The sequence below is a fragment of the Nocardia shimofusensis NBRC 100134 genome, from assembly GCF_001613125.1.
Taxonomy (GTDB): domain Bacteria; phylum Actinomycetota; class Actinomycetes; order Mycobacteriales; family Mycobacteriaceae; genus Nocardia; species Nocardia shimofusensis.
Genome location: NZ_BDBT01000026.1, coordinates 1 through 57,671 on the forward strand (window position 1 = coordinate 1; position 57,671 = coordinate 57,671).

Below are 57,671 nucleotides of genomic sequence, written 5' to 3' on the forward strand. Positions count from 1 at the left end.
CCCCGCCCCCGCCCCTGCGGCCGCGCCGCCGGTCGAGGCCGTCGCCGCTCAGGCTCCGCCGGTCTACGCGAACAACCTGGACGGCTGGATCCGTCAAGCGCTGGACATCATGGCCGCCAAGGGCATCCCCGGCAGCTACGACGGCATCTACCGCAACATCATGCGCGAGTCCACCGGCAACCCCCAGGCGATCAACCTGTGGGACTCCAACGCCGCCGCGGGCATCCCGTCCAAGGGCCTGCTCCAGGTGATCGACCCCACCTTCGCCGCGTACCACGTCGAGGGCACGCCGTTCGACATCTGGAACCCGGTCTCCAATATCGTCGCCGCCTGCAACTACGCCGCGCACCGCTACGGCAGCATGGACAACGTCAACAGCGCCTACTGATCCCCGCGCTGATCATCCCGCCCGGATCATCCGCGCTCCGCGCACGCACGCCCCGCCCCAGGCTCGCCCGGCCGACGGCGGGGCGTCGGCCGTAAAATGCCCGGGTGGCCGATCACGCGCATACCCCCGATCACGCGCATACCGCCGATTTCGCCCACAACACCGTCTCGGCCGGCCGCCGCGCGGAAAAAGCCCGGCGTTTGGCCGTCTACCTGTGGGACCGCGACATCAGCGCGACCGAACTGCGCGCGATGCCTCCGGCGGCGCTGCGCAAACTGGCCAGGGCCGCGCAGACCAATCCCCCCAGCACCGACGAGACCTGGCAGGCGGTCGCCGCACTGCTCGACGAGAAGGCCGCGTGGGCAGGCCGTCACCCCGGCCACCCGGCCGCCCGCCGCGCTCATCCGGGCGAGAAACTGCTGTGGGTGAAGCCCCCGATCACCCCCTGGTCGTGACTCCGGCCGTCCACCGCGCGTTCGCCGTAGTCACCGGGCCGGGCATCACGATCGGCTAGGCGTCACAGGGGTCGGCGTCACAGGGGTCGGCGTCACAGGAGTCGGTCTCGTCACACACGTCGTCGGAGTTCTCGGCCGACGGCACGACTCGGTCGGCGAGTTCCCGCAAGGCGCGCGCCTGATCCTCGGTCATCGGATCGATGAACAAGGTGCGGACCAGTTCGACGTGATGGGGCGCGGCCCGCTCGAGTGCGGCCCGTCCGGCGGCGGTCAGTTCGACGAGGACGCCGCGCGCGTCCTCGGGCGAGGGCGTGCGCTCGACCAGACCGCGCGCGTCCATCCTGGCCAGATGCTTGGAGAGCCTGCTCTTCTCCCAGCGCACCTCGGCCGCGAGATCTTTGGCGCGCATCCGGCCCGCCGGCGCGGCCGAGAGCGGTACCAGCAGGTCGTAGTCGGCCAGGGACAATCCATCGCGTGCCAGACCCGCGGCGATCGCGGCATCCATCCGGAGCCTGATGCGGATATAGGCTTGCCAGGTCCGCTGCTCTTCCTCACTCAGCCATCGCGTCACCGCCCCAGTCTACCGATTGGTTGACATGGACACCACACGCGAGACGATGCGGTCGCTCGCTTCGCATCGTTGCCTGTTCAGCCTTCGCGCGGTTGACAACTCAGCGACCCATCGCAACAGTGGGTGCGGCGTCGGGACCCTCGACGCCGCTCACCGCAGCACATCACCGCAGCAGACACAGAGGAATAAATGAACGTTCGCCGGCTCCTTGTCAGCACCGCCGCCGCGGGCCTGACGCTCGTCGCGGCCCCCGCCATGGCCTCCGCCAACACCGGTTCCGCGGGAACCGGCTCCTCCGCCATCGACACCGGTCTGATCATGACCGGTTCGGCTGGTCTGTCCCAGACCGGTTCCGCGGGTGGAGCCTTCGCCAACTGCGACGACGCCCGCGCCGCGGGCCGTGCCCCGATTTTCCGCGGCGAACCGGGCTACGGCCCGCACCTGGACCCCGACGGCGACGGATTCGCCTGCCCGACGGTCTGATTCAACCGGATCGTGGCCGAAGACAAGAACACCCGGTGTGGCGAGGCCACACCGGGTGTTCTTCGTTCGCGACGGTCAGCGGAAGAGCTTGACCAGCACCAGGCCCACCACCAGCGCACCCGCTCCGATCAGCGAGTACTTCACCTTCGGCTGATTGAGCTTCGCCATGACCACCGCCTTGGTGTCGTCGGCGATCCGCTGCGGATCGGCGCGCACCGCGATCTCGTCGAGCGTGCTCGCCAGCCGCGTGCGAGCCTCTTCGATCTCCCGCTCGATCCGCTCGGTATCCCTACCCACGTCATTCCTCCTCGTCGATTGGCGTGCCGCCGGGCGCGAACCGGGCCCGGACTCCACCGAGATGTCCCGGCCGGGAAACCCGGCGGTTCGCGAATCACCAGGGCTCGCGCACGAGTGTATCGGCCCGTCGCGCGGCGGTTCGGTTACCGTGCAGGACGTGACGAACCAACGACTCGCCCCCGGTGACATCGCTCCCGCCTTCACCCTGCCCGACGCCGACGGCAACGAGGTCTCGCTCGCCGATTACCGCGGCCGCAAGGTCGTCGTCTACTTCTACCCGGCCGCGAGCACGCCCGGCTGCACCAAGCAGGCCTGCGACTTCCGTGACAGCCTCGCCGAACTGAACGAGGCGGGCATCGACGTGGTCGGCATCTCCCCCGACAAGCCCGCCAAACTGGCCAAGTTCCGCGACGCCGAGGCGCTGACCTTCCCGCTGCTGTCGGACCCCGAGCGCGCGGTGCTGACCGAGTGGGGCGCCTTCGGCGAGAAGAAGATGTACGGCAAGACCGTCACCGGCGTCATCCGCTCCACGTTCCTCGTCGACGAACAGGGCAGGATCGAGGTGGCCCAGTACAACGTGCGCGCCACCGGTCACGTGGCCAAGCTGCGTCGCGACCTGGCGGTCTGAGTTCGCCCCACAGCGCGCCGTCACCGGCGGCGCGCTCAGCCCTTCGCCGCGCTCCCGTTCACCGGGTCTTCGCCCGCGCCGAATCCGTGTGCCGCGAGGTAGCGTTCGTAGCCGTCGAGCATCCGGTCCAGGCCGAATTCGAAATCGGCTCGCGTCCAGTCGATGTCACCGTCGAAGGCGCGGTGGGTGAGCGCCGAGACCAACGCGGGGAACCGCGCGGGGTCGAGCACCGAGAGCAACGTGCCCTCGAGGTCGTAGTCCTCGCCCTGGTCGGCGACGATGTCCTTGGCCGCCCAGGACCGGCCGAGAACGTAGAGCGAGAGATTCAGCACCAGCTGTAGCCGGACGGATTCCGGCAGGTTCGTCCGCCCCAGCGCCGCCAGCCCCGCTTCCAGCCACGCCATGTTGTTGGGACCCATGGGCGGACCGGCCATCGGGATGTCCAGATACCACGAATGCCGGGCGAGGATGTCGAATTCCGCGAGCGCCCAGGCTCGCAGCCCGGCCCGCCAGCCCCCGGCGGCCGCGATCTCCGGCGGCCGGCCGATGACGCGGTCCAGGACCAACGTCACCAGCGTCTGCTTGCTGTCGACATAGCGGTACAGCGACATAGCGGTGAAACCGAGTTCCTTGGCGATCCGGCTCATCGACAGCGCCGGGACCCCCTCCGCGTCGGCCAACGCGATGGCCGTGTCGAGGATCTGGTCCAGGGTGAGCCCCCGTTTGGGGCCGCGTTCCCCCTCCTGCGCCAGGCCCCACAGCAACGCGATCGGCTTGGGCAGCTCGATCGGCGGGGTTCCGGCGGCATCCTCCGACCTGGTCATCCCTGTCCTCCTTCCGCGTCGACTCTAGCCGGGCTCCGGGGTTGCGCCGTTCAACTGCTTAGCCTATAAACTGTATTCATCATAAACAGTTCTTGGGAGAGGTTCACATGACCACCCGGCCCACCTCCGCACTCACCGTGCGCCAGTTGCGCAAGTCCTACGGCGAGCATCGCGTGCTCGACGGAATCGACCTGGAAGTCCCTACGGGAACAATTTTTTCGTTGCTCGGTCCGAACGGCGCGGGCAAGACCACCCTGGTCCGCATCCTGGCCACGCTCACCGCCCCCGACGCCGGCGAGGTCCGGATCTTCGGCCACGACCCGGTGCGCGAGGCTGCCGCCGTGCGCGGCTCGATCGGTGTCACCGGTCAGTTCGCCGCCGTCGACAAAGTCCTGACCGGCGCGGAGAATCTGCAACTGACCGGCAGGCTTCTGCACCTGCCCCGCGAACAGATCCGCGCACGCCGAGACGAACTGCTCGCGCGCTTCGATCTCGTCGCCGCCGCGGGCAAATCCGCCGAGACCTACTCCGGCGGCATGCGCCGACGCCTGGATCTGGCGATGAGCCTGATGGGCCGTCCCCGCCTGGTGTTCCTGGACGAGCCGACCACCGGCCTCGACCCGCGCAGCCGTCGCGAGCTGTGGGCGGTGATCCGGGAACTGGCCGCCGAGGGCGTGACCATCCTGCTCACCACCCAGTACCTCGAGGAGGCCGACCAGCTCGCCGACCGCATCGCGGTGCTCGACGGTGGCCGGATCGTCGCCGAGGGCACGGCCGCGGAACTCAAACAACGCGTGCCCGGTGGCCACATCGCGGTGTTCTTCGCCGACGCGGCCACCTTGACGGCCGCCACCCGCGCGCTCGGCGGCGCCGGCCACCACACCGACCCCGCACAGCTGTCCGTGCGCATTCCCTCCGACGGCAGCGCCGCCGACATCAAGCGCACGCTCGACCGCCTGGCAGATCACGACGTCTCCATCGAGCGCCTGGCCGTGCACACCCCCGATCTCGACGACGTCTTCTTCGCCCTCACCGGGCACCCCACCACCGCAGCCCCCGCGGCCTGACCCGTCCGCGCCCGAACGAGAAGAGATCCACCATGACCGTTACGGCCCCGGCCGCGCGTCCACCTCTGCACCAGCGGGCGCTGCGCACCGCCCAGGACAGTCTGACCATGCTCGACCGCAATCTCCGGCACACCAGGCGCAGCCCGGACACGATGATCATGACCCTGGCGCTGCCGATCGTCATCCTGCTGATGTTCGTCTACGTCTTCGGCGGCGCGATGAATGCCGGTGAGAGCGCCTACATCGACTACGTGGTGCCGGGAATCATCCTGCTGTGCGCGGGATTCGGCGCATCGACCACCGGCGTCACCATCGCCGTCGACCTCGCCGAAGGCATCGTCGACCGGTTCCGCGCGATGGACATCGCACGCTCGGCAGTGCTCACCGGTCATGTCGCCGAGAGCGTGCTGCGCAATCTGGTCACCACCGGCATCGTGATCGCGGTCGCGGTGGCGATCGGATTCCGCCCGACCGCCGATCCGCTGCGCTGGCTCGGCGCCATCGCGGTGATCGCGATGTTCGTGCTGGCACTGTCCTGGGTCGCCGCGGCGCTCGGGCTGCTGGCCCGGAATCCGGAGGCGGCCAACGGCTTCAGCTTCGTCTTCATGTTCCTGCCCTATGTGAGCAGCGCGTTCGTCCCGACCGAAACGATGCCGAGCGCGCTGCACTCCTTCGCCGAGAACCAGCCGGTGACCCCGGTGATCGAAACGGTGCGCGGCCTGCTCATGGGCACCGAGATCGGCGACAGCGCCCTGCTCGCGATCGCCTGGTGCGGCGGCATCGCCCTGGCCGGCTATCTGGCGGCCCGACTGCTGTTCCAGCGCCGCACCACAGCCGCGTGATCGGACGTTTCGCCGGAGCAGAGCAGGTCAGGCTCCGGCGAAACGCTGTGCTGCCCACTGCGCGATCAGCCGCACATGGTTGTCCCACCACCGGTAGGACTCGGGGGTGAAGGCGGGCGGTGGCGGCGCCTCGCCGGGAAACAGCAGCAAGGCGTCCGGATCACCCAGCGTGGGTTCGGTGGGCAGACCCGCGCCGGGCAGCTCGCCGGGAGCCTCGACGACATCGGCCTGCGCGGTCTGGACCGGCTCCAGGCTCAGCGGGATGCCGGGTGCCTCCCAGCGGGTCTGCGACTGCGGCGAACGCAGCGCATACGAGGCATGCTGGACCTCTGCCACCTCCGCCGCACGGAGGCACTCCGGGTCGACGCACTGGGGATCGGCTTCCTCCGGCCGCACCGGAGAGCGAGAGCCGGCGTCCGCCCGGTCGAAGGAGACGGTGTCACCGAAAATCTCGGTGTTGGCTGTCACCCGCGCGTCGTCGGAGGCGAGGGGACCACCGTCGCGCTGCTCGTTGTACAGTCCACCGCCCGCGTAGAGGCCCGCCGTGAGCAGCCCGCACGCGAGCGCGCCCACGGCCGTCGGCAACGCGGGCGCGAGCCGGTGGCGGGCGGGCGCGGCAACCTCGTCGCCTCCGTCGGCCAGATCGTCGAGCACCCACCTCGCCGCCCCGACAGCCGCCGCCGCGGGCGCGAGCGGACACGACAGCACCGGCACCCCCAGTCCTTCGACAGCCGCGCGCGCCTCGAACGAATCGGCGGCCGACCCGATCAACACCACCGCGTCCAACCGCACCCCGGCCGCCTCGCTCTGGTCGCTCGCCGCACGCACCACGTCACCGAGCGCCGCGACGGTTCCGGCCCGGCCGGTCGCCGCCAGCACCCGGCTGCGCGCGGCGTCGACCACCGTGCATGCCTGATATCCGGGCACCACGTCGCAGACCAGCAGGTCGCCGAATTCCGTCAGCGAGGGCAGATCGGCGGCGACGCTCAGATGCGCCGACGTCGACGGCACCAGCGCCGCGCCGTGCCAGCGACCTTCGGCCAGCCGGGTGACCACCGCCCTGCGCTGGGCGGTCTCCCGATAGACCACCGCCGCCCCCGCGATCGCCGAGTCGAGATCGCCGATCGGCTCGTCGCCGTCCTCGCCGGCCTCCGGACCCGCGGCCGATTCCCTCGCGTCCATGCGCCGCAGTTCGGCGGCCACCGCGTCGAGGGCGACCTCCACCGCCACGGCGATGTCCGCCGGATCGGTTCCGGTCCTGACCACCCGGCGCACGAGCACCCGTTCGGCCCACCTGCCCCCGACCTCGGACAACGCCACCGCGCGGACCGCGCCGCGTTCGATCGAAGCTCCCAGAGTCACCATGAGTCGAGCCACCACACCCGCCTTCCCCGTCACCGTCTGCGCGGGCCTCGCTCGCCTTCGAACCTGCCCGCTCGAAACATCCGCTCGAAAGAACACGAGCCGAACCCGCCTGGTCGAATCAGCACGGCCGGATCGGTACCCTGGATCGGCCCCCGAGGGCGCGACGATGCGCCTACCGATTCACGCGTGCTCAGTTGGGGTTCGACACCACAACCGGTGTGGATGGGTGGGAGAAGTGACCGAAAACCGACCCGCCGATGATGCGGGCATATCGGCCTTCTATCGGTACCGCTAGCCTGGACGCGTGGAAGTGCAAGCGAAGGCCGAGGCGAAGCCCAGGAAGCGACACCTTGACCCCGCTTTGGAGATGCAGGACGACCCGCGGGAATTGATGCCGCGCAAGCGCCCCACTCAGGAGCGGAGCAAACGCAAATTCGACGCGCTGTTGCAGGCGTCGCGCGAATTGCTCGTCGAGGTCGGGTTCGAGTCGTTCACCTGTGAAGAGGTCGCGGCTCGCGCCGAGGTGCCGATCGGCACCCTGTATCAATTCTTCGCCAACAAATACGTGATCGTCTGCGAACTCAACCGTCAGGATCTGGTGGCGGTCTCCCGGGAACTCGCCGATTTCCACGGCGAGATCCCCTCGCTGGACTGGTTGCGGCACATGAACCAATTCGTCGACCATCTGGCCAGTCTGTGGGTGACCGACCCGTCCCGGCGGGAGGTGTGGCTGGCCATGCAGTCCACCCCGTCCACGCGGACCACCGGCGCGATCCACGAAAAGGAATTCGCCGAGGTCGTCTCGCAGATGCTGCGCCCGCTCACCCCGCGCACGCCGCGGGCCAGGCGCACCATGATGGCCGAGGTGCTCGTGCACGTCGTCTATTCGATGCTGAATTTCTCCGTCCAGGACGAGCAGTCGCACGCCGACGCCGTCGCCGAACTCAAACGGCTGATGGTCGCCTATCTTCTTGTCGCGGAAAAGGAATCGCGGTCCTGAGATTCCAGGACCGCGATGATCAGGAGCCGATGATCAGGAGCCGATGATCAGGAGCCGATGATCAGGGCTGTGTGTTCATGCCGGTGACTCCCGGCCTTCGATGAGATCGGCCAGCTCGCCCGGATCCTCGAGCACCACCATCGCGGCGGCGGTGTCGCCGTCGTGGGTGAGCGACAGATGCACCCGCACCCGCGGCAGGAATTCCGCCGCCAGGCCGTGCAGTTTGATGCTGGGCCGCCCCCAGGCGTCGTTGACCACCTCGATCAGCGGATACGGATTGTCGCCGATCTGCGGGCTGCGCGCGAAGCGCGAGGACGCCCACGCCTTGAGCACCGCCTCCTTGGCGGCCCAGCGCGCGGCGAAACTGCGAGCCGGGTCGGTGCCCTTGCTCTGGCAGTAGCGGCGCTCCCCCGCGGTGAAGCTCTCCCGCAGCATGGTGCTGCCCACGCGCTCGAGCTGCTCGGAGAACTCCGAGATGGTCACCAGATCCAGGCCGATTCCGAGAATGGTCATGCGTCGTCGCAGCTCCCTCATATGCATTCGGGAGTGCGGCCGCCGGTCCGGCGGCCGCACTCCCGTTCGGCAAACGCTCAGTTGTTCACGGTTCGCGTCGTTCGCGACCGATCCGGAGATCGACGAACGACTCGCAGTGCAGCGTACTGGTTTCGGCGCACTACCGGACCGAGTGAAGCAAACGCGCGGCCGGATCGTGTCCGCGAAGCAGACACGATCCGGCCACCCTCGTCGTTACTCGGCGGCCGGCTGTCGCAGAACCTCCGCGCCGGTGCCGCAGCCCCGGCCGTCGACCCGGTAGGCGCCGTCGGAGCCCAGGCGCGCCTGCGGCGAGAGCAGCATCTCGGCCTCGAGCTGACGCACCCGGCTCGCCGGCGTGCCGTCGGCCCCGAGCCGCCGGTCGGCGGGCCGCTCGTAGAGCGCCGCGCCGCCGCACATGGCCTCGGCGATGCGCTGACGTCCGGCCAGCTGCCGCTCCTGCGCCCTGCGCTGGTACTCCTCGCGCCGTCCGGCCTCCACCGCCTGGATGAACGCCTGCGGATGCACCACGGCCAGCAGCCCGGAGACGTGGCCGAAGCCGAGCGAGGTGACCAGACCGGCCTTGAGCGGGAACCGCTCGCCGAAGCGCAGCGCCTCACGCACCCACACCAGGTGCGGGTAGGCCCGCATCTTCTCGTCGACGCAGTCCAGGCTCCGGTTCGGCGGCACCACACCGGATTCCAGCACCTGGCACAAGCCGATCAGCTGGAAGGCGGCCGCGCCGCCCTTGGCGTGACCGGTCAGCGCCTTCTGCGAGACGACGAACAGCGGGGCGCCCTCGGAGCGGCCGACCGCGTCGGCGAGACGCTCGTGCAGTTCCGACTCGTTCGGGTCGTTGGCCGCGGTCGAGGTGTCGTGCTTGGAGACGACCGCGATCTCGTCCGGCGAGACACCCAGCTTGCGCAGTTCCGCCGCGAAGCGGGACTCGCGACCACCGCGACCGGCGCCCAGGGCGCCGAGGCCGGGAGCCGGGATGGAGGTGTGCACGCCGTCGGCGAAGGACTGCGCGAAGGCGACCACGCCGAGGACCGGCAGGCCCATCTCCAGCGCCACCGAGCCGCGGGCCAGCAGAATCGTGCCGCCGCCCTGCGATTCGACGAACCCGCCGCGACGGCGGTCGTTGGCACGGGAGAAGTACCGGTCGCTGATGCCCTTGGCGCTCATGGCCGCCGAGTCCGCGGTGGCCGACATGTCACCGAAGCCGACGATGCCCTCGATGCCGAGATCGTCGTAACCGCCGGCGACCACCACGTCGGCCTTGCCGAGGCGGATCTTGTCCACGCCCTCCTCGACCGAGACCGCCGCCGTCGCACACGCCGCGACCGGGTGCACCATCGCGCCGTAGCTGCCCACGTAGGACTGCACGACGTGCGCCAGCGCCACGTTCGGCAGCGCCTCCTGCAGGATGTCGTTCGGGCGCGACTCGCCGAGCAGATTGTCGACGTAGAGCGAGCGCATCGAGGACATACCGCCCATACCGGTGCCCTGGGTGTTGGCCACCAGGCTCGGGTGCACCCAGCGCATCAGTTCCGACGGGTCGAAGCCGGAGCCGACGAACGCGTCCACGGTGCAGGCGATGTTCCACAGCGCCACCCGATCCACCGAGCTCGCCATGTCCGCCGAGATGCCCCACACGGTCGGATCCCAGCCGGTCGGGATCTGGCCGCCGACCGTGCGGGACAGCTTCGCCTTGCGCGGCACCCGGATCTCGGTGCCCGCCTGGCGAGTCACCTGCCAGTCGCCGGAGCCCTCGACCGGCGAGATGACGGTGTGCTCGGGATCGGCGTCGGCGAACGCGCGGGCCTCGGCCTCGCCGCCCACCGTGAAGGTGAGGTCGCGGTCGAGGAACACCGAGGTCATCAGCGGCGCGGTGTTGTCCACCATGGCCGCGTCGTCCTCGTAGCGTCGCACGCCACAGCGGGCGACGACGGTGTCGTGGTAGCGCTCGGCGATCTCGTGCTCGGGCACGTACTCGCCCGATTCGGTGTCGTACCAGCCCGGCTTGGGATCGTTCTCCCAGGCCACCAGGCCGGTGGTCCAGGCCAGCTCCAGCACGCCCGCGGCGGACAGCTCGTCGGAGACCTCGATCTCGAAGCGGGTGCGCGAGGAGCCGTACGGGCCGAGTTCGGCGGCGCCGACGATGACGACCATGTCGTCGAGGTCGGCGGTCACCTCACCCCACTCCGGCACCGGCAGCGCGGAGGTGACCGTCGGCGGCGCGGGCAGCGCCGGGATGGTCGCTTCGGCGCTCGCCTCGTCGGCCGCCGCGGCCTCCGCGTCTTCCTGCGCCTGCTTGGCCAGCGCGGGCAGGTCCAGCTTGGCCCTGGCCAGTCCGCCGGTGAGGTCGATCTGCTGCGGGCCCGACGCGGTGACCTGACGTGCCCGCGAGGTGCACCACTTGAGCAGTTCGTCGGCCATCTCGGTGGTCGACCAGGTCTGCACGCCCGCCTTCTCGACCGCCGCGACCATCGGGTCGTTCTGGCCCATCAGCCCGGTGCCGCGCACCCAGCCGATCAGCGCGTGCACCAGGGTGACCCGCTGCGACCAGGACTTCTCGGCCCGCCACTTGGCGACCACCGCGTCCAGCGCCGCCTTGGACTCGCCGTAGGCGCCGTCGCCGCCGAACAGGCCGCGGTTGGGCGAACCCGGAAGTACCACATGCAGTTTCGCGTCGACGTCGTGATCGGCGCCGATCACCGAGAGCCCGCCGATCAGACGCTCGACCGACCACAGCAGCACGCGCATCTCCATCTCGGCGCGCGCACCCGCGTCGGCGAGATCACCGGCGACCCGCGGCGCCGCGAACGGCAGCAGCATGGTCGGGGTCATGGCGTCCTTGATCTTGATCTTGGCGCCGCCCGCGGTGTCGACCTGCTCGCTGCCGACCCACTCGACGAGTGCGTCGACATCTTGGTAAGAGGCCATGTTCGCGGGGACCACCCACAGCGCGGCCCCGGCCCTGGCGTTCTCGCGGTAGAGCTTCTTGTAGAAGCCGATCCGCTCGTCGTTCAGGCCGGAGGTCGTCGCGACGACGGTCGCGCCGCCGGCGAGCAGCCGTCCGGTCACCGCCGCGGCGATGGAACCCTTGCTGGCGCCGGTGATCACCGCGATGTCGCCGGACCACTGTCCCGGCGCCTCGTCGGTCAGCAGCGCGACCTCGGCGATGCGCTCGTAGAGCCCGGCCAGCACCGAACGCGCTTCGCCCTTGGCCCGCTCACGCCACCAGTTCGCCTGCGCCGCAACCGCTTCGCCCGCGCCGGTGAATCCGTCCACCGGCCGGTCGGCGGCCTGGGAGTCGTCGATCAGCCACAGCCGGGCCAGATCCTCGCGGGCGCTGGCCCAGCGATCGTCGATCAGCACGGCCTTGCGGGCGTCGAAGGCCGGCGCGACCAGACGCGGCCAGTCCGAACCCAGTTCGGCCGAGACCAGGTCGACCAGCGACTCGTCGGACGCTTCCGGAGCCGAGACCCGGTCCCCCAGGCCGAGGTGTTCCAGGATCACCCGGGCCGCCGAGGCGAGCACGCCGTCGGGACCGGTGATCTGCTCGGTGAACTCGCCGAGCGCGGCCGCGTCCACGGTCGCGCCGCCGCCACCGCCGCTGGACGGCAGCGAGACGCTGATCCCGCGACGGGCCGCGACAGCCTGCACCGCGGCGTCGACGGCGGCGTCGACCGACGCGCCGTCGGTGAGTCCGCCGGAGACCAGGCCGCCCAGGTCGCCGCCGCGCACGCTGACACCTTCGCGGGTGCCGAGCGAGACCTCGGCGGTGACGTGGCTGGCCCAGCCGTCACCGAGCTCCCAGACCTTCTTGACGCGCTCGGCGACGGCCGCCGGCCGCTTGCCGGACGGGCCGAAGACCTTGCGCAGGTGGTCGTTGATGGAATCCGAGAGCACCGAGCCGAACGGCTTGTAGGTGCGGGCCAGCCGGTCCACGGTCGCGGCGAGCGCGCCCATGTCGGCGTCGGCCGCGCCGTCGATGGCCCCGAGCGAGAGTTCCGCGCCGAGGTCGACGAGCAGCTGGTTGCGGCGCGAGGAGACGCCGTCGCACAGGCCCTCGATGGTGTCCACCGGGCCGATCTGGTCCAGGCGCAGCTTGGTCCACAGCGCGATGAGCACGCGGGTGGCGTCGGCGGCGCTGAACGCGATGTCATCCGGGCGCGGACCGCCCGAGCTCGCCACGGGGGCAGGCGCGGCGGCAGCGACCGGAGCGGCCGTGGGCGCGGCGGTTTCGGCCGTGGTCTCCTCCGGCTCGTCGATCGGCGCCGGATCGGTGTCGGTCGAGTAGACGATGCCCGCTTCGCGCTCGATGTTGAGCACCTCGACGGTGGCCGAGGCGAAGCTCGGCAGCTTCAGCGTCTGGCTCGCCAGGTTCGCCACGGTCGGGGTCGCGCCCAGGCCGATCTCCACGAAGCGCTCCACGCCGAGACCGCCGTGCGCGGCATCGGTGAACAGCAGATCCTGGGTCTCGATCCAGCGCACCGGGCTGGCGAACTGCCAGGCCAGCAGCTCGATCAGCACCACCCGGCACAGCTCCACCGGACGCGCGGCCCACGAGTCGAAGTCGGCCAGCACCGCGGCCAGCGGCTCCGAGGGCACCAGATCGGCGATCTCGGCGACGAATTCGCGCTCCAACGAGAACGGCTTGGGCACCAGGTTCGGGATGTAGCGCCCGAGCAGCACCTCGGGATGCAGATCCGCCGGCAGCAACTGCTCGAGCTTGCTGCGGAATTCCGGCACGCCCTTGCGCAGCACCGTCGAGTGGAACGGCACGTCGATGCCGGGGATCAGCACGAAGGCCCGCTTGCCGCCGAATTCCGCACGGCGACGGTCGATCTCGGTCTCCAGCGCCTCCAGGCCCATGACCGTGCCCGCGATCGCGTACTGCGAGCCGCGCAGGTTCAGGTTCACGACCTCGAGGAACTCACCGGTCTGCTCGGAGATGCCGGAGACGAAGCCGACGACCTCGTCGTCGGGCAGCCCGATCTGCGAGGGCCGGATGGCGGCCATGCGGTAGTCGCTGCGGCCCTGGGCATCGCGCGGCACCAGCGCGTGCATCGCCGAGCCGCGCTGGAACACCACCTCGAGCAGGGCCTCCAGCGGCAGCACGCCCGCGACGGCGGCCAGCGCGTTGTACTCACCGACCGAGTGACCGGCCAGCATCGCGCCCTCGACGTACGCGCCGGCTTCCCGCAGTTCCGCGACCTGCGCGACACCGAGGGTCGCCATCGCGACCTGGGTGAACTGGGTCAAATGCAGCACGCCGTCCGGGTGCCGGTGCTCGACGCCGCGCGCCCGCAGGTAGGTCGGGTTGTCGCGCACCACGGCCAGGATCGAGAAGCCGAGCGCCGAGCGGGTGTGCTTGTCGGCGCGGTCCCAGATCGCCTTGGCGGCCTTCGAGCGGGTCCGCGCGTCCAGGCCCATGCCCTTGCGCTGGATGCCCTGGCCGGGGAAGGCGTAGACGGTCTTGGGCGCCCGGATGCGGCCGGTGGCCGTCATGACCAGGTCACCGCCGGTGCGGCAGGACACCTCGACGATCTCGCTGCCGTTGTCCACCGCGACGCGCTCGACGCGCACGTCGATCTCCGCGCCCGGGCGGACCATGCCGAGGAACCGGGTGGTCCACGCGGACACCGTGCGGGCGGGCACCGACGCGGTCGGGTCGACAGCCGACACCGCGTGCTGCGCGGCGGCCGACAGCCACATGCCGTGCACGATCGGGCTGCCCAGCCCCGCCAGTTTGGCGGCGTTGTCGCTGGTGTGGATGGGGTTGTGGTCACCGGACACCGCGGCGAAGGCGTGCATGGCGCGCGGCGCGACGATGGTGACGTCACGACGGCGGCGACGCGGGGTGTCGGCGGCGTCGGCGGCAGTACCGGCGGCGCGCGGCGGATCGGACAGCTCGCCGGCGCCGTTGCGGCCGCGGATGGCGAAGCGCTCGGTCAGTTCGGCCAGCGGCACCACGTCCAGGCCCTGATCACGCATCTCGCCGACGGCCACACGGACCTCGACGACCCGGCCCATGTCGGTGTCGACCACCGAGGACGACTCGGCGCGGACCACGAGAATGCTGGTCTGGTCGGGCAATTCGCGCAGCAGCTCGATCTGGTGATCGAGGTGCACGAGGTCGAGCATGCCCTCGATGACCGAGCGTGCATCGCCGGTCCGGGTCGCGCCGAGCACCGCGAACACGGCGGGCCAGCAGGCGCCGACCAGCACATCGGGCACGGTGCGGCCGAGGGTGCTGAGCTCGGCGGGCAGACCCGAGCCGGTGACGCCGGCGTGATCGGCGATCAGATCCGGGGTCCAGGCCAGATTGACGTGCGCGATGCCGCCCTTGACCTCGGGCAGCGACTGCCCGGCGGCCACGGCCAGCAGCGCGGCCATCGCGGCGTCGGCGTCGTCCTCGGTGATGACCGGCGCGCCGCCGTTGTAGATCGAGACCGGCGCGGTGATGCGGATGCGCACCGCGTCGCGGCCCAGCAGCGGCACGGTCAGCTCGACGTAGGAGTTCTCGGTGTCCGGGCCCGTGGTCTCGACCAGAGTGGCGCCGGTGCGCGGGTGCACCGCGCCCTTGCCGTCCACGGTCCAGTCGGCGAGATCGCCGAGGCGGTGCACCGGGTTCACGGTGGTCCGTCCGGCCCACTGCACGTCGGGCGCGGCGATCACGGCGTCGATCACGCCGCCGGTCACCCCGGCGACCCGGCGGGCGTCGACCGGGGCGGGCACCACGCCGTCACGCACCAGGCTGTAGGCGGTGTCCTGCTCGAAGCGGTCGAGCAGTTCGCCGACCGGCTCGTCGACACGGGTGATGCCCGCGACCGCGACGGTGCCCGGGATCACGCACACCTGATCGGCCGAGTAGCGCGCATCATGCGCCTGCCACAGCGAATCCGAACGCCACCAGCGGCGCACGTCGCCGTCCACGACCGGCACGAAGTTGACCGGCTTGCCCGGCGTCTTGCACAGCGAGATGAAGAACGGCACGTCGGCCGGATGCAGCAGCGTCTGCTCGGCGGCCGGGTAGCGCTCCTGCAACGTGCACAGCGCCTGCACCGGGTTCTCGAACGCCTCGTCGTCGGCGAACAGGGTCGGGATCTCGCCCCGGTCGGCCGGGTGCAGACGGGATTCGGTGCGCCGCACCATCTCCGCGAACCGGTCGCGCCAGGTGATGTCCAGCCACACCGAGGCGGTGGCCTCGGCGATGGCGTCGCCGATGTCGCTGCCGCAGTCGAAGTCCTTGCGCCGGTCCAGGCCGACGGCCAGCTCCACGTAGCGCTGCAGCCACTCCTGGTAGGTCATGGTCGCCACATCGCCGAAATACGGCTTGGCCGTGGCGTTCAGCGCCTCGATGATCTCCGCGCGACGCTCGGCGACCGCGTCGGCGTCACCGGCGACCTCGTCGAGCAGGCGGCCCGTGCGCGAGGCGGCGTTGTCGATCTCGTGGATGTCGGCGCCCAGCTGGCTGCGACCCGAGGCCATACCGCCGGACGCGGTGCCCGCACCGACCCAGTCCGGCGTGCCGGGGGTGTCGACCAGCAGCTGCTTGACCTCGGGCGCGGTGGTGGCCTCCAGCGTCGCCATGGCGGCGGTGCCGACCAGCACGCCGTCCAGCGGCATCACCGGGTAGCCGTGCTGCGCCGACCACTGGCCGGTCAGGTACTCACGCGCCCGCTCCGGGGTGCCGATGCCGCCGCCGACGCAGATCACCACATTGTCGCGGCCGCGCAGTTCGGCGTAGGTCTCGAGCAGCAGGTCGTCGAGGTCTTCCCAGGAGTGGTGACCGCCGGCCTTGCCGCCTTCGATGTGCATGATGACCGGGTAGTCCGGCACCTCGTCGGCGATGCGCAGCACCGCGCGGATCTGGGCGACCGTGCCCGGCTTGAACGCCACGTGGTGGATACCGGCCTCGGTCAGCTCGTGGATGAGCGCGACGGCCTCTTCCAGCTCCGGGATACCGGCGGTCACGATGACACCGTCGAACGGCGCGCCCGCCGCACGGGCCTTCTGCACCAGCCGCTTACCGCCCAGCTGCAGCTTCCACAGGTAGGGATCCAGGAACAGCGAGTTGAACTGCACCGAACGGCCCGGATGCAGCAGCGTCTTCAGCTCGGCCACCCGGTCGGCGAAGATCTGCTCGGTCACCTGACCGCCACCGGCCAGCTCCGCCCAGTGACCCGCGTTCGCGGCCGCGGCCACGATCTTGGCGTCCACGGTGGTCGGGGTCATGCCCGCCAGCAGGATCGGCGAACGACCGGTCAACTTGGTGAACGCGGTCTCCACCACGATGCGACCGTTGGGCAACCGCACCGGCTTCGGCGCGTAGGCGCTCCACGGCTGGGCCAGCTCCGGCGCCGCTCCGGGGGTCAGCAGGCTGCGCTGCCCCGCCCGGGTCGCCGCCGCGACGATCCCCACGCCGCTGCCCTTGAGCGAGCCCGCGGTCAGCCGGGTCAGCAGGTCACCGGGACCGAGATCCAGAATCCACTGCGCACCGGCCGCCACCGCGCTGTCCACCTCGGCGACCCAGTCGATCGGATCGACCAGAATCTCCTGCGCCAACCGGCCCGCCAGCTCCGCATCCACCCCGCACTGCGTGGCCCAGCCGCTCACCAGATCCACCGTGTCGCTCAGCGCCGGATGATGGAACGCCACGTCGACCAGCAGGTCCTCGAAGACCGGCGAGAACACCGCGCCGCCGCGCGCCTTCTGCTCCCGCTCCTTGGTCTGTTGCTCGGAGATCTGCGCACAGCGCTGTCGCACCCGCTCGATCTGCGCCGGGGTGCCCGACAGCACCGCCCGCCGGCGACCGTTGCGAATCGAAACCACCGCCGCCACAGCCGGATCCACGCCCTCGGCGACCTCGGCCACCACCGCGCGCAGCTGCTCGGGATCGACATTGGAGACCGCCACCATCGGCGAGTTCGCCCCCACCGGCATCAGCCCGCGCCGCCGCGCCACTAGCCCGGCGGCCGCGCCGATCAACTGCCCGATCGCCAGCAGCTCCGCATCCCGCGCGCCCGCACCTTGGAGCGCCGAAGCTGCCAGCAGACCCTGCGAATGTCCGACCACGGCCACCGGCGCGTGCTCGGCCGGGTCCAGCCCCTGCAACCGCAGCGCCCGCAACGCCGCCAGCTGAGTCAGCAACACACCCGGCATCGACACCACCGCCGAGCGCAGCACGTCCTCGGACGGCGCGGCCGAAGGCTCCTCGGAATCCGGATCGGCCAGCTCGTCCTCGAGCATCCACGCCACCGGGTCGAACCCGCCGGGACGTACGACAAGCAATTGGCGCGCAACGGGTTCCAGCAGCGCGGCCGCCTCGTTGACCAGTGCGGTCAGCTCCGGCTCCAGCGCGCTGTCCCGCGCGATCTCCTCGAGTTCGCTGAGCCACCGCGCGCCCTGCCCACCGAAGGCCAGCGCGTAAGGAGTTCCGTTCAGCAAACGATCCAGCAACGGCGACCGCGTCCCCGCCGCACTCTGTCCGGCCTTACCCGCCTTCGCGCTCGCTCCGGCTCCGGTCTCGGTGCTCTCGTTGATCGTCAAGACGCTTCGTCTTCCTTCTCTTCGGCGACGTGCCGTGGCTCGTCGCTCAACTCGGGTACGCGGGCATTCCTCGACCGCAGGGCCTGATTACGGCGAGGATTCCACAAAATCATGAGGAAATCCTCACGTTTCGTTACCGCCAACGCCCCTACCTCTGAGTATTTCCGTACACCCGTACCAGAATGCCCCGAAACATGACTGTCCCTCATGTTTCAAACGCCCTGTTCCGACCCGTTACCGCCCCACACAGAAACATGAGCGCCCCTCATCTTGCCCGTGACCGAATCGTTATAATCCCAGGTCGGGTTACCGGCCAGTACGACACTCGCCACAGTCACTTCTGGAACCGCGCCTCGGCCGGTAAAGTTTGGACGGTCGTACCACCAAGCGCGAGTGGCGAAATTGGCAGACGCGCCAGATTTAGGTTCTGGTGTCTTAGGACGTAGGGGTTCAAGTCCCCTCTCGCGCACAGATCTCCGTCATTCGTGACAGATTTTCGCGCAGTGTGCGAAAGGCGGCATGAACGCCGGCCAACGTCGCACCGCCCACGACACCATCACCACCCGCCTGAACGATGGAGCACCGCTACTGATCGTGGGCACCGGCTCCTACATCGGCGAGGGATTCGACTGCCCGGCCCTGGACACCTTGTTCCTGGCCGCACCCGTGAAATTCAAAGGCCGCCTCGTTCAGTACGTCGGCCGCATCACCCGCACCGAAAACCCCGCGAGCTGTGGATTACGTGCCATCGTCACCGAGCGTCATCGACTTCGGATCTCCCCCAGAACATTCAGTGGTCTCCTTGCTCGACGGAACTGCGGTTGCAGGCGTGGCGGTCGAGCGCCGACTGTGCAGGCGCGATCGAACGTCGTCCCATTGTGTTTGGATCAGCGCCAGCCTGGCCGCGCGGAACCTGCCGTCTTCGAGTTCGGTATGCAGGCGCAGTTCACGCGAGAGCACGATGGCCTTATTCAGCAGGAACGGCGCCTCGATTCCGGTCGCGGCGACGATCGCCTCGATGCTCGACTGCGCGTCGGGTGTGCCTGCCAGCAGGGTGTGCAGCATCGCGAGATCGAACCCTGCCGCGAACAGCCCGGTGAATTCGAAATCGACCGGCACACAGTCGCCGCCGTCGGCGAGCAGCAGGTTGGACGGAAGCGGGTCACCGTGGGCGACGACGTCGAGGGGGCCGGCGGCGGCGATGAGTCGGTGCAGTGCCGTCCGGTCGTCGTGGTCGAAGATCCCGATGCGGTGGTAGCGCTCTACCCTGCCCGGGTAGTCGAACACCGGCGATAGCGCTTCCGCCGGTGGGTTCCATGCGCCGAAACCGAGCAGGGTGTACAGGATTGTGTCGAGCACGGCTGGGGCGATCTGGCCACTCGGGTATCGCTCGGTGTGCACGACGCGGCCGGGGATGTGTTCGATGACGATGCCCCGACCGTGCGCGGCGTGGATCAACTCGGGCACCCTTACCGGAGGCGGGCAGGACGCGAATGCCCGGTAGATGCCGATCTCGTGCTCGAGTTTGTCCTGCCAAAATGTCTCGTCGGTCGAACACACCTTGATCACGGCTGCGCGGCCTCGGTAGGCGCCGACCGCCAGCAAGGATTTGTCGGTGGCTTGCAGGATTCGGTCGACTGTGATGGTTGCACCGAGTACGTCGGTGATCTTCGCGGTGACGGCATCGAGGTCGGGTGATGCTCCGGCCATCGGGATCCTCCCCTGGTCGCTGTGACGATATGGGGCGATCGCTCGACCAGGACGGGCTGGGCGGCGGCCTCACGCGAGCCGTGAGCAAGCGCGTGGATCGAACACGACTAGAGGAAGACGCGCCGACCTGAGACCCGACCTCCCCACCGGATCGGGTTCCAGGTCGGCCCCGGCAGGATTCAGGACGCTTCGTCCCGCCCCCGAACCCGTGTGGTCATCGAACATCGTCAGCCCTGCGACCCCCTACGCCGCAGGCCTAACCGAAGCGATACGCAAATCATACAAAAATTTTGACCGAGGTCAAGCGTGCATCACGAGATCAGTCGCTGGTTGCGCAAGTCATGAAGGCGTTCTCAGTAGCCGTAGCTGCAGTGCGTTGTCGGTGGCACGGCAACCAGCTTGGCGTTCTTACACCGCACAGAAGTCGTACCTACGATTATGCTTGCGTGCATGTACGCAAATTTTGGTACCCGCCTATGAATAAGGACACTGCGCGACAGTTGGGCCAGGCCGTCGTAGAGCGGCGTGATCAGCTGAACCGCAGCAGGCGTCAGGTCGCCCTGATGGGCGGCCCCACCGAGCCGACTCTGCTGAGAATCGAGCGCGGCGAGGCGGGCCGGATCAGTGCCAACACCCTGCACAAACTCGACGTGGGTCTGGCCTGGGAGCCTGGATCGGCTCAGCAGCTGATAACAGGTGGGGAGCCGATCCCGCTGCGGCGCGGCAGCACCATCGAAGTCGCACCGTCCTACATCGTCGTGCCCGCCGAAACCATCAGCGGGCTGCTCGCCGTCGCCCGGGAGATCTCCGAGTTGGCCGAAGCGGACTCCGCACTGCGCGAGGCGTCCCAGCGGCTCGACGACTGCATACAGCCGCTGTACTCCCGGTATATCACCCAACTGCTGGAAACCAACCGCCTCCACGGCGGTGCGCTCGGCCCTTTGGTCGCCCTCCTGGGCCCCTTTCTGGACCGTCCGACCGACCCTGCCGACGCCGATTGGGAAGAGGCACGATATCGGCGGTGGCTCGCGGGCATTCGCATCGATATGGATGAGGCGACCCGCAAACGCTTCGAAGCCAGACTGGAGGCTGCCAGGTGAGCGGATCGCTGTCCCTATCCGAGCGCATCGACATGCTCTTTCGCGCGTTGCACAGCGCGGCCGGCGAAGAACCTGCCGTCGAGGCTGTCGCCGAGGCCATGCACGAGTACGGCATCGATGTCGACCACGCCGTGCTGGCGGCCCTGCGCGCCGGAGACCTCGAACACGCAGCACCGGACCTGCTCACCGCTCTTGCGGGCCACTTCAATCAGCCGGCCTGGTATCTGACCGGCCCCGCCGATGACGAACAAGTCATCGGCGTGCACGTCCAGCTCGGCCTGCTGCGGGCGCTGCGGGACTCGGGCGTCAGCCGGGTGCGTCTGCGCGGACGGCCCACTCACTCCGACCGCGAGGCACTGATCGAAAGCCTGATGGCACACCGCGCGCAGGACTCGCCCGCACCGGTCAATCGCGGCGAGGAGACAGCCTGAGTCGCAAGCCATTCGGCTTGAGTGTGATCGTCTCCTTGACCTTCAACTCGTAGTTCGGATCGGCGTGTAGATCGAACTTGCGTAGCACAGTCGCCAACACGAGCGCGATCTCGTGGTAAGCGAACTGCCGACCGATACAGGCCCGCATCCCGACGCCGAACGGCCGATACAGCTCCGGATGGCGCGCACGCACCCGCTCCGGAAGGAAGCGGTCCGGATCGAAGCTCTCCGGATCGCCACCCCACAGCTCATGGCGATGCAACTGCAACAATACGACGAATACCCATTCGTTCTTCTCGAACGGGTACCGTCCACCCAGCAGCGTGTTCGCGCGCGCCTTGCGGAAATAGCCTGGGGCCGTCGGCCACAGCCGCAGTGTCTCATCGACGATGCGCCGCACATACCGCAGCTTGGCGACCTGCTCGAACTCGATCTCCTCGCCGGTCCATATTTCGGTGATTTCGCGCCGAGCCCGCTCGGCGATCTCGGGATGCACGGAAAGATAGTGAAGCGCGAAGGCCATCACGCCGGCCGAGGTCTCGTGCCCTGCCGCGAGAAAGGTCAGAATCTGGTTGCGGATGTTCTTCTCATCCAGCAGTGTCCCGGTGTCCGGATCCGCCACGGTCAACATCCGGTCCAGTAGGTCGCCGTGCTCACCAGCGCCCTCGCGGCGGCGGTGGGCGATCACTTCGTCGATCTTCGCGTTCACCATCGCGACATCGGCTCGGTGCTGGGCACGTTGCTGACGAAAGACAGTGCACTCGATGAGCGGATGCGAGTATGCCGACCGGTTGATGTATGTCAGCGCACGTAGCATCGCCGATACCACCGGATGGGGATCGGTCCGAGTGAACGACTCGAATTCGTAGCCGAATCCGGTCCGGCCGATCACCTCGAGGGCGACCTTGTTCGTATCGGCCGGCACATCGACCCACTCACCGGCGCGTCCGGCCCAGTGCTCGATCAACTCATCCGCGCACCGGCGCATGGTGGCGTGGTAGCCCCGCATCGCTGCCGCGGTGAACGACGGCGCCAGGACAGCGTGCGCTTTGGCCCAATTCGGTTCGGAGTTGTGCGCGGTGAACAGTCCGTCACCGGCCACGCTGCGCAGATCCCGGATCGGGACGCCGAGGAATTTCGACCACAGTTCATCGTCGTTGATCTCCCGCAACAGATCCGGGTCCGAGACGTAGGTGACCCGCGCCCCGAAGATGTTGCGCTCGTAGATTCCGCCGTACTTCTGCGCGCCACGCATACCCCATTGACTGGAATCGGTGACATGCAGATCCCACACGTCACCCAGGACCGGCAGACGGTACGGCGGATGCGGTAGCTTCCGCTCCCGGGCACGGATCGGCCTCGGAGTGGTCGTGGTCATTGTGCTCCATCCCGTAGTTCAGCGCCGCCACATGGGCGGCCGCCTCATCCCAGTGCGCGGCGATGCTGCGCAGCGTACGACGTTCGTCGACGATGTCACGTCCAGGCGCGGAAGCGTGCAGGCGAACATAGCGCCCCGGCGCCGCACCAGATCGCTTGCGGTGCAACGCCCGCATGATCTGCACCGTCTCCGCCATGGCCTCGGGCAAATAGTCGGGGGCGGGCTCGGAGTAGCGGCCCAGCACCAGCAGACAGTCACGGATCTCGACTGTCATCCGATGCAACCTCCGCGCCGATCCCACCGACGAAACCTGCTCTGCGGGAGAGGGGATCTCTCGCGCGCACACCGCCACCAGTTCGGTCCACAACGGTGTCAACCGCCGCACCGCACGCGAGGCCGGATCCACCCGAAGCCGGCGAGCGACCTCCGCCATCACCTGCGCCGACGCCGGAACAGCGCCCAGCAGAAGGAGATAGATGAAATTGCGCTCATTGGCATCGAAGCGGAAGTCGACGAATTCCTGTCCGGTCCCGGTCGCCGCGCACACCGCGCTGACAAGGATCGACATGGCCTCCTCGGTGGCCCAGACTCCGACAACGAGGATCACCACATATGTCAGGCGATTGGGCGTGGACGAGGTAGCGGCGGCAATCGCCGACCCGGTGCGGCGACAGATCCTGGAACTGCTGCTCGATCAGCCGCGCACGGCCGGTGAGATCGCCGGGCGATTCGCGATCAGCAGGCCCGCGATCAGCAGACATCTGCGGGTTCTGCGCGAGAGCGGCCTCGTCCGCGACGAAGCGACCGGACGGCAGCGCCTCTACTCTCTCGATCCGGGACCGCTGGCCGAACTGGCCGCCTGGATCGCCGATCTGCGTCGCACCGACACCTGGTCGCGCCGGTTCGACGCTCTGGACACCGAGGTCCATCGCGCCAGGCGCGACCGTCACGCCGGCACCCACTCCGCCGCGCATCCCGACACGAAGGAGAACACCGCATGACCACACCGGCGGGCCGACTGTTCGGCACCGACACCGGGGTCGACCTGGTCCTGACCCGCGCGTTCCGCGCCGGCATGGAGGACGTCTGGGCGAGCCTCACCCAATCCGAGCGCACCGCGCGCTGGTTCGGTCCATGGAAGGGCGAGCCCGGGCCCGGGCGCAGGATCGAGGTCCAGATGGCCTACGAAGAGGAACAACCCTGGATGCCGATGACCATCGAAGCGTGCGAACCGCCGCGACGGCTGGCGGTGTCCGCGGTCGACGACCACGGGTCCTGGTTCCTCGAAGCGGTGCTCGTCGAGACCGACAACGGCACCGAACTGCGCTTCACCCAGCATTTCGCCGAGGCCGACCGCGAGTCGGTCTCGCACACCGGCCCGGGCTGGGAGTACTACCTGGACATGCTCGTCGCCGCCCACGAGGGCACCCCCGCACCGGACTTCGGCGACTACTGGCCCGCTATGCAGGAGTACTACACGGAACTGAAGGCCGACTGACGACGAAAGGGCCGGTTCGGGCACACGTGGACGGCCCCGAAGCACCGACGTACTCGATTGCACCCGCTCACATACTGGCGGTCGAGACGCCGGGAGCGGGCCCAGGGACGCAGCAGCGATCGCCGCTACCGCCATATGCGCCGACCGGCGACTTCACTCGGAACTCCGCGTCCAGGGCGCCGCCGCACGGCGGTCCCGCCTCCCAGTCCGAAGCTGCCTCGGTCATCAACGCCGGCTCGATCCCTACACCCTCGACGACATGGCTGCGTCGCGATGAGTGACGTCAAGGAGTCGGGAAGAGGGTGCGCGCCGGATCGACAGCGGCACCGTCGAACACAAGGCCCCCGAACATGAGCTGTCCCATCTCGCCGAGGACCACCGACAAGGTGACCACAGGGCAACACTGACGGGAGCTGAAACCGTCTTCGTGGGGGACGTTCGGTCCATGGTGCGTTCGGCGATTTGGCGCAGCAAGCGGATACGGCGGCTCCACCGGGCGGGGCGGGAAACGGAGCCGGCGAGACTGTCCACCAGCGCGCCGACCGCGCTCACCGGTGCGAGCAAGTGACGTGGGTGATTGTTGACAACAGCCATTTTCGGCTCCTGGTTTCGGGTCGGCACGACGTATCAGCCCGCCGACGTGCGGCGCTGGGTCGCGGGATATCGGCCGCGAGCCGACGCCGCACTACACGACGCGCTGAGTGCCCTGATCGAGAGTGGCGACGATACCGCTCCCGACGCGGCCGACCGGGCACTCCTTGCGGTGGTCGACCTGCCCTACGCCATGATCAAGCGATACCTGAGTGTCGGCCGGCAGATCCCCGACCACGCGCCCGAGTTCGCCGAGCAGGCAGCGGCAGCACTGTTCGCTATGAGGTATAGCTAGGCACGCGAGGCGCTGGTTTGGATGGCCGACGGGTGACCACTTCGCTTGTGTTCGATTCAGCGCAGATCCGCGATCAGCAAATCCAATACGGCTTCCTCGTGGACGGCCAGATTCGTGCGGCTCATGACCGCGGAGAGTTCCGGATCCCACGGGGTGGGGACCGCGTTTCCGGCCAGCGGCAGGCGGGGTGTGCCGAGTTCTACGGCATCGAGGTAATCCTGAGCCGACATTCGCCACAGCTGCGCACCGAGGTTCTGCAATCGGCCCGCGATGGCGATCCCCGGCCAGTCGAAATCACCGTGGTATCGGAGGCGGATGCGGTCGGCGAGAACGACTCCCGCGGACGAGGGATTTCCACTGAAACACACGAGCGGCCGACGCACCCTGGTCTCGACCGCGCGCTGGAGAACTTGCGGATTCTCGCAAGCCGCGACAATGTCCCCGGGCACGGTCAGCGCGACGTCGACGGTCGACAGCTCGGCAACCGTGAGATGTGTGACGAGCCCGAGTTCGGCGCGACTGCACATCATCACCGACCACGGATCATTGCCGGGTGGCCGCAGCCCCCAGGTGAGCACGGTGCCCGATACCGTGTCGGCGGTGATCCCGGCCAGCTGCCACACCGCGATCCGGTCACGAGGCCCGACCGGGTCGGGCTGATCGAAAGCGAAACTCAAGGCGCGCAAGGCCAGTCGCCCGGCAAGACGATCGTTGTCGAGCGCGTGCGCGTCGCCGGCGACGAGGGTCGCGAGCTGGCCGAGCATTCGTGGCGGTGCGACGGGGTCCAGGGCGGTGGCCACGGCGTGTGCGGCGATGGCGAATTCGACCCGGGCGGTCTCGGGTGCGCGCATCAGCAGTCCGGTGGCGTGCAGCCAGCGTGTCCACTGCTGTACCCACGGTGCCGATGTCAGCCCGTGCTCGGCCAACACCCTGTCGACCTGCGCCCACAATGCGGTGACCGCGTCCTGGTGGGCGAGGCGCTCGGAGGGACGGTCGCGCAACGGGCCGCCGGTCAGGTCGGCGACGACGGGGACGAGCCCGCGGGCGGCGACGCTGCGACGCAACGCCGCATCCAGCTCCTCGAGCGACACTGTCCGCCGGCCTTGCGGAATCCGGCGGCCGAGCAGTCCGGAGAGTCGTTCTGCGGCATCGGTATCCAGTTCCGTGCGGATCGACCCGCCCAGCGAATGTCCGGTGCGTTCCAGGCGTGCCCGCAGTTGCTGCCACAGTCCGGTGAGGCCGGGCGCAGCGAGATAGTCGCGGAATCGGGTGGGCAGGGTCATCCACGTCCCACCGAATACAGTTCGGTGCGTTTGTGACCGTCCCAATGAATGTGGGTGGGGACCACGCAGCTGTCACCGATACGGCGGATCTCGTAGATGTCGAGGGCCGGGACTTCGCCGACGGTGCCCCACAGGGCGTGACCGGTCATCACGAAGTCGATGTCCAGGCGCACCAGCAGGCCCATCAGTTCGCCGATGGCGCGTTCGTCGACTTTGGCGAAGGCATCGTCGAGCAGCACCAGACGCAGGGCGTGGTCGGCGTCTGGGAGGCCGGAGAGGTAGCCGTCTGCGGCAGCGAACAAAGTTACATAGGAGACGAAACGGGTCTCGCCCTGGGAGATCTTGGCACGGCGCGAGATTCGTCGGGTCTGGTTGGGTCCGGGGCCGAGGATGGTGACCTCGATGGTGTGCCAGGCGCGGTAGTCGAGGGCTTGGCGCAGGTGGGTGGCGTAGACGGTGGCGCTGTCGGAGGCGCGCAGGCGGTCGACGCGTTCGCGGACCAGGGCGACGAGTTCGTCGTTGTCCTGCTCGGAGCGTACCTGGTCGGCGATGCCGACGAGATGCATCAGGCGGCGAAGTTCCTGGTCGGTGCTGTCGAGTTCCCAGCTGATCCGCACGCCGATGCCGTGGCTGGTCCGGGTGCCGCAGAGGCTGGCATTCATGGCGTCGACCAGCGAGCCGGCCTGGCGGACACGGCGGCGCAGTTCGTCGGTGATGCTGCCGAGGACGAATTCGGTGAAGACTTCGCGTTCGCGTTCGGTCAGGGCCTGCCTGCCGCGCTCCACCTTGTCCTCCAGGTATTTCAGGACATCGGGGAGGCTGTGGTGGTGTTCGGCGCCTTCGATGTGCACGAGGTGGGTGTCGTGTTCGACGCTCTGGGACACCTCGAGGTGGCCGGAGGTGTCGGCTCCGAACCGGGTCAGAGCGTTGAGCAGTGGGGTGACGCCGGTGGGTTTGCGGCCGCGCAGGCAGGCCGTGATCGAATCTGCCACCTGCCTGCATTCGGCGGAGTCGTTCACCGTGTGGACGGGAGCGATCTCTTCCGCCACGGCGGCGGGGCGCAGGCCGGGGAGATGGAGCCGCGCATTGCAAAGTTCGGCGGCGCGGCGAAGGCTGTCCCGGTGGGCGAGCAGCCGGGTTTCGGTGGCTTCGAGGGTGGCTACGGCGGCTGCCGCGCTCTTGGCCGCGTCGTCGCGCTCCCGTGCGCGGCCGCGCAGCTGCTGCTGGACGCGTTCGCGTTCCCGCTCACTGGCTTCGATCTCGGCTTCCAGCTGCTGCAGCGGCAGGTCGAGAGCTTCCCGCAGGGCCGTGAGCTCGGTGGCCTGCTCGGACCACTGCCGACGACACTGTTCGGCAATGTCCTCGTCCTCGCTGCGGCGTGCGCGGGCGTCGGTGAGCCGGTCGAATGCCGTGGCTGTCGCGGTGCGCGGTCGCTGGACGGCATGGCAGGTGCGGTCGAGTTCCGCGCACGCCCGGGTCGCTGTCTCACACGCGTTCCCCAGCGCGGCCAGGCTATCGGCGTCGGCGGGTAGCGCCATTCCCTCGCACAGCTCCCGATGCTCGTGCTCCTGCGCACTCCATTGCGCACGTTGCCGCGCGGCTTGCTCTCGGACACTGCGCGCTACCTCGAGCAGCTGGGCCGCCTGCGCTGCCCGGGTGCGCGCGGCCTCACGAGCCGCGACCAGTTCCCGAGACCGGGGGGCGGTGCCGAGATGAGTGTCGAGTTCGCTGCGGTGGGTGCGCAACGCCTGCTCGCGAGCTTGCAGGTCGCCGATCATCTCCGCGATCTCGGTGAGTTGCCGCCCGATCCGGGCCAGTTCGTCGTGGCGGGCGGCGGCTCGCGCGGTCGCACCGATATGGCGGGCGGTGTCGGGAAAATGTCGGCCGCAGAGGGTTCCGTTGCGCCACCGGCCGTCGCCCGATATCGAGGTCGTCGCCCGGTCGTCCTCCCAGCCCACCCCGGCAAGAACCCGTTCGACCCGGTCAGCGGCCCCGGGCACGGCGGGATCGGGGCACAGCACGCGGGACAGCGGTGAAGCGGGTGCGGAATGTGCTGGGCGGAGCAGTATCTCGCCGTCTTCGGCCAGCAGTTCGCCGTGCTCGGTCAGTGCCGCCGTCAACAGACCCGAGGCCAGCAGAGCGCCTTCGATTCCGGCCCGCACGGTCGGGTCGACTTCGTCGCGGAAGTCGATTGCCCGCCACAGCGGCATCCGATGCTCGGTCCGCTGCCACGGGGGTGTCGGCGGTTCGGGGTCCTCCTCGGCCTCGAGTCGGTACTGCCGTTCGCGCAGAGTATGTGCGGCCTGTTCGTGACCGTCGATATCGTGCCGGAGGCCGGCTGCTCGGGTGGTGAGCGCGTCCCGGGTCGGCTGGGCGAGATCGGTGGCCAGGTCGGCGAGTGCGTCCAGCAGCGAGTCGTATTCGGCGTCACCGCACAGGATCTCGGTGTCGGACAACAGCAGGGCCACCGTGGGGTGGGAGCGGTCCACGTCGGGCATCAGCCGGGCCGTGACGGGGGATTCGATCCAGGTGCGCCAGTTCCGGTTCACGGTGACCGCCAGGTCGTCACGGGCTGTGGCGGCCTCGAGCGCCGCCGTCTGCGCTGCTTGTGCCTCGTGTTCTTTGGATTCGGCCGCGTCTTCGAGACGGCGCACGTCCCCGTAATCGCGGTCGAGACGCCGTGCTTCCTGTTCGCGCCTGCCCGCCCGGTCCCGGCGGTCGCCGGCGGCCCGACCACAGTCGCGCGCACTCGAGCCGACCTCGTCGAGGTCTTCCGGAAACACCGTCGGAATCGATACCGAAGGGCGGGTGATCGACGTCGGAGCCTGATCCAGCGAATCCATGACCGTGTCGGTGCTGCGCGGCTCGTCACGGGTGTCCACGCCGATCGACGCCGGGAGCCGGCCGTACGGGAGTTCGACGGCAGCGAGCGCGCCGCATGCCCTGCTCAACGCTGTTGCCGCATCCTCGACGGCCGCACGCAGTTCGTCGGCTTGCGCGGTGAAGACGAAGGCCGCTGCATGCTCGTCGTCGCGAGCACGCCGGGCTCTGCGCGATGCTTGTTCGGCGGCGCCGCGCAACGAGGCGACTGTCTTCTGACGCTGTTCGAGATCTGCCACCTTCGCGAACAGCGGACGTGCCCGGAGTCCGGTCAGCGCACTGTCCAGTTCGCTCACTGTCGCGGTCAGGTCGACCACCTGCGCGGCAGCCGTGCTCTCCTTCTCCCGGAGCTCATCGAGCTGTTGAGCGAGTTCGTCGCGGGTATCCTGCGTCGCGTCGACATCCTCGGCCGCCTGCCGCAGCGATGCCGCGCCCTCGATGAAAACGCCTGCCGCATACCCGCTGTAAACGGCGTGGAAGCGGCGCACGTGGTCGAGAGTCCGGGCGAGATCTTGCTGAGCCAGACGGGTCGCGGTGAGCCCGTCGAGACGTTCACCCGCCGATTCGAGGGTCTGCTCGTCGAGCGGTGGCAGCGCATCGGACAGGATCTGTGGGAGCTTGCCCTCGTCGATGCGGTTGCCGACGTCGGGTGATCGCAGGGTGTGCAGCAACTGGATCAGGCCGGTGAACCTGTCCCGATCGGCTTCTCCGTGCAGTCCGAAGACGCGAGCCCGCACATTCTCGCGATGCTGTGCGGCGTCGGTGAGATTGTCGGCGCCGACGATCTCGCGCAACCGGTCACGTGACAACGCATCCCTGTTCACGTCGAGCAGCACCAGCTCCTCACCCACCCGTTTACCGGTGAGGAAGAAGTGCACGTCGCTGCGATGTGTCGACGCGCTGTATTTGATGTAGGCGCCGAGGGTGAGGAATTCCTCGGGCCGGGCCAGCTCCAGCCACAGATATCCCACGCGATTGGTCTGCCCGCGCGCGCCGGTGCGCATCAGCTCATCGAGGCTGACCTTCTGCGAGCCGGTGGCATCCATGCGGCGCCGGTCGGCGTCGAGCAGGAAGGGCAGCAGCATCTCCAGCGCGCGTGACTTGCCGGAGCCGTTGGCGCCGCGCAGGATCAGCCTGCCGCCCGACAGCGCGAATTCGGTGTCCAGGTATTGCCAGACGTTCACGACCCCGGCCCGTGCCAGGCGCCAGCGCTGGTCGAAATGCTTCACTGGATCAGCGCTCATGCCTGATCTCCTGTCCGTCCATCGGCAACGCAAGTTGGGTGGTGCTGACCCGGGGGCGGTACCGGTAGGCCGGTGGCAGCAGCCGCATTCCGGTGGCATGGGCACGCACCAGACACAATGCGGTCAGGAGGGCGACGATATCGGCGCGCAGCCGATGCGGGGCGTCGGCGTATTCGGTCTTCCACACTCGCTTGTGCCGTTCGGTCAGGGCGGCCAGGGTGCTGTCGACGGTCTCCCAATCGAATTCACCTGCGGCCGTATCCTCCTCGGTACGGTCCACCAACTCCCCGATCAGCAGCAGCGCCGCCTGCTTCACGGTGCCGGGACCCGGGAAATCGATATCACTGAGCGTATCGGCGGGATCGTAGGCGAGGGCGCCTTCGGCGCGGACCTCCAGCACCACACCGAAATTGTCGTTCAGCAGGCGTGCCAGTTCACTGCGCTCGCGCGAGAGGACATCGAGTTCTTCCGGGGTCAGATCCTCGCGCAGCACCACCGGTTCCTCGGTGAGCCTGCGGCGCAGGCGGCGGCGGGGTGCGCCGCTGTCCGGTGTGAGTACATCCTCGGGCCGCGCCGACGGTCCGATCGCTCGCACCAGCAGGTGTGGCAACAGGGGGCGGCACACCGTCAGCAGCGCTTCGCCGCCGTGGTCATCGCCCCACTGCGCCACCGTGCCGTCGGTTTCGGCGAGGACACCCCAGTCGATCAGCACCGTCAGGGCCGCGACTATGCGTCGACGCTCGGTCAGTTCATCGGAGAGGGTGACGCCCTGCTCGGCCGCGTCGGCGCGGATCTGGGCCACGAGCTGGGATATCAGGATCTGCTCGCCCACGCCCGGAGCAAGCAGTGCCGCGCAGGCCGAGGCGACGAGGGTGTAGGTGCGAGCATCCAACGGCATACCGCTGCGCCGCGTGAGCGTGCGGGTCGGCGCGGTGGGCTCGGGCGGTGTCTTGACCAGGCGCGCGAAGCTCGGTTCGACGATCAGGTGATAGCCGAGGTGGGTGCTGAACATCGTGCGCAGCACGGTGGTGTGGCGTCGGATGAGGGCGAGTGACTCCGGGGCTCGGGAAGCTGTCACGATCGGCGTGAACAGCAGGATGCGCGCCGCCTCACGGACTCCGGAGTCGTCCTGGGAACGGGTGCCGAGTGTACGAGTTCGACCGCTGCTCATCGAGCCGTCCGGAGTGTGGTCGGCGCGATGTCCGTCCCGACGGCGCGAACCGACAGAACGCAACCTTCGACGGTCAATGCACCGTCCGGAGATTCGATCCGGGTGCGCCCGCCGGGCGTGGACTCCAGCACCAGACCCAGATCGTGGTCGGTGATGTGGGTGGGCTCGTTGAATTCGGACTGCACGGCCAGCAATCGCGCCAGCTGGTCCAGCAGCACCGCGCGAGCGGCGGGAGACAGTCGGGAACCGTCCAGATTCCCGCACGCGATCAGTTCCACGGCGGCCGCACGGTGACGCTGCGCTTCTTCTTGTGCGGCGGCTTCGACCAGCCGGCGATCCGCGGTGGAATCGGGAACGCGCGAGGTCCGGCCCCGTGCGATCCGGTTTCCGCGCTCCCGCAGCGATACCGGCACTTCGATGGGGTCGGCCGCGGTCCACGAGGTCGTCGGTGTCACGCGGGGATCGGGCTCGTCGGGGCCCAAGCCCAGATGCCGTGCGGGCCACGTCCCGAACGCGGCGGCGAACAGCCGGCTCGCCTCCTCGTCGGACGAATGATCCAGCCACGATGCCAGCCGCAGCAGGTCCGCGCGGCGCGAATAGCCGGTGCGCGAGGAGTCGAGTATGCGTTTGGCATTGGCGATCAGCTGACCGAGGGCCTGCCCCGCCGCGTGACGCAATTGCCCGGGCCCGGACTCTGCGCCCGAATACCATTGGTGCAATTGGGTCCAGTCGCTGCGGGTGCGGCCCTGCGAGCGTTCGATCGACACCTGCCCGCCCAGACTCAGACCCGGCAGCGCGTCCAAGGTGGCCAGCAGTTGATCGAGGCGAGGCAGTACCTGGTCCAGTGCGCGCGCGATCAGCGGGGCATGCCGATTCACATCGGCGTTGATGAGATCGACGTAATCCAGCAGCAGGGTCTTGAACTGCGTGTACTCCGCACCCCCGAGATCGAACCGGGACAGCACACCGGCGAGGTAGGCGTAGAAGTCGGTGACGCTCGCGGTGAACAACCGCTGATTGTTGAACACCGTCGTCACGATCCCCGCCAGACATTCATCACGTTCCGTGCTTCCCGCCGTATCCAGCAGCGTCGGGATCTCGCGCAGCGCTTCGGCGATCTGCCCGAGCAACTCCCGGGCGACCTCGCGGGCGCTGTCGGTGGTCTCCATGATCTCGAGCGCCCCACGATGAACCCGTCCGCCCAGGCTGGAGACCTGATACCGCGAGCGTGCCTTGAGATATTCGGCGACCGTGTTCACCCGCGCATCCCGCAGTGACGGCACCAGATTCCCCCATCGGACGAGCTGCTTGCACCGGCTCTCCACCACCTCTGCCGCCAGCGGGGTCCCGGCCGAGGTCAGTTGGTCGGCCACTGTCGCCGCCGACATGTCCGCCAGCAGCGACGCCGTGAACAGGGACATGATCGCGAGGTAATCGTGGCGTTCGTCGGCGGCCAGATAGCGGAACAGTTCCAGGTTCGTCGCCCCGTTCGGCTCCGCACCGGTTTCTGTGCGATCCCCACCCAGCATGCCGACCACGATAGACCGGATGACCGTCGGCGTCGCCGTCTTCCGAAGCAGGCCGGGCCGGTCGATCTCCGAACTGAGATCACCGTAGCGGACGCGGACGCCGCAACCATCCACCTCGAGCAGATCGAGAAGCAGTTCGGTATTGCCGACCCCGTGTTGTTCGCCTGCTCACCGCGACATGGTCACATCCGCCGCACACTGAGCGCTGGGAACTACTGCACATGCACCCGTGCACATCCAATGCCATATCCGGTCGCCTCATCGCAGCAGCGCATCATCGGGGCAGAACGGCAAGCCTCGCCGCGCGTTCCGCGCACTCCTCGAGATCTGCCCATGCCTGCACCGAAGAGCCCCACCACGCCCCCGCGTCACACCGTAGTCTCAGTGGCGCAGAGCGCTCCGACATCGGTGCGCTCGCGACTACGCTCGGCGCGACAATGCTGTGCACAGCCGATCGCTTCGAGCACACGTTCTCCTCAGGGCTGGCGGATGCGTTCGGCCTATCGCAAGGTGTGTCTGGCACCATCACCGTCTCCCACGACCGGCGGTCACGGTCTCTCCGATTTTCAGATCTTGGACCCATGCCCGGTTCCCCTTTCGTGCAGGGCATGCCCTATTTCGGCACCGCCAGTACCAGTTGCCGTTCCTCCTACGCTTGAGATCCACTTCCCTTTTACGGCAGCCGCCGCATCGAGGCGGCCGAGAAAACACCCCTGCATGCTGTGCGCTGAGAATCTTCTTGGCGAAGTGGCTACCGCGCATAGTCAGCATCACTTCACGAGTACTGCTCTGGGACAGCACATTGAGGCTGCCCAACATCACGAGGCGATCGTCGATGACAATGATCTTTTGATGCATCTCGTGCACGCAGACGATGCTGTCGACCACAGCGGCGAGTTCGTCCACAAGGTCTTGGAATTTTGTTTGGATCTTATCGTCGGGGTCACGAACGAATACCACGATCCGAACCCCTCGTGCTGCGGCGTCGGCCAGGACCGGCAATAGTGTCCGCAGCCGATTGGCCGTCCAAGGCGACCATATCCAGATTGATTCACGGGCAGCTTCCAGATGACCGGCAAACGTCTCGTAGAACGTGATCTCATCCTGGATATCGGAAACCTCCACATGACGGGAGAGAACCTCCGCCAGCCGCGACCCCACCGGTCCGAGCCTGTCCGGCGACGCGAACGGCGCGATCAGATCAGTGGCGGCGAGTCGGCGGACCTTCCTGCCCTCGAGCATGACCGCCAGTTCACCCAGAGCTGTGTCACGCGAGGCGCGCTCGATGCGGCTCAGGCTGCCGATCAGGTATATCCGCTGCTGCACACGGGTCACCGCGACGTTGAACAGGCGCAGCCCGTCACGGGCAAACTGTCCACCCCGTGCGCCACGGCCCGCGCGGGCCATCCACATGCCCTCACCATCGGCCGACTCGACCAGATCGAAGATCACGACGCCGAACTCGCGTCCCTGGAAGCGGTGCGCTGTGCCGACCTCGGCGATCATCGCCCCGCCGATCTCGACCTCACGCATCGCTTCGAGCGTCGCGTCAACCTGCAGGGTATAGGGCGTGACGACACCGATGGTTGTCCCGTCTTCGACGTGCATCTCCGCGATCGCCCGCGCCAACAGCACACCCGCCGGCCACCATCCCTTCGCGCGACCTGCGCGATAGATGTGGCCGAGATCGGTCAGGCCGTCGGTATCCACGAGAACGATCTCCGCGTCACCCACGTTTGTGGTGGCAGTCCTGGCTTCGATACCCGGCCCCGCCTTCAGGATCCCGTCGTAGGCGATTCGGTTGGCCAATTCCATGACGGTCGGTCCGAATCGGTGCTGAACGTCGAGCGTGATACAGCCGGGATTGTCCTGCGCTGCGCGAGCAGTGTCGATTCCACAATGGTCGAATACTTCGGTGCACAACCATCGTCGCATATCCGAGCGATCGGTACTGCGCAGCGCCTGGGGCACGACCGGTCCCAATTGCATGAAATCGCCGAGCAGGACCGCGGTCCGGCCTGCGGCCGCCACAGCCGTCAGGACATCGGGAAGCGCGCCTGCGCCGACCTCGTCGACGAGGACCACGTCGTAGGGCCCCTCGACGGCAGCGGGTGTCGTCCGGAACCTGGCGAGCGTCGTGGCGACCAGCCGCGCAGACCGAATGATCTTCCCTTGAGCATCTTGCGCCAAGGCGCGGTACTGCTCTTCGAGCTCCTGATGTTGTTTGCGCAGGACATCCGCATTGCGACTGTCGGCCTCAGCAGAAGAGCTCAGCAATTCGTGCTCGGCATACTTGGCCGGAAACCCACGCCGAACCGCCGACAGGACCTCCTCTTCCGCCGCCTTCGTGAGCTCGAGTTCGTTGCTCAGCGTATGCAGTTCTTCGCTGGTCTGTTGCAGCAATGCAGTTCGCTTGCGGCGTAGGGATTCCGCTGCCTGGTGTTCACGAGCGAAGCGGTTGATCTCCGCACGGCCCACTTCGGTAAATGCGGTGATGCGTTCGATCTCCTTATCGAGAAAACCGATACGAAGTCCGGCGGGTTCGGCGACCGAGGCCTGTGCTGCCACCGCAGCCGCCAGATCCCTGCGTAGCGCAGCCACCTCTGCATCGGCGTCCGATCGTGCCTTCCTGTCTCGGAACCGTGCCCAAGCTGTTCCGTTCTCGAGCTTCCGCAGTTGTTCTTCAGCCTTGGCAAGAGCCGTTGACCGCCTGGCAACCTCGATGTCGTAGCTGCTCAGCTCGGCTTCGAGCCGTTCCTTCTCGAGGCGATGGGCATCGATGTCACGCCATCTCGCTCTGTCCGCTGAGACCGCCGAGTCCTGCCTGCTCGCCTGGGCGGCTGCTGCCTCGGCCGCCTGGGCAGCCGCTGCCGCGTCCGTATGACGGCACGTCACATTGTCTATCCGCACCGAGAGGACTTCGGGGCTCAGCTCGGGAACTTGTAGACGCTTCTGGGCACGCCGGTACCGCGCGAAGTCGAAATCGACCAGAGCGTCGGCAAGCGCCTTGCGCCGGATGTCGCGCTCGGCAATCGCAGTCAGCTCCGCCGCGACGTGGGTGCGCTGCCGTTCGATGTCGTCGAGCCGAGCACGAACAAGAAGTGGCAGGCACACCGCATTGTCGGCAGCAACCTCCTTCAAATGTGGTGTGCCGACCCGCACTACCTGCCCTGGTGTGCCGCGAACCGCCGGCGCTACCTTCACCACGACGTTGTCCACCGCGATGTTCGTAGCCGAAACCAAGAGGATCCGCCGTCCCACCGCCATCAGATCGATGATCGCCCGCGTCAGCACTGAGGTCTTTCCGGTGCCCGGCGGTCCCCACACCATCCACAGTCCACGACCTGAGCAGGCTCGGTATGCGTGCTGCTGTGCTGGCAGCAGTACCTCATCCGCCGGACTGACCGGCGCCAGTTCACCCCCCAGTTCTCCACGTGCAAGGGAGCCGGCGAGGCGCTCGTCGGTAATGCCCGCGATCCCATCGATGAGTGAGTCGATGAGGAACGTCGGTGGTTGTTGATAGAGCCACAGAGTGGGCTCCACGGGATCGGCGAACTCCGCGACATGCACGCGAATCGCGCCGCCCTGCTCGGTCACCTCCATCACGGAATGACCGTTGCCGGCGGTGGTCCTGTCGGATTCACCCAATCGAAGGCTCTCCGCCTGCAGTTGCTCCATCGACAGCTGCGACCCTCTGATGTCCACGACGAATTCCCCCGGCCGCCGTCCCCGTATCGCGCCGCCGACCCGCCGCCACGAGGGCACGTTTGCTCCCGCGTCCTCCAACGCCCGCCAGCTGCGCAACGCCACAAGCAACTCTTCACGCCAGCCCACCGCTACCCCCTGCAATCACCCTCGAGCGCCGCTGCCCGGCCAATTGTAGATTTTCGTTGGGAAATGCACTGTGTCATAACGGCATTCAGCCGACGGCTGGACCTACATCCGTGACGGCAGCGGCGATCATCACCACGCCGGCCGGGATGGCGGAGGCGGCACCAACTCGACAGCGCCTCCGGGCGGGGCGGAGCCACGCGCCGAGTGATCTGGAACATGCTGCGATCCGCGAGGGTTGACCACAACATTTGTTGAGGTTTCAGGATGAACTCACACGAACCGCACCGCCTCACCTCAGGAGATCATCATGAGCACCACCACCCCTACCGTCGACCACACCGCCAGCATCCCCGCACTGAATCGTCCCGTCGCCCTCTTCGGCGCGATCGGCGCCGCTCTCGTGGCCAACCTCGTCGTCTGGCTGATCGGCGCGGCCGCCGGTGGCACATTCGAAATGACCGACGCGGGCCGGGTGCAGAGCGTGGCCCCCGGCGGGATCATCGTGATGACCGTCGTCCCGATGCTGATCGGTCTCGGCGCGGCGGTACTGCTGTTCTACAAGTGGATCGGCGTGCTGCGCGTCGCTGCGGTGATCGGCTCGGCGCTCGCCGTCGCCACCATCGGCATGACCGTGAGTGCCGACTTCGACACCGTGTCCACGATCGCACTGTCGATCACGCACCTGACGCTGGTCCCCGCTCTCGTCGTCGCCACCGAGGGCTTGCGCCGCAGCCTGATCGAAGACTGAAACGCACGGACGAGGAGGCCGCATCCGAGCCCGGATTTCAGGGGCGACACAACACCGCTGTCGGTTGATGGTGGATGAGAGCACCGCGAGGCGCTCGGCCGGGTATCCCAGCCGAGCGTTTCGCGCAGATGCTCGGCGATGCTGGACGGTCGCTACTGACGGTTAACGGCCCACACTTCGCACCGATCGGCCCGTTTCCCACTGATCAGCGAGCTTTCGAGCGCTGCCCACGCGCGGCTAAGTTGGGTGCCGATTCTCCTCCCCCGCAACAGGTTAGAGCTATCGCCGCAGCTGAGCGCCGCGGCGGCTTTCGATTCGATATGTGATACGTTCCACCGAAACCTCTGCCTTGCTGTGAGAATCACCACCATCGTGGTCATGCTCTCCTCCCGAGATCTTGATTGCGATATGTTCGCCGCGAATGGTGCCGTCGCCCGCGGGTCCGGGCATCGGACGCTGCGGACGCCGCCGTTCCGCTGCGTCGCCCCCCGTCAGTTCGTTCACCGATGGCCGCCGCGGCCCCGTTCCACGGTGCTCCTCGGTGTTACCCGATGTGTGAAGGAAGACCGTGTCAACAGTCGCGATCCGGATTCTGGTCCTGATCCTGAGCATCCTGTCGCTCGGCGTCGTGGGCGCGCCCGCCCAAGCCGAACCGCTCTACCCCCAGCCGGACCCGGATCCGTTCTACGCCCCGCCCGCCGACCTCGGCTCCCTACAGCCCGGTGACGTGGTGCGGACCCGCCGGATCGACACCATGCCCTATGTGGGTACCGAAGGCTGGCAGGTGGCATTCCGCTCCACCAACTCCGGCGGCAACCCGATCATGGGCGTCACCACCGTCCTGATCCCTGTGGGCGTGCGCAACCCGCCGCTGGTTTCCTATCAGGCGTTGATCAATTCGCTCGGCTCGCGCTGCAACCCCTCGCGCTCGCTGTTCAACGGCGAACTGCAGGACGCCGTCGGCGCGATGCTGCCCATCGGCCGCGGCTGGGCCATCTCCCTGCCCGATTACCTCGGTCCCAACGTCGCCTACGGCGCCGCGAAGCTCAGCGGCATGGTGACCCTCGACAGCGTGAAAGCGGCGCAGCGCGTCACCGAACTGGGCCTGGCCGATTCGCCGGTGGCGATCGCCGGCTACTCCGGCGGCGGCATGGCCACCGCGTGGGCCGCAGCCCTGCAGCCCACCTACGCCCCGGATCTGAAGATCGCCGCGGCGGTCGCGGGCGGCGTTCCCGCCGACCTGGAACAGATGGCCCTCAGCCTCGGTTTCGACCCGCACCCCGGCTTCGGCCTCGCCTTCGCCGCCGCGATGGGACTGGAACGCGAATACCCCGACCGCCTGCCGATCTCGGACCAGTTGAACGAGAACGGTCTGTGGTTCCGGGAGTTCACCCACGACGCCTGCCGCCGCTTCCTGCTCTTCCACGGCGCCTTCCGCAGCGCCGAGCAGATGGCCGCGTCCAAGAGCCTGATGGACAGCCCGCAGGCGCGAGAAGTGCTGCGCGAGAACAGCTTGCGAGACTTCCCCGGCGTCCCCACCGTTCCCACCTATCTGTGGCAGGGCCGCTACGACACCCTCACCGCGTTCGGCCCGCTCGCCGAGACCGCCGAGCGCTACTGCAAGGCGGGGGCACCGGTGCAGATGGTGCCCTACGACATCGCCGAGCACATGACGGCGGCCGTCGCCGGGTTCGCGGACGCCTGGAATTACGTCGAAGCACGATTCCGGGGTGAGCCCGCGCCGACCAGCTGCTGAACCACACCACCGAACGGTGTGCTGATCAGCGGGGGTCCAGTTACGCTCCTCGATATGGCACCGGTCCCGGACAACACGCCGCCGGCCGGTAACGGCGTCGGGTTGGCAGCCCTGGTGCTCGGCATCTTCGCGGTCGCGTTCGCGTTCATCCCGTTCGCGGGGGAGTTTCTCTCCGCGCCCGCCGGATTGGCCGCGGTGACAGCGGGTTTCATCGGCTGGGATCGGGTGGATCGCGGCATCGCGACGAATCGAGCGGATGCCCTTGTCGGCGGCCTGCTGGGAGCACTCGCCCTGATGACGGCCCTGCTGGTCTACGCGGCGACGAGCGGGACCGGCTGACCGCTCGCACAGCGCCCGGCGACGCGATCGAATCCGCTGTTCCGGTGGAGAATGGACGCGTGAGTGACGACGGCACGAGCGGTTTCACCTATCCAGCGGTCGGCGCTACGGCGGGCGAAACGCCGCCGGGTTATCGCCGTTTCACCCGACGGCGCCGGATCGGGCACGGTCGCCCGCTGTTCGATCGAGCGAGTGCCGAGGTCATGACCTACCGGATGCTCGAGGGCGCGGGCGTCTTGCACTCCGCGAGTTCGCCCGTCGCCGCACCGGGAACACGCGTGGTGGTGCGGCTGGGCGTGGGGCCCGCGGCGATTTCCGCGGCGTGCCGGGTCGTGTACATCATCGACGACCCGGACCGTCGCGGATTCGCCTACGGCACACTGCCCGGTCATCCGGTCAGCGGAGAGGAGCTGTTCGCGGTCGAGTACGACCCCACGGACGAATCGGTGTACGCCGTGGTCACGGCTTTCTCCCGCCCTGCGGCGTGGTATCTCCGGCTCGCCGGGCCCCTCGCTCGTGTGGGGCAGCGCTGGATGGCCGACCGATACCTGGCCGCGTTGTCTACCGAGTGAGCGATCCCGGTCACCGAATCGTCGCGCGGCGGCGGAGCCGTGTCACTGCGGGCGCTGCGACCAGAAAGCGCAGTTGTGCCGGAGGGCGAAGTCATCGGTCATGGTGCTGTGTGTCGCCCGCATGGCCAGGGCGGGACCGTCGGTCCGCTCTGCGTTCGGCGCGGGCCAGGCCTGCCACTGCTGTGCGCCGGGCTCGTTCGGATCGCCGACCCGAGCGAAGGTGCTCCACCAGCGCTGCATCCGCTCGGCGAAGGCCGCGGAGGCGCCGGTCCACGGCACCGGCACGCCCATGATGCCGGTGAACAGGTAGAGCAGTTCGGCGGAGTGGAACGCGCCCGGCAGCAGCGGGTCGGCCGCGCCGAAGGGCGCCTGGTCGAACTCGTACTGCCACACGGGATGGCCGGTGTCGCGGGCGAGGTGGCTGGTCCACAGTGCCGGGCAGGCGAACAAGCCGTCGGTGACCACGGCGGATTGAGCGGCCGCGGGTGAGGGGTACTGCGCGATCGGATACCGGTCGAGGATCGCGTCGGCGTAGGGGCCGAATGTTCGCCGGACGTAGCCGGCGTAACTCGCGGCATCCGGGATACGGCCGCGGGCATACTCGGACTCCGCGACCAACTGCGCGCCTTCATTGCTGTTGCTGCCGATGATGAGGGGAGTCTTCCGGTCGTCTCGGCGCAGTGCGGCTTCCGGTTGCCGAGTGATGACGGCACCGTCGACGGTGGGGACCCAGGTCGGGGCAGATTCGTCGGGTTCGACGGCAGGCGCGGCCAGCAGAGTCGCGGCGGGCAGAGCACGCAGGCAGGACAATCGGGTCGCGGGGTCGCCGCATCCCACGCTCTCGGCATAGCGCGCCGAGCGGGCGAAGGACTCGTCCCGGCCGCCGGGAACCATCGGCGACCGCACGCACGAACCGCTCTGCACGACGGCCTTGTGGAACAGGCCGTCGGAAGCCGGGGCAGCGAAGTGCGCGCACACACTTCCGCCGCCTGCCGACTCGCCGAAGATCGTGACGTTGGCCGGATCGCCGCCGAAAGCCCGGGCGTTGTCACGCATCCATCGCAGGGCGGCCTGCTGGTCCTGGATGCCGATCGTGCCGGTGGCGCCGCCGGACTCGGCGGCCAGTTCGGGGAGCGACAGAAAGCCGAACGGTCCGAGGCGGTAGTTGGGTATCGCGACGATGACGTCGTTGTCGGCGACCATGCGTGTGGGGGTGTATTGGCTGTTGGATCCGGTGGTGAAGCCGCCGCCGTGGAAGAACACCATGACCGGAAGGGGACGGTCGGGTACCCCGTCGGGTGCGTAGACGTCGATCGTCAGGCAGTCTTCGCTGGTGGGAGCCGCCGGTGGCAGCCCGGGGACGAACCCGTTCTGTGGGCACGAGGGTCCGTGGCTGTGCGCGGGCCGGATGCCCGGCCACGACGGCGCGGGCTCCGGCGAGCCGAACCTGGCTTCGCCCGTGGTGGACGCGGCGAACGGAATCCCGAGGAATCCGATGGTGCCGTGGGTGGCGGAGCCGGCGATCTCGCCGCCGGTCACGGTCACCTGTTCGAGCGGCGACGCGACGGCGGGCGCCGGCATACCGAGCGACGAAAGCCCGGTCACCGAAATCAGGGAAACCACGGATCGCACGAGCGAACGAATCATTTGTTCAACCCCTCCGATACGGTGTGCGTCGATCAGCGGTGACAAACTCTCGGCGGCGTGCGTCGACGATCCTAGAGGGACGACACACCATGGTTGCGCACCGAGACGGTCGGGCGAAACGCGCGGCGGGTGCGATTCAGCCGTCGTAGGAAACGTGCGGCGTCCACTCCCCTGCCGGTCGAGTCGCCGCCGCGTGCAGCGCCGCCGCCACCTTCTCCCTGCTGAACGCGCCCTTGTCGAGCACGCCGTTGACCTGCACCGCGACCGCCCGAATGCCCTCCGGCGCCAGGGTGGCGTCCAAGCTCGTCACCAGATTGCGCACCGCCGCCTTCTGCACCCCCAGCGAGGCGGCCTGGTTCCACGGCTTGTCCGCCGCCGCGCTGCCGGTGACCAGCACCCGCGCACCCTCGGCCAAGAACGGGCGCGCCGCCTGGACGGCGGGCAACAGCGCGGCGGCGCCGACGGTGAAGTCCGCGATCAGCTCGGCGACCGACAGCTGCAGCGGATCCGCCTGCCGGAACACGCTCGGATTGAAGTGCAGCACGTCGATACGGCCGTAGCGCTTCCCGACCTCGCCGACGACCCGGCTCACCTCGTCGGGATCGCCGAGATCCACCCCCACGCCCGCCGCGATCGCGCCCTCCGCCCGCAACTGCTCGGCCAACGGCTCGGCGTCGTCGACGAATCGGGCGGCCAGCACGACGGTGAACCCGTCACGCGTGAAAAGGCGGCCGACCGATAGCCCGAGGCCGGGACCGGCGCCGAGGAGGAGAAGCACAGGAGCAGTCATGGACACAAGGTATGCGACCGGAGTCGAGGCGCCCCCAGGGTGGTTGCTGCCGATTGCGTCGAGGAGCTACACGCGCAACGGAGCAGAAGGCGGGAAGACGACCGGCAACGTGGTCAATGCTCGGTGGAAGGGACCGGGGCGCCATACGAGTTCCTCCGGAGGGACCGCGAGTCGCAGTTCCGGGAGGGTGTCGAGAAGATGATCGATGACATCCTGGGCGAGCAGGAGCCCGTAGGGGCGGGCCTGGGCAGGGCAGGCGTGGTCGCCGGTGCTGAACGCCAGGTTCCACCCGTTGTCGAGGTATTCGCCGGTGTTGATCTCCGGATCGGTATTGCAGGCGGCCATGCTGATGATGACCGGCTGATCCGCCGGCAGCCACTCGCCCTCGACCAGAATGGGCTGGCGAGGATAGGTGATGCAATAGTTCGCCATCGGCGGGTCGGTGGCCAGCCGCTCCTCGAGCGCGGACCTGGTCGACAGGGGAATTCCGTTCTCACCGCTGGTGAAACGAGGGTCGGTGAGCATCAGCAACAGCGTGTTGGCGATCAGGTTCACCGGCGGTTCGACGCCCGCGGCGAACAGCAGGACCAGCTGATGCACCATCTCCTCGTCGGACAGCCCGGCAGGATGCTGGACCATTCTCGTGGTGACGTCGTTACCCGGATGGGCGCGCTTGAGGGCGGTGAGATCGAGCAACGCTTCGCTCATCATCGTGTTCACCGTTTCGGTGTCCACACCGTCGAACATCGCGGCGCTGGCGGTCGCGACTTGCTCACCGATTTCCGGCGGGCAGCCGAGTGCCTGACAGAAGACCGAGAAGACCAGCGGAAGGGCGTACTGGTTCAATATGTCGGCGCGACCGTCCTTGCAGAACGTGTTGACGATCGGCACGGCGGAAGTCTCCACCGCGGATCGCACGGAGTTCAGATCGATCCCGGCCAGCGCGTAATTCAGAACGCTGCGGTAGCGAGCGTGCTCGGTACCGCTCGTGCGAATTGCGTTGGGCCGGTACTCGATCATCGGCATGATCGGGATATCGGCGGACACCGTCTTCTGCCAGACGCTCGGATCGGCCGGGAAATGGCCGGAGTCACCGAGGATCCGTACCGCGGTGCTGTATTTGATGACCAGGGTCGCGGGCACGCCGGGCCACATCTCCACCGGCACCAGCGGCCCGTAGTTCATCTCGCGCATCTGGCGGTAAGCCTTGTGAGGGTCGGCCGCGAATTCGGCCGTGTAGATGGGGATTCGCGGTCCCATGCCCTCGATCGACCGCTTGGGGTCAGCGGTAGCACCCTGAAGCGGGTGATGCGGATGCACGTGATCTCCTCGATTTCGATTGCGGCAGAACGGTACTCGAGGCAACGGCCGAGCGCCTCGGTCCGGGCTCGTGGTCATGGCCCCGGACTGCCTGTGCGCGTTGCTCTTTGCGGAGAACACTGTAGGCGACCGTCGCGGCTGCCGCACGACAAGGCGCCACTGGTCGGGCCGTTCGACAGGCTGTCGGGGGCCGTAGGGCCCGCCGACGCTGTCGCGAACCGCGCGGGCAGGGCCGTCCCGATCGGAACGACCCTGCCCGACCTCGGTCCGAGGCACGACATGACAGGCCCGGCAGACGGGCGAACCTACGCACGCCCCTGCCGAACCTGCCTCGGCGAGATCAGTTGCCGTGCTGGTCGCGGATGCGCGAGTCCCAGGCGGCGGGCAGATCGTCCGACAGCACCGGCGCGCCGAGGATCTCGTCGTCGAAGCCGAAGGCGTCCAGCAGCGCGGGCAGGTGGTCGACGAGGTTGTCGATGGCCTGGCGCAGCTGCTGCTTGATCGTGTCGACAGCGGCGACGTCGAGCAGACCGTGCGTCAGATACCACGCGGCATTCCGGTCGATGTAGTGCAGGGCGAACACATCGCGTACCGCGGCGATCTCCGGATGAGTGGTGCTCTGCAGCAGCCCCAGAGCCTGTTCGGCGCAGTAGGCCTCCGCGAGGTCGAGCGCCTCGGGGATCACCGCCAACCGGTCTTCCAGCGTGGACGTCGCCAGGTGCCGCTGCGCTTCCTTCACGATTGTCAGGGTGCGAGCGTTGAACAGCCGCTCGCGGGCACCGGGATCGGCGGGGTTGTGCAGCTCGGGGTGCGGCGTCGGCTTGCCTGCCATCTGCTTGGCCAGGACGCGACCGGCCACGGAACCGAGGACATGGCAGTCGCCCTCGCCGGTGATGGCCGCATGACAGACGCCGAGGTAGTCGGCGACCCGGTTGGCGCTGAACATGCCCTGCGCGCCCATCTTGATGCGGCTGTGCGTCACCGTGTCCAACGCGTGCAGCTGGATGAAGTGCTTGGCCAACATCACCGACACCACGGTGTCGCGATGGGTGAGGTCGCTGTCGGCGAGCTGGGTCTTGATCGCGTTGCCGTAGACGGTCCGGACGACGGTGCCCGCCAGGTCGGTGATCAGGGTGTCACGCACGTGCGGAATGTCGAGCATGACGGGGGTGTCTTCGAGCGTCAACGGCACCACCCGCTTGGTGGCGTAGCGCAGGGCGATGTAGAGCGCGGCGCGGGCCGAGGCATTCAGGCACGACGACAGCGCCAAGCGGCCGACGGTCAGCTGGCTGATCGCCGAGGGGAACGCCCGCTTGCGGCTGGCCTCGTCGCGCCAGGTCAGCACCCCCTCGTCGTCGATGGTCGCCAGGTCGTTGCTCAGCCAGGCGCTGCGCTCGACCCGGAGATTCTCGAAGCTGATGACGGAGTTGTCCATGATGACGAGCGGCTGGTGGTCGAGCTGGGTGATCGTCACGCCGGGGGCCGCGGCGCCGTCGGCGTCGCGTAGTCGCGCCGTGAACAGGTGCACGCCCTGATCGACGCCCGCCGCGTCGATGAAGCGTGCGCCGACGACACACACCCGGGACACCGGGATGCCGACGCTGGGCATGAACTTCCGCGCCCGCGGGTTCGGGGTGTTGATGACGAACCCGTCCCCGTCCCAGGTCGCGGTGGTCTGCATGAATCCGATGTTGGAGCCGCAGCCGTACTCGGTCAGCAGCATGACGCCGATACTGGAAGCGTCGTCCAGGTCCTGCAGATACGGCGCGGCGGCCTCGGGTTCGGTCAGGGTGGCCAGGCTGCCCGAGGCCAGGTTGTAGTGGCCGGAGATCAGCGGGATCAGGTCCGTCGCCAGCACCGCCGACCAGTCGAATACCGCGAACAGTTCCGGCAGGTCGGTCGCGACGTCGCGGGTACTGCCGATCTCCTTGACCAGGTTCCGCAACTGATCGTAGGCGTTCTGCCGGCGCTGCTCCTGGCTCTGCTTGTCCGTGACGAGGAAGTCCGGATTGCTCAGGATCTGCTGCAGGCGCTGGTGAAACTCCAGGCTGCCGTGCCGAAGATAATCCGCCAGCGCCTCGTGCCCGTTCGTACCCATCATCGCTCCTAGCTCACTTCCGACCCCAGCCCACCGCTGGGGGACGTTCAGGCCACCGCTGCGAACCTTCGACACAACGGGGCCAACCGGTGCCACGTGCTCACAAAGACACCGAAACACCGGAGAGGTGGAGGCGTGCCTGTCAAAGCTTCATTCCCCCATCATCTTTCGCGTGATCTTCCAGCCCCCATGCCACGGCCGACCGCCACAGCAGGCGGTTCTGTTCGCCTCGGCCACACTGCGCGCGCAGGTCACCGAGCCGACATGCGGTCGTGTCGGCCTGTGAAGTCACCGGTGCCGCAGAGTGGTCTTCGAGCGTCTGCGACACAGGAGGGATTGTGCCACAAAACATCTCGTCGCTCAGGGCGAGTCGTCGACTCGAAGGGTTGCGACACGAGTCTTCGCCGAGCTCATCGAATCCCTACTCGGGATCACGCGGGAGGCGCCACACGATCCGGCCGGGAGCCTGCGCTCCCGGCCGGATGGCTGGAGAGGGTCACACCAATTCGGGCACGCGCAGGTGAGCGAAGCCCAGCCGGAACTCGGCCACTTCGAGGACCTCGGCCCCGAGCTGCCGGATCACCCCGGACCTGATCCGATCCGTCTGCGCGCGGCTGCTTTCCAGCTCCTCGATGCTCGACCAGACCGTCGAGCCCACTACTCGACCGGTTGCCCGGTCGACGAACAGGCTGGCGCTGCGGAATCCCTCGATTTTCTCGAACTCCGGCAGGGGGCCGGTCTTGAACATCTCGATCATCCGATCGATGTCGGCCGGATCGAGTTGCATCCAGGTGCATCGGGTACATGCGCGTGGGCCGGACAGATGGTCGCGGTGCATGACCGCGACTTCCCATTCTTCGACCTTCTGGGCCTGCCCGTTCAGCGCCTGGGTCAGACCGTCACGCAACGGCTGGACGCGCGGCCTGCTGGAACGCAGCGCATCCTCGGATTCCCACGCGGTCGTGGCGATGCAGCGCCCCGTCGCCCTGTCGACCATCAGCGACAGGCCGACCCATCCTTCGAGTTCGGCCAGATTCGGCATCAACTCGGTGCGCAGGTATGTGATTCCTCTGTCGATCGACGACGGCTGCGCCGCGATTGTGCTCGAACGTGCGTACACAGGCCACCTCCTACTCCAGAAGGGCGGCGCCCCCGGTGGACGCCACCGGACATACCCACTGTCCTCCCCGGGGGCCGTCCACACAATGCGGCGGCCGAATGCCGGATGAGCGTTGACGCACCGCCCCGCGCTTGTAACACTCGCTCGAATGAAGACAACGACGTCGCCCGCCGGGGAGGTGACGGCGGTGGGCCCGTCCGGGCAGAAGGATGAGGACGTTCTGTTCGCCTTCACCGGCCGGACCTGGGACCATGCTCGCACCATGGCCGGGGTCTCGCTGCTCTGCGAGTGGGCGGTGCGGCACGGCTCGACCAACGAATCGGTCCTGTCCGGTTCCCACATAGCTCCGGAATCGCTGGATTCGCCGCACGAGCTGGTGACGGCCCGCCAGGAGATCACGGTGATCCGGAACATCCTGCGCCAGCACGCGGACCGTCGCGGTATCGGGACCGAGATCGGCAAGCAGTACCACCTGACCACCTACGGCCATTTCGGCTATCTGCTCGTCACCTCCGGGACCGTCCGCGAAATGGTGAGCAACGGCCTGCGCCACGCGCCGCTGTCGTTCGCCCTGTCCGAGATCCGGGCGTACGCGACCGCGTCGGGCGGGTTCCATTCCACCTACAGCGCCGATTATCTGCCGGAGCCGATCCGGCAGTTCGCCGTGGAGCGGGACATGGCGGCGAGTATCCAGATGCAGCGTGAACTGTTCCCCGATCCGGACGCCGTGCGGCTGGCCGAGGTCCGATTCGCCTCCGCGGAGCCCCGGGAACCGGATGCCGTCCAGCGCGAGTACTTCGGGGTGCCGGTGTCCTTCGGCCATCCCGTTTCCGGGCTGGTCTACGAGACCGGCTACCTGGATACTCCGCTGCCGCTGGCCAACCGTCATACCGCGTCGGTGATGGTGGACCAGTGCGAACGGATCAGGTCCGAACGGCTGCGCTACACCGGGGTCACCGCGCGGATCAGGGAACTCCTGCTGACGCGTCAGTGCCTGGACCTGACACTCGAGGACGTGGCGGCACAGCTGCACTACGCGCCGCGGACGCTGCGCCGCTATCTGCACCAGGAGGGCACGAGCTTCCGCGAGGTGGTCGAAGAGGTGCGGCGCAGTCTGGCCTACGACCTGCTGCGTGAGCGCGCCGTCCCCCGGGAGGAAGTGGCGCGGCGGCTCGGCTACCACGACTGGTCCAGCCTGGCTCGCGCGCTCCGCCGCTGGAACATGTCCGGCCTGTCGGAGGCGCCGCGGCCCGCGCTCTGACCGGGTTGGCCTGAACTGTCGTTTTCTGGCCCCGGACGTCCTGTCTTCGACGCCGCGCCTCGTCTTACCTTCTGTGAGACATGGACCACATTCGATACCGAATGTGGCCGGCGTTACAGGAGGCGGTTCGAGTGAAGGTCAAAGCAGCAGTCGTCGACGAGGTCGGTCAGCCGTGGCGGATCACCGAGGTCGAGCTCGGGGATCCGGTGGCCGGTGAGGTGCAGGTCGAGCTGACCGCGTCCGGTCTGTGCCACTCCGATGTGCACGTGTCGGCGGGATCGAGCCCGGTGCCGTTCTTCCCGGTGCTCGGCGGGCACGAGGGCGCCGGTGTCGTCACCAAGGTCGGTCCGGGTGTCAGCGGTATCGAGGAGGGCGATCACGTGGTGCTCGCCTTCATCCCGGCGTGCGGCACCTGCCGGCCGTGTGCCTCGGGTCTGCAGAACCTGTGCGACGAGGGCGCGGGCCTGCTGACCGGCGAGGCGATCTCCGACAAGGGCTATCGAGTGCGGGAAGCCGGGCGGCCGGTGATCCAGATGTGCCTGCTCGGGACGTTCGCGCCGTATGTGACGGTGAATCAGGCCTCGATCGTCAAGATCGAGAAGGACGTGCCGCTGGAAGTGGCCGCGCTGCTCGGCTGCGGCGTCTCCACCGGGTGGGGCTCGGCCACCGAGATCGGCAACACCCGGCCCGGCGACACCGTCGTCGTCATGGGCGTCGGCGGCGTCGGCATCAACGCCGTGCAGGGCGCGAGGTTCGCCGGCGCGCGCTACATCGTCGGCATCGATCCGGTCGAGTTCAAGCGCAAGAAGGCGCTCGAGTTCGGAGCCACCCACGTCTACTCCTCGGTCGAGGAGGCGCTCGCCGAGCTGCCCGATCTGACCTGGGGATTGATGGCTCAGGTCACGATCATCACGGTCGGCGAGGTCAGGGGCGAGTACATCCAGCAGGCGCTGAGCCTGACCGGCAAGGGCGGCCAGGTGGTGGTGACCGCCATGGGCGATCACACCCTGTCCGCCGTCGAGATGAATCTGTTCGAGCTGACCCTGTTGCAGAAGCGGGTGCAGGGCGCGATCTTCGGCGGCGTGGGGCCGCGCACCCAGATCCCCAAGCTCCTCGACCTCTACCGCTCCGGGCACCTGGAGCTGGACAAGCTCGTCACCGCCCGGTACCGCCTCGAGGACGTCAACCAGGGTTACCAGGACATGGCCGACGGGAAGAACCTGCGTGGCGTCATCAGCTTCTCCGACGCGGACTACTGAGAGCACCGACGGAGAAGGAAAGATCCGATGCCACTAGAACCCGTCACCCAGGCCCTGCTGGCGCAACTGGCCGAGCCGCGCACCCCACCGATCCACGAGGGCACTCCCGCCATGGCGCGGATGTCGGGACCGATCTTCGCCGGGCTGAGCGGGCGCGGCCCCGAGGTCGCCGCGGTCCGCAACACCAAACTCGCCGGGGCGGATGGAGAACTCTTCCGCGTCCGGGTCCTCGAGCCGCAGGGCCCGCCGCAGTCGGTGATCGTCTACTTCCACGGCGGCGGGTGGGTGATCGGCGACATCGACCTGCAGTACGACCACCTGGGCAGGCACCTGGTGAACCTCACCGATTCCACAGTGGTGCTGGTGAACTACCGCAAGGCGCCCGAGCATCGCTTCCCCACCGCGCTCGAGGACAGCTGGGTCGGCCTGCAGTGGGCCGCCGACCTGGCGGGCCCGGACATCCCGCTGATCGTGGCAGGCGACAGCGCGGGCGGCAACATCGCGGCGGTGATGACCCGTTGGGCGCGTGATCGCGGGGGTCCCCGGATCGACTACCAGGTGCTGGTCTACCCCGTCACCGATGCCGATTTCGACCGCCCCTCCTATCTCGATCCGCAGAACCAGCTGCTGCTGGGCCGCGACACCATGATCTGGTTCTGGGACCACTACCTCCCCGATCACGTCGCGCGCCGGCACCCCGACGCGTCCCCGCTGCGCGCACCCGATCTCGCCGGGCTGCCGCCCGCCCTGGTCTACGTCGCCGAATACGACCCGCTGCACGACGAGGGTGTCGCCTACGCGCGAGCTCTCGACGCCGCCGGAGTCCCGGTGGCGCTGGAGGAAGCGGCCGGGCAGATGCACGGGTACTTCCAAATGGCGAACATCCTCCCCGGCTACGCCACCGGAATGGAACTGGTGGCAGCCCGAATCCGCACGTTCATCGGGCAGCACTCCCCCGATCTCGACCAGAAGGCGGTGTGAGCCGTGGCAGATCACGACGTCGTCATCATCGGGGCCGGATTCTCCGGCCTCTATCAACTCCACGCGCTACGCGAACGCGGTTTCGACACAGTTGTCTTCGAAGCCGGGCCGGAGGTCGGCGGGACCTGGTACTGGAACCGCTACCCCGGAGCCCGATGCGATATCGAGTCCGTCGAGTACTCCTACTCCTTCGACCCCGAACTCCAGCAGGAATGGAACTGGAGCGAGCGCTACGCCGCCCAGCCCGAAATCCTCTCCTATATCCGCCACGTCGCCGACCGCCACGACCTGCGCCGCGACATCCGATTCGACACCCGGATCACCGCGCTCGATTTCGACGGCAACGCCGACGAGTGGACCGTCGTCACCGACACCGGCGAACGGGTCACCGCCCGGTTCGTGATCGCCGCGACCGGCTGCTTGTCCGTGCCCGCGAAGCCGCAGTTCGACGGACTCGCCGACTTCACCGGCGAGGTGTACTGGACGTGGGACTGGCCGTTCGAGAAGGTCGACCTGCGCGGCAAGCGGGTCGCCGTCATCGGCACCGGGTCGTCGGGGCTGCAGACCATCACCGCCATCGCCCCGGAGGTCGGGCACCTCACCGTCTTCCAGCGCACACCACCCTACGCGGTGCCCGCGCACAACGGGCCGATCGAGCAGGCATTGGCCGAGATCAAGCAGCACTATCCCGAGTACCGGGAGATCAGCCGCAACTCCATCGGCGGCGCGCAGTGCGCGGACCTGGAACTCCCGTTCTTCGCCGATCTCGAGCCCGCCGCCGCGACCACCTACCTCGACCGACGCTGGGACCACGGCGGACTGTGCTTCCAGCAGAGCTTCTACGACCTGATCCAGGACCCGCAGGCCAACGAACTCGCCGCCGAGTACGTCCGCGCCCGCATCAAGGAGAAGGTGAAGGACCCCGCACTCGCGGAGAAGCTGACGCCGCGGTCCTATCCGCTCGCCGCCAAACGCATGTGCGTGGACACCGGCTACTACGAGGTCTACAACCAGGACAACGTCACCCTCGTCGACCTGCACGAGGAGCCGTTCGCGCGTATCACCCCGCGCGGCATCCGCACCGGGGACACCGAACGCGAGTTCGACGTCATCGTGCTCGCCACCGGGTTCGACGCGATGACCGGGGCGTTGAACGCCATCGACATCCGCAACGGCGAACAGAGCCTGGCCGGGAAATGGGCCGACGGACCCCGCACCTACCTGGGCCTGATGTCGGCCGGATTCCCCAACCTGTTCACCATCACCGGCCCGCAGAGTCCTTCGGTGCTGTCGAACATGCTGACCTCCATCGAATACCACGTCGAATGGATCAGCGATCTGCTCGTCCACATGCGCACCCAGGGGCACAGCCGCGTCGAGTCCGACCCCGCTGCCGAACAGAACTGGGTCGACATCGTCGCCGACACCGCCGACCTGACGCTCTTCCCGCAAGCGGCATCGTGGTACATGGGCGCCAACATTCCCGGCAAGCGGCGGGTCTTCCTGCCCTTCGTCGGCGGCGTGGGGGTGTACAAGCAGATCGGCGACGGCGTCGCTGTCGCCGGTTACCACGGCTTCGAACTCACGTAGTGATCCGGAGGTACTCGCCGACCTAGCGCTCATCCAACGCCCCTCTTGATGGACTCGAACCCGTGGGTCACGAACGGTGGCCCGCGGCAACGGATCGAAAGGAACTGTCCATGAGGGTATTTCGCGCTCCTGTCATCGCCGGGCTGGTAGCCGCCTGTGCGGTGCTGACGCCCGCCTCCGCGTTCGCGGCGCCCGGCGCCGGTCTGCCCGAGACGACCTGCACCTACGAGCAGGTGGAAGCGGCGGCACGCGCCGAGTTCCCCCGGCTCGCGGCCCGCCTCGACGCCGATCCGGAACTCCGGGACAAGGCGCGCGCGTTCTTCGCGCTCTCCCCGCAGGAGCGTCAGCAGCGTGCCCGCGAGTTCCTGGACTCGCATCCGCAGGCGCGCGCGAAGTTCGAGGAACGGCGCGGGACACCGCGGGCGCAGGAGTTCCGGGATCGGTGGAGTGTCGTCCTGACCGACACCTGCCACCGGTACTGACCTCTCACGCCGGTGCGCGCGTGAGCAGCACGGTCACGGCCAGACCGCCGTCCGGACGCGCTTGCGCGCGCACCGTCCCGTCATGGGCGTGGGCGATGGACCGCACGATCGACAGCCCCAGCCCGGCGCCACGCGTACCGGCGAGACGTTCGGCGCCGGCGCGCCGCCGGAACGGCTCGAACAACCCGTCCACCTCGGCGGCGGGCACCCGCGGACCGCTGTTGGCGACATGCAGTTCCGCGTAGTCGCCGACCTGCCGCAGCCGGACCAGCACCCAGCCGCGCTCGGGCACGTTGTAGCGCAACGCGTTGTCGACGAGGTTGCCGAGCAGCCGCTCCAACAGCACCGGATCGCCGTCGACCGCAACGGCCTGCACATCGGTGCGGATCTCGACACCGTCGGGCGCCGGACGTTCGGTGGCGTCGCGGACCAGGTCGGCGAGCCGCACCCGGCGGCGGTCGGTGAGCCGCTGGTCGGTGGTGGCCAGCAGCAACAGGCCGTCGATGAGGCGTTCGTGCCGCTGGTTCACCTCGAGCAGGGTGGCGCCGAGGCTGCGGGTGGCCGGTGGGACGTCGGGGTCGTCCAGCGCGACTTCGAGCAGGGTCCGGTTGATGGTGAGCGGGGTGCGCAGTTCGTGGGAGGCGTTGGCGACGAAGCGGCGCTGCCCGTCGAAGGCGCGGTCGAGCCGCTCGAGCATGGCGTCGAAGGTGTCGGCGAGGTCCTTGAGCTCGTCGCTCGGGCCGTCCAGGGCGATGCGTTCGTGCAGGCTCGTCCCGGCGACGCGGCGGGCGGTGGCGGTGATCCGCTGCAATGGCCGCAGCGCTCGCCCGGCCAGCAGCCAGCCCGCTCCGGTCGCGAAGACACCGACCACGGCCAGGCAGATCAGCGACCACAGCAACATCTCGCGCAATGTCTCGCGACGGCGCCGCTGCGCCTGCTCGGCCAGCGCCTGCATCAGTTCGGCCGAGCGCGCGAGCCGGGGTCGCGCGGGCTGGGTCGCCAGGAATTCCCGGACCAGCTGCTGTGCCCCGCCGTCACCGGCCGACCGGCCCAGCGACTGCCCGAAATAGGCGTACATGAGCCCGACCAGGACAGCCCCGGCCACGAAGAACGCGGCTCCGTAGAGCAGGGTGAGCCGCAGCCGCACAGTACTTCTCATCGGATCCGGTACCCCACACCCGGCTCGGTCTCGACGACCGGCGGATCCCCCAGCTTCCGGCGCAGGTTCATGATCGTGTAGCGCACTACCCCGGTGAACGGGTCGATGTGCTCGTCCCACGCCTTCTCCAGCAGCCGTTCCGCCGAGACCACGCCGCCCGCCGCGCGCAGCAGTTCGTGCAGCACCGCGAACTCCTTGCGCGACAACGGGATCGGCACACCGTCCCGGGTCGCGGCGAAGCGGTGCGGATCCAGCCGGATCCCGGCGCGCTCCAGCACCGGCGGCGCCGCCTGGCCCGCGCGGCGGCCCAGTGCCTGCACCCGCGCCACCAACTCCGCGAACGCGAACGGTTTGGTCAGGTAGTCGTCCGCGCCCAATCCCAAGCCCTCGACCCGCTCGGCCACCGCGCTCGCCGCGGTGAGGATCAGGATGCGCGCGAGGCCACCGGACAATGTCGCGCACACCTCGTCCCCGGACACCCCGGGTAGGTCGCGGTCGAGGATGACCACGTCGTAGTCGTTCACCGTCGCCCGTTCCAGCGCGCCGTCGCCGTCGTAGGCGACGTCGACCGCCATGGCGTGCCTGCGCAGCCCGGCGGCCACGGCGTCGGCCAGCAATTTCTCGTCCTCGACCACAAGTACCCGCATGCCGTCATCGTGCCCGCCACCGGTGTTGGGTGCGTGTGAGGTTGCCTGCCAGGCGCGCAAGAGGTCCTCGGGTCCCCGATGGGCGGCGATCGGAACGTCGTCGACCACCCGCGTATCGCGACACCGCCACATGCGGCGTATCGAATTCGGCCGGCAACAAGGCAACCATCGGCTCGGCCGCCGCGTGCCGCGACCAGCTCGGCCGGCCGGCGCGGGGCATCTTCGGGAATCCAGTGGCTCGACCCGACGAGGGCGATACGGACCGCCGCACGACGGAGGCCGCACACCTGCCGCAAAAATCTTGAAAATCCCTGATATTTCCGGTCATCGGGTATTGACAGACGGGGAGAGCGGAGAAGACTGGATACATACCGGAACACCGGAAAAGGGTCACACCGCCGATGGAGACGTTCATCGACCGTGGTGATGTTTTTCCAAGATCCGGCTAAGCCCCCGGCAAGCCAGTCGAATACCGGAATTGCGGCGACGACCGCGATTCATGGTGTCGATGGAGACTACCGGGGACTGTCCTGTCCGGGGGATCATCGATATCAGGTCTGTCCCGCATCCGGATCCGCCATACAATAGGACTCCTACCTATGAACGGCGGTGATGATGCATTCCGATGACGACCTCGACCGCCGCTTGGTCGACGCCTTGGAACGGTTGAGCGGGGGCGTGCGCGCGTTGGCGCAGCGCAGCGCTCGTGACCACGGGCTGACCCCCTTGCAGCAACAGGTGCTGCTGGCGCTGTCGAAAAACCCGCCGTCGCGCCGCGAGGTCAGTGCGCTGGCCGCGGAATGCGATGTCACGCGCCCGACGATGTCCGACGCGGTGACCGCGCTGGAGCGCAAGGGCCTGCTGGGCCGATCGCCGGGCGGCGACGGCCGACGACGGGTGCTGACACCGACCCCGCGCGGCTGCGAAGTGGTCGACGATCTGCGGGAATGGGACGCACCGGCGGTGCGGACTCTGCTCGGAGTGCCTGTCGAGGACCGGGCCGCGACATTGCAGACCGTGCTGTCGATGATCGCCGGGCTCCAGCGTCAGGGCGTGATCAGCGTGGCGAGGGTCTGCACGAGCTGCCGCTTCTTCGAGGCACACGCGCATTCCGATCGGGTGGCGCCCCATCACTGCCGATTGCTGAACGCGCCCCTACCGCTGACCGAGCTGCGGACCGACTGCCCCGAGCACCAGCCGGCCGCCTGAAACGCGCGGCCGACCGGCATCCGGATCGCACATCAGAGACGGGTCTCGCAGGTGGTGATCAGCTCGTGCAGACGCGCCGTCTCGTGGTCGTCGAGCGGCAGCAGCGGCCGGCGGGGCGTGCCCGCGTCGAAGCCGATGCTGCGAAGCCCGGACTTGACGGTGGTCGGCAGGCCACGACTGACGATCATCTCCAGGAACGGCTGCAGATGTTCCCACATCGCTTCGGCCCGGCCGGGCTCGCCGGAGATGACTGCCCGGAGGAACGAGACGATGGGACGGGGAATGAGGCAGGGCGCGGCGGTGCACCAGCCGGCCGCACCGGCGCCGAATGCCTTGTAGGCGAGCGGGTTACTGCCGTTGAAGAACGGCAGGGCGCCGCCGCTGAGTTCACGCAGCCGGTTCATGCGGGTGATGTCGCCGGTCGATTCCTTGACCATGGTGATGTTGTCGACGGCGCCCACGAGGTCGAACAGGAACTCCGGTGACATGTCGATCCCGGTGGTGGCCGGATTGTTGTAGACCATGACCGGCAGGCCGACGGATTCGGCCAGCGTCGTGAAGTGCAGTCGCACTTCGTCTTCGGTCAGTCGCCAGTAGGAGGTCGGCAACGCCATGACGGCGGTCGCGCCCAGCCGCTCGGCGACCTTCGCCCGGCGCACGGCTCCCGCGGTGGTGAGGTCGGAGACACCGACCACGGTCGGGACGCGTTGTCCGACATGCGCGATGGTCTCGGCGGCGACGGTCGTCCATTCCTCGTCGGTCAGATACGCCGATTCGCCCGTGCTGCCGAGGGGGGCGATCGCGTCGACGCCCGCGTCGATCATCCGGTCCAGCAGCAGGTGCAACGCATCGATATCGATGGTGTCCTCGGCGGTGAACGGGGTGATGGGATAGGCGACGATGCCCGAGATGGGGTGGGTCATGAGCTGAGTTCTCCTCGAGTCGTTCACTGGTTGACGGCGTCCGGGTGGGAGCGCAGTGCTTTGCGGGCGTAGTAGGAGAAGTTGGCGACGCTGCGCCGCGGGGTCAGCGTCCAGTCGTGGGCTTCCTCAGCCAGGCGCGGGGGCAGCGGCTTGATCTCGCCCGCGGCCATCGCGAGCAACTGGAGCCGGGCGGCACGTTCGATCAGGTGCGCCAGCGAGCACGCCTCTTCGATGGTGGCGCCGACGACGAGCTGACCGTGATGGGCCAGCAGGATGGCGCGTTTGTCCCCCAGCGCCGCCGAGATGATCTCGCCCTCTTCGTTGCCGACCGGCACACCGGGCCAGTCCGCGAGGAAGGCGCAGTCGTCGTAGAGCGGCGTGGTGTCCATCTGCGACACCTGCAGGGGCACTTCGAGCATCGACAGCGCCGCGACATGCAGCGGGTGCGTGTGCACGATGCAGTTGACATCCGGGCGAGCGCGGTACACCCAGCTGTGGAAACGGTTGGCGGGATTGGCCATGCCGTCGCCTTCGAGCACCTCGAGGTCCTCGTCGACGAGCAGCAGATTGTCCTCGGTGATCTCGTCGAAGCCGAGGCCCAGGCGCTGGGTCAGGAAAGTTCCCTGGGTCCGGCCACGGGCCGAGATCTGACCGGCGAGGCCGGAATCGTGGCCGGCGTCGAACAGGGAACGGCAGGTCAGAGCGATCTTCTGCCGGTCCGACCACCCGGCCTCGGGGATCTGGGTGAGCATGGCGCTCTTGGCGGCGTCCATCAGCTCGCCCTTGCCCAGGCTCATCGTGGTCCCGACACGTT

Annotated in this window: 45 protein-coding genes and 1 tRNA gene; 23 read left to right on the forward strand and 23 right to left on the reverse strand. The window is 68.3% G+C overall.

Annotated features, from left to right (window positions below; genetic code table 11):
* Window positions 1-388, forward strand: a 388-nt coding sequence (locus NS3_RS21730) for a transglycosylase SLT domain-containing protein (RefSeq protein ID WP_157101464.1), incomplete at its 5' end; no start/stop codon positions are given.
* A gap of 104 nt (window positions 389-492) precedes the next feature.
* Complete coding sequence (locus NS3_RS21735) at window positions 493-843, forward strand: hypothetical protein (protein WP_067862696.1); 351 nt, start codon at window positions 493-495, stop codon at window positions 841-843.
* 55 nt (window positions 844-898) lie between these two features.
* Here NS3_RS21735 and NS3_RS21740 read toward each other — a convergent pair whose 3' ends face one another.
* A complete protein-coding gene (locus tag NS3_RS21740) occupies window positions 899-1,414 on the reverse strand; it encodes a MarR family winged helix-turn-helix transcriptional regulator (protein ID WP_067862698.1) in 516 nt (171 codons plus the stop codon).
* A 189-nt stretch (window positions 1,415-1,603) separates the two neighbouring features.
* On the opposite strand from NS3_RS21740, the gene NS3_RS21745 reads away from it, so the two are divergent.
* On the forward strand, window positions 1,604-1,897 hold the full coding sequence (locus tag NS3_RS21745) for an excalibur calcium-binding domain-containing protein (RefSeq protein ID WP_067862700.1): 294 nt from the start codon (window positions 1,604-1,606) through the stop codon (window positions 1,895-1,897).
* 75 nt (window positions 1,898-1,972) lie between these two features.
* Here NS3_RS21745 and NS3_RS21750 read toward each other — a convergent pair whose 3' ends face one another.
* A complete protein-coding gene (locus NS3_RS21750; RefSeq protein WP_067862702.1) occupies window positions 1,973-2,194 on the reverse strand; it encodes a DUF3618 domain-containing protein in 222 nt (73 codons plus the stop codon).
* A 157-nt stretch (window positions 2,195-2,351) separates the two neighbouring features.
* Here NS3_RS21750 and bcp point away from each other — a divergent pair, with 157 nt between their 5' ends.
* A complete protein-coding gene (bcp, locus tag NS3_RS21755; RefSeq protein ID WP_067862858.1) occupies window positions 2,352-2,822 on the forward strand; it encodes a thioredoxin-dependent thiol peroxidase in 471 nt (156 codons plus the stop codon).
* 35 nt (window positions 2,823-2,857) lie between these two features.
* On the opposite strand, the gene NS3_RS21760 is transcribed toward bcp, so the two are convergent.
* Entirely contained in the window at window positions 2,858-3,646 is a 789-nt protein-coding gene (locus NS3_RS21760) for a TetR/AcrR family transcriptional regulator (protein WP_067862704.1), read from the reverse strand.
* A gap of 107 nt (window positions 3,647-3,753) precedes the next feature.
* On the opposite strand from NS3_RS21760, the gene NS3_RS21765 reads away from it, so the two are divergent.
* A complete protein-coding gene (locus tag NS3_RS21765; RefSeq protein WP_067862706.1) occupies window positions 3,754-4,713 on the forward strand; it encodes an ABC transporter ATP-binding protein in 960 nt (319 codons plus the stop codon).
* A 32-nt stretch (window positions 4,714-4,745) separates the two neighbouring features.
* Window positions 4,746-5,555, forward strand: coding sequence for an ABC transporter permease (locus tag NS3_RS21770; protein WP_067862708.1), 810 nt, complete (start codon window positions 4,746-4,748; stop codon window positions 5,553-5,555).
* A gap of 27 nt (window positions 5,556-5,582) precedes the next feature.
* Here NS3_RS21770 and NS3_RS21775 read toward each other — a convergent pair whose 3' ends face one another.
* The gene (locus NS3_RS21775; protein WP_067862710.1) at window positions 5,583-6,920 is read right to left on the reverse strand and encodes a hypothetical protein; all 1,338 of its coding nucleotides are present in this window, start codon (window positions 6,918-6,920) and stop codon (window positions 5,583-5,585) included.
* A 367-nt stretch (window positions 6,921-7,287) separates the two neighbouring features.
* On the opposite strand from NS3_RS21775, the gene NS3_RS21780 reads away from it, so the two are divergent.
* Entirely contained in the window at window positions 7,288-7,920 is a 633-nt protein-coding gene (locus NS3_RS21780; protein WP_067862859.1) for a TetR/AcrR family transcriptional regulator, read from the forward strand.
* A 75-nt stretch (window positions 7,921-7,995) separates the two neighbouring features.
* Here the strand turns inward: NS3_RS21780 and acpS are convergent, their stop codons facing one another.
* Together acpS and NS3_RS21790 are read right to left on the reverse strand one after the other, a co-directional pair.
* Entirely contained in the window at window positions 7,996-8,433 is a 438-nt protein-coding gene (gene acpS, locus NS3_RS21785) for a holo-ACP synthase AcpS (protein WP_067862712.1), read from the reverse strand.
* A gap of 234 nt (window positions 8,434-8,667) precedes the next feature.
* The gene (locus tag NS3_RS21790; RefSeq protein ID WP_067862714.1) at window positions 8,668-18,012 is read right to left on the reverse strand and encodes a type I polyketide synthase; all 9,345 of its coding nucleotides are present in this window, start codon (window positions 18,010-18,012) and stop codon (window positions 8,668-8,670) included.
* A 387-nt stretch (window positions 18,013-18,399) separates the two neighbouring features.
* On the opposite strand from NS3_RS21790, the gene NS3_RS21795 reads away from it, so the two are divergent.
* Window positions 18,400-18,481 (forward strand) — tRNA-Leu (locus NS3_RS21795).
* Between the two features lie 269 nt (window positions 18,482-18,750).
* Here the strand turns inward: NS3_RS21795 and NS3_RS21800 are convergent.
* Complete coding sequence (locus NS3_RS21800; RefSeq protein WP_084495821.1) at window positions 18,751-19,722, reverse strand: phosphotransferase; 972 nt, start codon at window positions 19,720-19,722, stop codon at window positions 18,751-18,753.
* A gap of 476 nt (window positions 19,723-20,198) precedes the next feature.
* On the opposite strand from NS3_RS21800, the gene NS3_RS21805 reads away from it, so the two are divergent.
* Window positions 20,199-20,822 (forward strand): helix-turn-helix domain-containing protein, encoded by a 624-nt coding sequence (locus tag NS3_RS21805; RefSeq protein ID WP_157101465.1) that lies wholly within the window; start codon window positions 20,199-20,201, stop codon window positions 20,820-20,822.
* The gene (locus NS3_RS21810) at window positions 20,819-21,253 is read left to right on the forward strand and encodes a hypothetical protein (protein ID WP_067862717.1); all 435 of its coding nucleotides are present in this window, start codon (window positions 20,819-20,821) and stop codon (window positions 21,251-21,253) included. Before NS3_RS21805 ends, NS3_RS21810 begins: the two co-directional genes overlap by 4 nt.
* On the opposite strand, the gene NS3_RS21815 is transcribed toward NS3_RS21810, so the two are convergent.
* The gene (locus NS3_RS21815) at window positions 21,228-22,631 is read right to left on the reverse strand and encodes a cytochrome P450 (RefSeq protein ID WP_067862719.1); all 1,404 of its coding nucleotides are present in this window, start codon (window positions 22,629-22,631) and stop codon (window positions 21,228-21,230) included. The genes NS3_RS21810 and NS3_RS21815 overlap by 26 nt on opposite strands.
* Window positions 22,549-23,241 (reverse strand): DUF6545 domain-containing protein, encoded by a 693-nt coding sequence (locus NS3_RS21820; protein ID WP_067862721.1) that lies wholly within the window; start codon window positions 23,239-23,241, stop codon window positions 22,549-22,551. The genes NS3_RS21815 and NS3_RS21820 overlap by 83 nt, the downstream gene beginning before the upstream one ends.
* A 19-nt stretch (window positions 23,242-23,260) precedes the next feature.
* Here NS3_RS21820 and NS3_RS21825 point away from each other — a divergent pair, with 19 nt between their 5' ends.
* The 3 genes from NS3_RS21825 to NS3_RS21835 all read left to right on the forward strand — a co-directional run bounded on the left by NS3_RS21825 (window position 23,261) and on the right by NS3_RS21835 (window position 25,015).
* Window positions 23,261-23,632, forward strand: coding sequence for a metalloregulator ArsR/SmtB family transcription factor (locus NS3_RS21825; RefSeq protein ID WP_067862724.1), 372 nt, complete (start codon window positions 23,261-23,263; stop codon window positions 23,630-23,632).
* The gene (locus NS3_RS21830; RefSeq protein WP_067862725.1) at window positions 23,629-24,129 is read left to right on the forward strand and encodes an SRPBCC family protein; all 501 of its coding nucleotides are present in this window, start codon (window positions 23,629-23,631) and stop codon (window positions 24,127-24,129) included. Before NS3_RS21825 ends, NS3_RS21830 begins: the two co-directional genes overlap by 4 nt.
* A 580-nt stretch (window positions 24,130-24,709) precedes the next feature.
* Window positions 24,710-25,015 (forward strand): hypothetical protein, encoded by a 306-nt coding sequence (locus NS3_RS21835; RefSeq protein ID WP_157101466.1) that lies wholly within the window; start codon window positions 24,710-24,712, stop codon window positions 25,013-25,015.
* 56 nt (window positions 25,016-25,071) lie between these two features.
* On the opposite strand, the gene NS3_RS21840 is transcribed toward NS3_RS21835, so the two are convergent.
* The 5 genes from NS3_RS21840 to NS3_RS21860 all read right to left on the reverse strand — a co-directional run bounded on the left by NS3_RS21840 (window position 25,072) and on the right by NS3_RS21860 (window position 36,956).
* Window positions 25,072-26,298 carry a TIGR02679 family protein gene (locus NS3_RS21840; RefSeq protein WP_067862729.1) on the reverse strand — a complete coding sequence of 409 codons (1,227 nt, stop codon included), beginning with the start codon at window positions 26,296-26,298 and terminating at the stop codon, window positions 25,072-25,074.
* Entirely contained in the window at window positions 26,295-30,422 is a 4,128-nt protein-coding gene (locus tag NS3_RS21845) for a TIGR02680 family protein (protein WP_067862731.1), read from the reverse strand. Before NS3_RS21845 ends, NS3_RS21840 begins: the two co-directional genes overlap by 4 nt.
* Window positions 30,412-31,593 (reverse strand): TIGR02678 family protein, encoded by a 1,182-nt coding sequence (locus NS3_RS21850; RefSeq protein ID WP_067862733.1) that lies wholly within the window; start codon window positions 31,591-31,593, stop codon window positions 30,412-30,414. Before NS3_RS21850 ends, NS3_RS21845 begins: the two co-directional genes overlap by 11 nt.
* A complete protein-coding gene (locus tag NS3_RS21855) occupies window positions 31,590-33,122 on the reverse strand; it encodes a TIGR02677 family protein (protein WP_157101468.1) in 1,533 nt (510 codons plus the stop codon). The genes NS3_RS21850 and NS3_RS21855 overlap by 4 nt, the downstream gene beginning before the upstream one ends.
* Window positions 33,123-33,647: 525 nt before the next feature.
* Entirely contained in the window at window positions 33,648-36,956 is a 3,309-nt protein-coding gene (locus NS3_RS21860; protein ID WP_067862737.1) for an AAA domain-containing protein, read from the reverse strand.
* 307 nt (window positions 36,957-37,263) lie between these two features.
* Between NS3_RS21860 and NS3_RS21865 the strand changes: the two genes are divergently transcribed.
* From NS3_RS21865 to NS3_RS21880, 4 genes are all read left to right on the forward strand, one after another.
* Complete coding sequence (locus NS3_RS21865; RefSeq protein ID WP_067862739.1) at window positions 37,264-37,704, forward strand: DUF6069 family protein; 441 nt, start codon at window positions 37,264-37,266, stop codon at window positions 37,702-37,704.
* 568 nt (window positions 37,705-38,272) lie between these two features.
* Window positions 38,273-39,460, forward strand: coding sequence for a lipase family protein (locus NS3_RS21870; RefSeq protein ID WP_245649745.1), 1,188 nt, complete (start codon window positions 38,273-38,275; stop codon window positions 39,458-39,460).
* A gap of 54 nt (window positions 39,461-39,514) precedes the next feature.
* Window positions 39,515-39,799 carry a hypothetical protein gene (locus NS3_RS21875; protein WP_067862741.1) on the forward strand — a complete coding sequence of 95 codons (285 nt, stop codon included), beginning with the start codon at window positions 39,515-39,517 and terminating at the stop codon, window positions 39,797-39,799.
* Between the two features lie 59 nt (window positions 39,800-39,858).
* Window positions 39,859-40,371, forward strand: coding sequence for a DUF1990 domain-containing protein (locus tag NS3_RS21880; protein ID WP_067862743.1), 513 nt, complete (start codon window positions 39,859-39,861; stop codon window positions 40,369-40,371).
* 42 nt (window positions 40,372-40,413) lie between these two features.
* On the opposite strand, the gene NS3_RS21885 is transcribed toward NS3_RS21880, so the two are convergent.
* From NS3_RS21885 to NS3_RS21905, 5 genes are all read right to left on the reverse strand, one after another.
* Window positions 40,414-41,976 carry a carboxylesterase/lipase family protein gene (locus tag NS3_RS21885; protein ID WP_169811669.1) on the reverse strand — a complete coding sequence of 521 codons (1,563 nt, stop codon included), beginning with the start codon at window positions 41,974-41,976 and terminating at the stop codon, window positions 40,414-40,416.
* Between the two features lie 178 nt (window positions 41,977-42,154).
* Entirely contained in the window at window positions 42,155-42,808 is a 654-nt protein-coding gene (locus tag NS3_RS21890) for an SDR family NAD(P)-dependent oxidoreductase (RefSeq protein ID WP_067862747.1), read from the reverse strand.
* Window positions 42,809-42,874: 66 nt separating this feature from the next.
* Window positions 42,875-44,068 (reverse strand): cytochrome P450 family protein, encoded by a 1,194-nt coding sequence (locus NS3_RS21895; RefSeq protein ID WP_157101469.1) that lies wholly within the window; start codon window positions 44,066-44,068, stop codon window positions 42,875-42,877.
* 400 nt (window positions 44,069-44,468) lie between these two features.
* Window positions 44,469-46,226, reverse strand: coding sequence for an acyl-CoA dehydrogenase family protein (locus tag NS3_RS21900; RefSeq protein WP_157101470.1), 1,758 nt, complete (start codon window positions 46,224-46,226; stop codon window positions 44,469-44,471).
* 496 nt (window positions 46,227-46,722) lie between these two features.
* Window positions 46,723-47,346 (reverse strand): hypothetical protein, encoded by a 624-nt coding sequence (locus NS3_RS21905; RefSeq protein WP_067862752.1) that lies wholly within the window; start codon window positions 47,344-47,346, stop codon window positions 46,723-46,725.
* Window positions 47,347-47,494: 148 nt separating this feature from the next.
* On the opposite strand from NS3_RS21905, the gene NS3_RS21910 reads away from it, so the two are divergent.
* The 5 genes from NS3_RS21910 (at window position 47,495) to NS3_RS21930 (ending at window position 52,919) form a co-directional block, all read left to right on the forward strand.
* Window positions 47,495-48,607, forward strand: a complete 1,113-nt coding sequence (locus NS3_RS21910; protein ID WP_067862753.1) for an AraC family transcriptional regulator — start codon at window positions 47,495-47,497, stop codon at window positions 48,605-48,607.
* A gap of 131 nt (window positions 48,608-48,738) precedes the next feature.
* Window positions 48,739-49,866, forward strand: coding sequence for an NDMA-dependent alcohol dehydrogenase (locus NS3_RS21915; RefSeq protein ID WP_067862754.1), 1,128 nt, complete (start codon window positions 48,739-48,741; stop codon window positions 49,864-49,866).
* Window positions 49,867-49,893: 27 nt separating this feature from the next.
* Entirely contained in the window at window positions 49,894-50,847 is a 954-nt protein-coding gene (locus NS3_RS21920; protein ID WP_067862756.1) for an alpha/beta hydrolase, read from the forward strand.
* Between the two features lie 3 nt (window positions 50,848-50,850).
* Window positions 50,851-52,437, forward strand: a complete 1,587-nt coding sequence (locus NS3_RS21925) for a flavin-containing monooxygenase (RefSeq protein WP_067862758.1) — start codon at window positions 50,851-50,853, stop codon at window positions 52,435-52,437.
* 110 nt (window positions 52,438-52,547) lie between these two features.
* Window positions 52,548-52,919: a hemophore-related protein gene (locus NS3_RS21930; protein ID WP_084495825.1), complete on the forward strand. Its 372-nt coding sequence runs from the start codon at window positions 52,548-52,550 to the stop codon at window positions 52,917-52,919.
* A 4-nt stretch (window positions 52,920-52,923) separates the two neighbouring features.
* Here NS3_RS21930 and NS3_RS21935 read toward each other — a convergent pair whose 3' ends face one another.
* Complete coding sequence (locus NS3_RS21935; protein ID WP_067862762.1) at window positions 52,924-54,078, reverse strand: sensor histidine kinase; 1,155 nt, start codon at window positions 54,076-54,078, stop codon at window positions 52,924-52,926.
* Window positions 54,075-54,725: a response regulator transcription factor gene (locus tag NS3_RS21940; RefSeq protein ID WP_067862861.1), complete on the reverse strand. Its 651-nt coding sequence runs from the start codon at window positions 54,723-54,725 to the stop codon at window positions 54,075-54,077. Before NS3_RS21940 ends, NS3_RS21935 begins: the two co-directional genes overlap by 4 nt.
* A gap of 612 nt (window positions 54,726-55,337) precedes the next feature.
* Between NS3_RS21940 and NS3_RS21945 the strand changes: the two genes are divergently transcribed.
* Complete coding sequence (locus NS3_RS21945; RefSeq protein WP_218018275.1) at window positions 55,338-55,934, forward strand: MarR family winged helix-turn-helix transcriptional regulator; 597 nt, start codon at window positions 55,338-55,340, stop codon at window positions 55,932-55,934.
* A 32-nt stretch (window positions 55,935-55,966) separates the two neighbouring features.
* Here NS3_RS21945 and NS3_RS21950 read toward each other — a convergent pair whose 3' ends face one another.
* Together NS3_RS21950 and NS3_RS21955 are read right to left on the reverse strand one after the other, a co-directional pair.
* Complete coding sequence (locus tag NS3_RS21950) at window positions 55,967-56,857, reverse strand: dihydrodipicolinate synthase family protein (protein WP_067862764.1); 891 nt, start codon at window positions 56,855-56,857, stop codon at window positions 55,967-55,969.
* Between the two features lie 23 nt (window positions 56,858-56,880).
* Window positions 56,881-57,654, reverse strand: coding sequence for an aldolase (locus tag NS3_RS21955; RefSeq protein WP_067862765.1), 774 nt, complete (start codon window positions 57,652-57,654; stop codon window positions 56,881-56,883).
* Between the last annotated feature and the right edge of the window lie 17 nt (window positions 57,655-57,671).

Bases quoted from the DNA above. Each gene is read 5' to 3' on its own strand.
- NS3_RS21745 (WP_067862700.1), top strand. From the start codon at position 1,604: ATGAACGTTCGCCGGCTCCTTGTCAGCACCGCCGCCGCGGGCCTGACG.
- NS3_RS21760 (WP_067862704.1), bottom strand. From the start codon at position 3,646: ATGACCAGGTCGGAGGATGCCGCCGGAACCCCGCCGATCGAGCTGCCC.
- NS3_RS21765 (WP_067862706.1), top strand. From the start codon at position 3,754: ATGACCACCCGGCCCACCTCCGCACTCACCGTGCGCCAGTTGCGCAAG.
- NS3_RS21770 (WP_067862708.1), top strand. From the start codon at position 4,746: ATGACCGTTACGGCCCCGGCCGCGCGTCCACCTCTGCACCAGCGGGCG.
- NS3_RS21775 (WP_067862710.1), bottom strand. From the start codon at position 6,920: ATGGTGACTCTGGGAGCTTCGATCGAACGCGGCGCGGTCCGCGCGGTG.
- NS3_RS21780 (WP_067862859.1), top strand. From the start codon at position 7,288: ATGCAGGACGACCCGCGGGAATTGATGCCGCGCAAGCGCCCCACTCAG.
- acpS (WP_067862712.1), bottom strand. From the start codon at position 8,433: ATGACCATTCTCGGAATCGGCCTGGATCTGGTGACCATCTCGGAGTTC.
- NS3_RS21800 (WP_084495821.1), bottom strand. From the start codon at position 19,722: ATGGCCGGAGCATCACCCGACCTCGATGCCGTCACCGCGAAGATCACC.
- NS3_RS21805 (WP_157101465.1), top strand. From the start codon at position 20,199: ATGAATAAGGACACTGCGCGACAGTTGGGCCAGGCCGTCGTAGAGCGG.
- NS3_RS21815 (WP_067862719.1), bottom strand. From the start codon at position 22,631: ATGACCACGACCACTCCGAGGCCGATCCGTGCCCGGGAGCGGAAGCTA.
- NS3_RS21830 (WP_067862725.1), top strand. From the start codon at position 23,629: ATGACCACACCGGCGGGCCGACTGTTCGGCACCGACACCGGGGTCGAC.
- NS3_RS21840 (WP_067862729.1), bottom strand. From the start codon at position 26,298: ATGACCCTGCCCACCCGATTCCGCGACTATCTCGCTGCGCCCGGCCTC.
- NS3_RS21845 (WP_067862731.1), bottom strand. From the start codon at position 30,422: ATGAGCGCTGATCCAGTGAAGCATTTCGACCAGCGCTGGCGCCTGGCA.
- NS3_RS21850 (WP_067862733.1), bottom strand. From the start codon at position 31,593: ATGAGCAGCGGTCGAACTCGTACACTCGGCACCCGTTCCCAGGACGAC.
- NS3_RS21855 (WP_157101468.1), bottom strand. From the start codon at position 33,122: ATGCTGGGTGGGGATCGCACAGAAACCGGTGCGGAGCCGAACGGGGCG.
- NS3_RS21865 (WP_067862739.1), top strand. From the start codon at position 37,264: ATGAGCACCACCACCCCTACCGTCGACCACACCGCCAGCATCCCCGCA.
- NS3_RS21875 (WP_067862741.1), top strand. From the start codon at position 39,515: ATGGCACCGGTCCCGGACAACACGCCGCCGGCCGGTAACGGCGTCGGG.
- NS3_RS21890 (WP_067862747.1), bottom strand. From the start codon at position 42,808: ATGACTGCTCCTGTGCTTCTCCTCCTCGGCGCCGGTCCCGGCCTCGGG.
- NS3_RS21895 (WP_157101469.1), bottom strand. From the start codon at position 44,068: ATGGGACCGCGAATCCCCATCTACACGGCCGAATTCGCGGCCGACCCT.
- NS3_RS21900 (WP_157101470.1), bottom strand. From the start codon at position 46,226: ATGGGTACGAACGGGCACGAGGCGCTGGCGGATTATCTTCGGCACGGC.
- NS3_RS21910 (WP_067862753.1), top strand. From the start codon at position 47,495: ATGAAGACAACGACGTCGCCCGCCGGGGAGGTGACGGCGGTGGGCCCG.
- NS3_RS21920 (WP_067862756.1), top strand. From the start codon at position 49,894: ATGCCACTAGAACCCGTCACCCAGGCCCTGCTGGCGCAACTGGCCGAG.
- NS3_RS21930 (WP_084495825.1), top strand. From the start codon at position 52,548: ATGAGGGTATTTCGCGCTCCTGTCATCGCCGGGCTGGTAGCCGCCTGT.
- NS3_RS21935 (WP_067862762.1), bottom strand. From the start codon at position 54,078: ATGAGAAGTACTGTGCGGCTGCGGCTCACCCTGCTCTACGGAGCCGCG.
- NS3_RS21940 (WP_067862861.1), bottom strand. From the start codon at position 54,725: ATGCGGGTACTTGTGGTCGAGGACGAGAAATTGCTGGCCGACGCCGTG.
- NS3_RS21945 (WP_218018275.1), top strand. From the start codon at position 55,338: ATGATGCATTCCGATGACGACCTCGACCGCCGCTTGGTCGACGCCTTG.
- NS3_RS21950 (WP_067862764.1), bottom strand. From the start codon at position 56,857: ATGACCCACCCCATCTCGGGCATCGTCGCCTATCCCATCACCCCGTTC.
- NS3_RS21955 (WP_067862765.1), bottom strand. From the start codon at position 57,654: ATGAGCCTGGGCAAGGGCGAGCTGATGGACGCCGCCAAGAGCGCCATG.